This is a genomic window from Clostridioides sp. LIBA-6622, from assembly GCF_056716095.1.
Genome location: NZ_CP196998.1, coordinates 2,035,998 through 2,093,668, shown reverse-complemented (window position 1 = coordinate 2,093,668; position 57,671 = coordinate 2,035,998). Strand labels below are relative to the sequence as shown.

Below are 57,671 nucleotides of genomic sequence, written 5' to 3'. Positions count from 1 at the left end.
GTATTATCAATAACCTACTAATTAATTATATTCAAAAAAGACGTTCTATAGCTATGTATAAATCAGTTGGTCAGAGTGATAAACAAAATGTAAAAATGACATTAATTGAAGGTTTTACATCAGGATTACTTGGTTCTATTATTGGAATTGTAATATCTGTAATGGAAATTCAAACTATATTCATAGTTGCAGGTCCAAAGATTTCAATGTCACCAAAGCTAGATTTTAAAACATTCATTATTATAGGATTGTTGGGAATTGTAGTAACTTTAATAGGTTCAGTAGTTCCAATTGTAAAAGGTAAGAAAATGAATCTAGTAGAAGAAATTAAATTTGAATAATCATGGAGGTTAATATGAAAACTGTATTTAAGAATTTGGCTATAGAAGCTAAAAATATTATTAAAGAATTCAAAATTGGAAATGAAACAACTAGGGTGTTAAAAGATATATCTTTGCAAGTAATGAAAGGTGAATTTATTTCTATTATGGGTCAATCTGGTTCTGGGAAAAGCACTCTTTTATATATCTTAGGCGGTTTAGATACTCCAACAAATGGAAAAGTGTATATGAATGGAACTGATATATCACATCTTGATGATGATAAGATGAGTGTAATACGTCGTAGAAATATAGGATTTGTATTTCAATTTTATAATCTAATACCAAATCTAAATGTTGAAGAAAATATAATGCTTCCCTTATTATTAGATGGCAAGAATTTAAACGATTATAAAAAGCAATTAGATGAAATTTTGAATATGGTTGGTTTATATGATAGACGTAAGCATACACCAAGAGAATTATCTGGTGGTCAACAGCAACGTGTTGCTATAGCTCGGGCTTTAATAGGAAAGCCAGAAATTCTATTTGCTGATGAACCTACTGGAAATTTAGATAGCAAGACAGGAAAAGAAATAATAAACTTACTTAGTAAAATAAATAAAGAAAGTGGTCAGACTATAATTATGGTAACCCACTCATTAGGAGCAGCTAAAAGTAGTAGCCGTACTATTACAATTTTAGATGGTGTAATTGTATAATGAATTTCTATTATGTTTTATTACGTGACATGATTTTGTAAAGTTGTAACCATTTTGGCACCACAAAATAAAAAATCAGCAAGCACTTATCCAGCTTGCTGATAACCTTACTCTGCTTGCCACTTTATGAAAAGGACAGAATAAACAATATGTATTATACCAATAAGACATAGATTACATCCAATTCTAATTATGACTGGACGATTGCGAGAATCTGTTTGTCCAATAATTTATAAAAATTAGCAATATGTATACCATCAACCAAGCCATGGTGGCACAACACAGAAACGGGCATTATTGTTTTATCTCCTTGAACGAAGTATTTTCCCCATGTAATCCTTGGATTACTGTCTGCAGGGATTGGTACAGGTTGAACGAGAGCTGTGTAAGAAATCCAGTGAAGCGTGGATATAAATATTTTATCATATATATCAGCTTCTTCTTCACATATAGTTTGATTTTGCCTTGCAGCCTCTTGTTCTCGTTTCGCATAAGGTATGAAATCTGAAAAAGACATATTATTATCAAGGGTACAATAGCAATAGGTTCCATTATCTAATGCTACGGTATGAGATGTTTTGCAGTTATCAAATTCTATTATTTTATGTTCTAGGATTCTCTGCCTAAATTCGGGAACAGCATTTGCTGCTTTCGATACACAGTAACAAACAGTAAGAAAAAGCGGTAGCTTTTTTGTTTTAACTTTTTTTATTAAATTTGTAATATCAACATTTGCTGTTAATCCAACATATGGATAGGATAAGCTATTAAAATACTCAAAATGCCCCTTTCTCTTATATGTCTCCATATCCAGGTATTTGTAATTCATCAAAATCCCTCTTTCTCTAAAATATTCTTATATAAAATACAAACTACCGTAAATAGTTGATTATAATTAACTGGAATTATAATCAACTATTTACGGTAGTTTGTAGAAACGCTCAACCATATTATGAGCTTATATAACTATTTATATTATACATTATTTAGACAGTATCAGCAATATTCTAAACGTTATTAAATGTGTTATAATATTAAAATGACAGATAAAAGTACCATATTTTTTATTAATTTATTTTTATTTTGTTTATTGATAATATAAGGAGTATTCTGTCAAATTTATTAAACAACTTCAATAATTATAAAATATTAAAATATAGTTTTTTTCTCTATATTGCAAAAAATAAGAATATTTGAATTTAGAATAAAAAAATAAGTATCAATGATATTGAAAAAGACAAAGAAATCTATATTTGGAGGTAATTATATTATGTATGATGAACTGAAAATAAAAATGTATTCATTTACAATGGATTGTAAAGACCCATATGAATTAGCAAAATTCTATGCTACATTACTTAAGTGGGAAATAGCATTTTATAATGAAGAATTTGCATGTGTTGGTGCTCCAGGAACAAATCAAGGTACATATCCTGGTATAACGTTTCAACGAAATCCTGAGTATAAACCACCTGTATGGCCAGAAGAGCCAAACGCTCAACAGCAAATGGCGCATATGGACTTCGCTGTTAATGATTTGGAAAAAGCGGTTCAGTATGCAATTCATTGTGGAGCAACAATAGCAGGTGAGCAATTTTCCGATGATTGGAGAGTTATGTTTGACCCAGCTGGACATCCTTTTTGCTTATGTCAGATGAAATCAGTTATCGAGAGTAGCCATTTTGCATTGTTATAGCCACAACGTTTTTGAATAGATAAGCTTTCAAATATATAAATTTTGCATATATGAATTGGTCATTATCAAATGTGTTATAATATTAAGACAACAAATAAAAGCATTGTATTATTAGCAAAAGTTTTATTTGTTTACTAAGCATACAATAGGGTATTTATTTAAGGAAATAAAATATCATATAAAATATTTTAAAGCTTTAAGTAATATTTGGCAGAAGTTTTAGTAAAATATGCAAAAACTAATTGATTATGTACCTTATATGGGTATATAATAGATATTGTTTTAATAAAATATTTGAAAGGGAATGATTTAATGAAAATTACTTTACCAGAAACAGCTATTGATACTTTAAAAAGTATCTTAAAAGACAATCAAGATAAACCTAATAATATAAGAGTATACTTTGCAGGTGTTGGTTGTGGAGGTCCTTCTTTTGGATTAGCTTTAGATGAGAAAAAAGAAGATGACTTAACTTATGAAATTGGAGAATTACAATTTGTAATGAACTCTGATGAATATAGTCAGTATGGAGATATAATAATAGAAGATACAGGATTTGGATTTAGAGTTATTCCTGAAAATATGAAAGATCAAGGTGGAGGAGGATGCTCTGGTTGTTCAGGGTGCCACTAAGATTAATTTTTTAGCAGATTAAGAGCTCTCTTTATAGAAATAAATTTCTATTTGAAGAGAGTTCTTTTTATTTTTTGCTTAGATAATGTATAATAAAAAATGTATTTTATTAATTTTTTATATATAAGGAGAGTTATTGTGAGAAGAAGACGAAAAAAAGGTGCAGATGAAAAACTTTTAAGTTATACAAAATACGTTTTAAGAGACGATATAGAGGAATTAAAAGGTAAATGGAATTTAAAGTTTGGAAATGATAACCCAATACATGTGGAATTTGGCACTGGTAGAGGCAAGTTTATAACAACTTTAGCCAGACAGAATCCTGACATAAATTATATTGCTATAGAGCTTAAAGAAGAAGTTCTTTTAAAAGCTGTTGAAAAGGCTGATACTTCTAATTTAAATAATATATTATTTTTATGGGGAGATGTAAGCAATATTTTAGATTACTTTGAAGCTAAAGAATTATCAAGAATTTATATAAATTTCTGTGACCCATGGCCTAAAAATAGATGGAGTAAGAGAAGACTCACTCATTCTGGATTTTTAGAAATGTACAATAAGGTTTTGGAAGATAATGGCGAAATTCACTTTAAAACAGATAATGAAAAATTATTCGAGTTTAGTTTAAATGAAATTGCTGCAAATAATTGGCTATTGAAGAATATTTCTCTTGATTTAGGAAATAGTGAGTATGAAAATAATGTTACAACAGAGTATGAAGACAAATTTATGTCACAAGGTATGCGAATATTTAGATGTGAGGCTAAAAAACGTAACTAGCAATATGTTTATAAGTTTAATAGTAGAAATTTATTTTAATTTATATTAATAAAGTGTACGAAAGTAGGCATATATAACAAGGAAACAGAACCCTCTCATAGAAATTAAATTACTATATAAAAAAAAATTATGTGGGAGGGTTCTATGAATTTAGCTAATTTAATACCATTTCTTATTTCTGCAGCGGCTTTAAGTCCAATAAATTCAAATGATAATGTTCTAAGCGACAATCAACTTAAAAATATTTTTCCTGATGCCAATCTGAGAGCAGTTGTAAAACGATATATAAACCCCGATGAGATGACTATAAGTAATATAAAAGCTTTAGATGGAGAATTTTATGCAACTGGCGAAAATATTTCAAATTTAAAAGGAATATCATATCTTGAAAACGTAGATAATTTTATTTTTTGGAACAATAATATAAAAGAAGTTCCTAAAGAAGCTTTAAGTCTAAAGGATATGGATTCAATCAACCTAGCAAATAATTATTTGGTTGATGATGGTGTAGTAAATTCTCTTTCTGATAATGGTGTGGATGTGAATTGTGATTTGAATTTTATTGATACAAAAGATAATCAATATAAACTGGATTCTAAATACCATAATGTTGATATAGCGAAAGGTGAAAGTATTGATTTGAGAAAAGTAATTACAAAGAAAATTGATAGCTATTATAAGTATTGGGAAGTTACTGATAGTCTTCCAAAGGATTTAGATTTTGTAATATCTGTAAGTGATAAAAATGTAGTTTCATATGAAGGTATGATTGTTAAAGGTAATAAAACGGGTCAGGCAGTAGTAAAAGTTGTACTAAGTGACAAAAATGATTTAAATACATCTCAAGAAGTTCTAATCACTATCAACGTAAAATAAGTATATGTCAACTTACTCAATAATTTAATTTTCAATTTAAATGTATAATTAAAATAAAGGTTGCTGGTAACAGAGTACTATTATTAGCACTTTGTTACTAGCAACCTTTAGATATCTATTAAAATAGATTATCTAGAAAATACCATTTCTTCTGTTAGTAGCCCATATTCCTATTAAAATTATTAATGAATATATGATATATAAAACTATTCTTATATACTGGACATCTAGTCCAAAAAATTCAATGTTACTTTGTGAGGTATGCAACATCACAAGGACTGCAGATATACCAATAAGCAAAGGATTGATTACTATTTGTTTATCAGTTCTTAAAATCATTATTTTACCCATCCAAATAATCGACAATATAAAAAATAAAATTTTGAGACCAAATTCTAATGTATCTACCAAAGCAAAAACATCCCTTCATTTATAATAAATTTTTCAGCTCAACAAAAACATAAAACCCTATAATAATTTTTAGACCTGTATTAAAACCATAATAAGATAAATTAATTGAGTAACATAAAACTTTATCTACATTAATATATACTACACTATACTTCAAATTTCTTAAACATAAATTAATGAAATTAACAAAAATTTATTCATAAGCATATAAAGATATATTTCATTGTTTAAGCGCATATCATTATATATACAGTTATAGGAGGCGAGGTATATGGAATCTAAATTTTTTAATTGGTACACTCAATCATTAGGAGGAACTTTTGGCATTATATCGTGTATATGCGCTTACTTAAATGGATACATGTTTGTTTATACAAATAGTGCTAGTAAATACTTTGAAAGTATAGGTTTTTTAGGAATAATTTCAAGTTATACATTACTTCCACTTTGTATGCTAACTGTTATTTTTGGAATTATATGTTCTTATACTCCAAAAGCATCCGATAAAAGTATCTTTAATATACCTTTTTTTACTTTAAATAAAAGATTAATATTCATTACAGTAGTTTTTGGATTTATAGGTGCTAGAGTTTATTTTATAATTCCTGCAATTTTAATAACTTTTAACCTATATAGTGATATTTTAATAACTAAGTTAAAGTATATTCTATGTAAGGATAAAGAAAATGATACTGATTTGAAAGAAAGCGAAGTCTAAATTGCATAATATTGGTATTTGTCTTAAAAATCCCCGAGGTATTAATTTCTATTTTCTTGTATTTTGCAAAAAATATTGAATTTTATTCATTTTATACTTATAATCTATATTAATAATGGAAAATTAAAACAAATATAAGTTACTTGTTGTTAATCTAAAATTAAAATATATATTGATGTGTTGATTCTCTAGTCAGCACTTTTTCTTTTATAAATTTGTTTTTTGTGATATAATATTAGCACCAGGTAATAATACAAGGGGGTAACAACATGAACATCAATGAAATTAAGGAATTATTAAAGGTTATAGACTCAACTAACTTAGAATATGTAAAACTTGAAAATAGCGATTTAAAATTAGAAGTATCTAAAAAAGCTCAAGCTACAAGTTCACCTGTTTTAAGTGTACAACAAGAATCAGTAGTGGATCTTTCTTTAGAAAAGCCAGTTGTAAACGATATACCTGTCGTATCTAATGAGAATCTATCAGTAGTAGTAGCTCCTTTAATGGGGACATTCTATGGTTCTCCAAGTCCAGATGCAGATAGCTTTGTCAAAGTTGGCGATGTAGTTGAAGAGGGCGATACTTTATGTATATTAGAAGCAATGAAGCTTATGAATGAGATAACAAGTGAAATTAAAGGTGAAATAATTGAAGTATTAGTTGATAATGAAGAACTAGTAGAATATAATCAACCTTTATTTAAGATAAAACCATTGTAGTAGGAGGTATTTAAGTTGATAAAAAAAATACTAGTTGCAAATAGAGGCGATATAGCAGTTAGAATCATCAGAACATGTAAAGAACTAGGTATAAAGACTGTTGCTATCTATTCTGAAATAGATAAAGATTGTTTTCATAGATATATAGCTGATGAATCTATTTGTATAGGGCCAAACAATATAAGCAAGAGTTACAATAATATAGAAAATATAATATACCTTGCTCTTAAATTAAAATGTGATGCTATTCATCCAGGCTTTGGCTTTTTATCAGAGAATCCTGAATTTGCAAAACAATGTGAAGAGAATAATATTATTTTTATAGGTCCAACAAGAGAACAAATGATTTTGATGGGAGATAAATCTAGAGCAAGAGAAACTATGATGGAATTAAATATCCCTGTTGTTCCTGGTTCAGAATCTGTTTTAAAAACTAAGGAAGAAGCTTTAGAAGTTGCAAGAGAAATTGGCTATCCTGTTATGATAAAAGCCTCAAGTGGAGGCGGTGGAAAAGGGATGAGAATCGTTAGAAAAGAAGAAGAACTTTTTTCGAATTTTGATATGGCAAGCTCAGAAGCTCTAGCAGCATTTTCTAATAGTGATTTATATATGGAAAAATTCGTAGAAAATCCTAGACATATAGAAGTACAAGTATTTGGAGATAAACATTCAAATGCAATACATTTGGGTGACAGAGATTGTTCTATGCAAAGAAGAAATCAAAAAGTAATAGAAGAATCTTTAAGTCCATACCTTTCAGATGAAGAAAGACAAAAACTTCATAAAATCGCAGTAGATATAGTAAAAGGTGTAGGTTATATCGGTGCTGGTACTATTGAGTTTATAGTTGACAAAGATAAAAACTTTTATTTTATAGAGATGAATACGAGAATACAAGTTGAACATCCAGTTACAGAGATGGTAACAAGTCTTGACCTTATAAAACTTCAAATATCTATAGCTAATGGGGAGGAAATTCCTTTTAAGCAAGAAGATATTACTTTTAGAGGTCATGCTATTGAGTGTAGAATAAATGCTGAAGATTCATCAAATAATTTTGCTCCATCACCAGGTAAGATAGAATCGTTAAATTTACCTGGAGGTTTTGGTGTTAGATTTGATACTTTTGTATATGCAGGATATACTATACCACCTTTATATGATTCTATGATAGGTAAATTAATATGTTGGGCTGAGACTAGAGAAGAATGTATAAATAGAATGTATAGAGCTCTAGACGAAATTATTGTAGAAGGTATTAATACAAATGTAGAATTCCAAAAGGCACTTGTAACAAGTGAAGAGTTTAGAGAAGATACTCATCATACCAAATTTATAGAAGATGTCTTTATGAAGAAAGAATTTGCTACATTATAAGGAGTAAATAGATTATGATAAAAAAATTTTTATCATCAAAAGAATCTAAGTATGTTACGATTTCTTTGGATGACAACTTTAAAAAGAATAGTGTAGATGATAAATTTTGGACTTATTGCAAAGGTTGCAATAGTCATGTATTTAGAAAGGACATAGAAGAAAATTCATTTGTATGTCCAAAATGTTCAAGACATTATGGCTTAAGAGCAAGAAAAAGAATAAATTTATTGATTGATAAGGGAACTTTTATGGAGTTTAATTCTGATGTAGAATTTCAAAACCCACTAAATTTTCCTAAATACAAAGAAAAAGTAGACTCTTATAAGGAAAAAACGAATGAGTCAGAAGCTGTTGTCACAGGTTATGGAAGATTAAATGGAATTAAAACAGTTATTTGTGTAATGAATTCTGATTTTATGATGGGAAGTATGGGTTCTATTGTTGGAGAGAAAATAACTTATTCAATAGAATATGCTGCTGAAAATAATTTACCTATAATTATTTGTTCTGCTTCAGGTGGAGCTAGAATGCAAGAGGGCATGGTATCTCTTATGCAGATGGCAAAAACTTCTCAAGCACTTTCTAAACTTGAAGAAAAATCATTACCATATATATCAATTCTAACTGACCCTACTACTGGAGGAGTAACTGCTAGTTTTGCTATGCTTGGAGATATTATAATTTCTGAACCAAATACATTGATAGGTTTTGCAGGACCAAGAGTAATAGAACAAACAATAAATCAGAAACTTCCTGAAGGATTCCAAACTTCTGAGTTTTTACTTGAAAAAGGTTTTATTGACATGATAGTAGATAGAAGAAAAATGAAGGAAGTATTATATCAAATTCTTGCTATGCACAAGAAATAGGGCATAAAGGAGGAACTGTTTTGATTGAGAATAATAGTGAAAAAATAAAGGTTTTAGAAAATGATATTAAACAATTAATAACTATTTCTGAGGCAAATAATATAGATTTAAGTGATAAAATAAATTCACTTAATGAAAAACTGGAAAAGCTTAAAGAAGATGCCTTTTCCCATCTATCACCATATGAGAAGGTAATGTTAAGTAGAGATATAAAAAGACCTACAACTTTAGAATACATAGAACACATTTGTTCTAATTTTTTAGAGCTTCATGGAGATAGACTTTTTAAAGATGACCCTTCTATAGTTGGAGGAATAGGTCAGATAGGAAGATTTAATGTTACAATAGTTGGTCATCAAAAAGGAAGAGATACAAAAGAAAATATAAAAAGAAATTTTGGAATGCCTCATCCAGAAGGATATAGAAAAGCATTAAGACTTATGAAACAAGCTGAGAAATTCAATAGACCAATAATAACGTTTATTGATACATCAGGAGCTTTTTGTGGTTTAGAAGCAGAAGAAAGAGGGCAAGGAGAAGCCATTGCAAGAAACTTACTTGAAATGAGTAAACTTTCTGTACCAGTAATCACTTTTGTAATTGGCGAAGGTGGTAGTGGAGGAGCTTTAGGTATTGGAGTAGGCAATGATGTTTGTATGTTAGAGCATTCAGTTTATTCTGTAATTTCACCTGAAGGTCTTTCTAGTATCCTATTTAAAGATTCTTCTAAAGCTAAAGAAGCTTGTAATGTTATGAAACTTACAAGTGATGATTTGTATGATTTGAAAATAATAGATAAGATTATAAAAGAACCTCTTGGAGGAGCACAAAAAGATGTAGTTGCTGTTTCAAAGGAAATAAAAGCTTATATTTTAGAAAGATTGAATCATTATAAAGATATGGATAAAGAAGAAATTATGACTCAAAGATATAATAAATTTAGAAATATTGGAAAATGCTTATAGAATATAAAGAAATTTGTAGTTTTTTCATTATAAAATGGTTTTAAAAAATAAAGGTTTTCTTAAAACAATTATAGAAGTATATTTTTATAAAAGTATACTTTAAATGATGATTGTAATTAGTAAATGGCAATTGTGATTTAGTACTTTAGGTAATGGATACTTTAACAAATTAACAAGGAGATGTTGAAATGGAAGTACTAAAAGTTTCATCAAAATCAAATCCTAATTCTGTAGCTGGAGCCTTGGCTGGAGTACTTAGAGAACGAGGTATTGCAGAAATACAAGCTATAGGAGCTGGAGCTCTAAATCAAGCGATAAAATCAATTGCAATAGCAAGAGGATTTGTTGCACCTAGTGGAATGGATTTAGTTTGCATTCCCGCATTTACTGATATAGAAATCGAAGGTGATAAGAAAACAGCCATTAAACTTATAATTGAACCTAGATAATATATCTTTTTATTAGAATTTAATTAAGTTTTAAAGGTTGGCTATAGAAATAGGATACTATAGTGAACCTTTTTTACTTTATATGTTTTATTTTATATAATTTTTAATGTATAATCTTAAGTAGACAAATAAGTTTGGAGGAGATGTACATTATGAAATTAAAATTATTTGCAGAAGAGTATGCAGTATGTAGATTAAATAATGATAGTAAAATACCAACATGGATAGATACAGAAAACTTTTACTCTATAACTAAGACTGAAGACGAGTTAAGTGTTGTATGTTCAAATAATAATATTCCTTTTGAGGTTAAGTCAGAAAAAGAGTGGAGAATACTTAAGATACTAGGACCTTTAGATTTTTCACTTATAGGAATTTTATCTAAACTAAGTGGCTTATTAGCAGAAAATAAAATAAGCATATTTGCAATTTCTACATATGATACAGATTATATTTTAATAAAAGAAAAAGATATAGAAAATGCTTGTAAAATTTTAACTTGTAATGGATATGAAGTAGAGTAGTTAGATACTCTTACATAAGGTTTTAAGTTATGATTCATATAGTTGAAATTTTAAAAATAAGTATTGTAAATATCTTTTGTTTTTTAGGCATATTTATTGTTTTTGGACTGATTTTTAGTATCACAGAAAATCTAAACAATAAATTTATATTTTCATCTTTTGGAAAAACTGGAATTATTGTAACTGGAGCTATAGGAACATTTATTCATGAACTCAGTCATTTGGTAATGTGTTTGATTTTTATGCATAAAATCAATTCAGTTAAATTTTTCAGACCAATAGAAAGTAAAAATGATGGTATATTAGGATATGTAAGCCATAGTTATAAAAAAGATAGTCTTTATCAAAGTATAGGAAATTTCTTTATAGGAATTGCACCTATTATAGGTGGAACAATAATGATTATTTTACTTTTTAATATATTGTTGCCAGATAGTTATACGAAAGTGACACAAAATATAGATTTAAAATTATATGTAAGTATGATTAATAATTTCAATATAAATGGTTTTATACACATTATTATAGATGATATTTCTAATTTTATAAAAGTAATGTTGTTAACACCTAGTATATATTCATTGAAGTATTTTGTATTTATGTTTCTAATGTATTCTATATCTACACATATGTCACTTAGTAGTGCTGATTTAAAAAATAGCTTAAATGGTTTGAGTTTTATAATCATAGTTATTTTTGTGATAAGTCTAATTACATACTTACTTGGGCCTGATAATTTGAATATATCTAGTCTGATAGTTCAATACAATATATTTGTGAGTTTCTTTATGGCTATAGGGCTTATTTTCTCGGGAGTAACTCTAATAATATCTTATATTTTAAGTTTGGTCAGCCCATTTAAAAATTTTAATTAAAGAGATATATATTTTACGATATATTTAGTTTTATTAGAAACATATAAATATATTACCTAAAATAGATTTTAGTAGAGTATAAAATTTCTCAATATATTTTAAGAATAATTCTATAAATATATTGAGAAATAAAAAAAGAGTACTTAAATTTAACTAGTCTTTAAATGTGGATTTAGGGAATAGTTAGCGCTGATATTGATTAAAGCACTACTAATCTCTTAAAAATACATAAAATGATTAAATTAAATATTTATACTAAATACATATAATTAGAAAAAAATATATAAGATTTATATTTTAACTTTAGGAGGTTTAATTTTGAACAATGATAAGAAAATTATAAAAATACATAATAAATCAGATAAACCTGATAATATTGTCATCAAGGAAAATGAACTTATAGAAAAATGTCTACTTTTAGAAAATAAACTGCCTATATTTATGAAGGATTATTTTATATATCTAAAAGGTTCTGTTGCAGTTTCCACACGACTTGCTTATTTAGAAGATATAAATTTTTTCTGTTCATATTTGGTTGAAACTAAAGAATTAACAAGTGCAGATTGTATAAAAGATATTACAGAAAATGATTTTAATACAATAAAATCAAGAGATATAAATTTATTCTTAGGTGATTATTGTAGTAGATATTATAAAAATACAGAAAAAAACACATTAATTTTTGAAAATAATAATAGAGCTTTGGCAAGAAAAAAATCATCCATCTCTACTCTATTTAAATTCTTATATAGAAACTCTCAAATAGATAATAATATAACTGATGGATTCAATCCAATCAAACTTCCTAAGCCTCAACCAGATGCTATTAAACGTCTTGAAATAGATGAAGTTGCTAAAATGTTAGAATCAGTAGAAACAGGTGAAGGACTTACAGAAAAAGAAAAGGTATATTGGAGAAAGACCAAATTACGTGATAAAGCTATTTTAGCGCTATTTGTTACATATGGACTTAGATTAAATGAACTTAGAGAACTAAATATATCTTCTTTTAACTTTTCAAGAGGAGAATTTAAAATATACAGGAAACGTGGAAAAGAAGTTTTAATGCCAATAAATCACACTTGTGAACATGTAATAAAAGACTATTTGCAAAATGAAAGAACAAGAGATGATTTATTAAATGATGATGAAAAAGATGCTTTGTTTTTATCCCTTCAAAATAAAAGAATTACAGCAAAAGCTATAAGAACATTGGTAAAAAAATATACCTCTATTCCACTAGATACAACTAGAGATAATGGATATAGCCCTCACAAATTAAGAGCAACTGCTGCGACTTCTCTAATCCAAACTGGATTTTCTATATACGATGTTCAAAACTTACTTGACCATGATAATGTCACAACTACTCAGCTTTATGCAGCTCATAAAAAGAATGTAAAACGTGATATAGTTAAGAATTTCGAATGGATTGAGGATGATTAAAAATCAGGAACAAATGTTTGCAGATATAAATGGATTATGTTATAATTAAAAATATAAAGCGTATGGAAATAAAAACAAAATATGTTTAGAAATGAGTGATGTTATGTATTTAGATCTAACTGAAAAGCAAGTCTTGATATTGGAATTTATAAAGTCTCAAATCATATTAAAAGGTTATCCACCTGCTGTAAGAGAAATATGTACTGCTGTAGGGTTAAGATCTACATCAACTGTACACTCTCATCTAAATAAACTTGAAAAACTGGGATACATAAGAAAAGACCCTACTAAACCAAGAGCTATTGAAGTTTTAGAACGTAGTAAAGTAAATGATGTTTCTGGAGCTAATCAAGAAATAATAGAACTTCCATTAGTAGGTCAAATAACAGCTGGAGAACCCATTTTAGCTCAACAAAACATAGAGGAATACATTCCATTCCCTGCCAGTTTAGTAAAGGGCAGTAATAATTTTGTATTAAGAGTAAAAGGCGAAAGTATGATTAATGCAGGAATTTTAGATGAAGATTACGTTGTAGTAGACAAAAAAAATACAGCCTTGAATTCTCAGATAGTAGTTGCACTTATAAATGGTGAATCTGCTACAGTTAAGAGATTTTTTAAAGAAGGAAATTTGATAAGACTTCAGCCAGAAAATGATTTTATGGAACCAATTATGCTTAATGACTCAGAAGTTGAAATTGTAGGTATTGTAACTGGTGTATTTAGAGTTATAAAATAACTATTAAAGAATACTAAAAAAATAAGCTATTTGTATAGATAAAATATGTTATCTATTGATTATAGCTTATTTTTTTATGCATTTATTTTTTTGTTATCTACCCTTTTTATTATTTTCCATAACATATATCACATGGGTCATTCTTCTTGCTTTCTACAATAGTACCCGATAATATTTTTTTACTTCTTGAAAGACCACTACAATTTTTTGTAGAGTGATAACTCTTCCCTTTTGGAGTGAAATAAACTATTTCTGATGTATTTGATACATTTTGTTCTTTATTTAAAGACTCGTTATTTGTTGTATTATTATTTGATTTTTCAGAGTTTCCATCTTCTCTAACACCCTTTTTATAGCTTCCATCTTTACAGCTTGTAAATACTCCATCACCTGTTGATTCAAATATTATATCTGAACATTCATCACTTCTATGTACTTTTACACCCATTTTTTCTAATTTATTCATAGTTTCTTTATGTGGATGCCCATACGAATTACCTTTACCTACTAAAAGGACTGCATACTCAGGGTCTACTTTATCTAAAAATACTTGAGATGAACTACTACGAGAACCATGATGAGCTACTTTTAAAAGGTCTACTTTACTAAGTTTTGGTAATATCTCTTTTTCTGTACCTTCTTCCACATCACCCGTAAATAAAGCTTTATCTTTACCATTAGTATATACAAGAACTAGAGATTGTTCGTTAGTCGTATCTCCACCATTTGTATTTAGAACTTCGAAGTAAGAATCTTCCAAATAAAACTTCTTATTTTCAAGTGGTACACTTGGAGATAAATCCTTATTTGCCAAAGCATTTATAAAGTCTCTATAACTTTTTGTTTCTGCTGAACCATTCGATACAAATACATTCTCTATATTAAAGTTTTTGACAACAGAATCAAGTCCACCTAAGTGATCTGCATGAGAATGGGTAGCTATAAGATACTTAATATCTTTTACACCTTGCTTATTAAGATAATCTACCATTAAATTTTCATCATCATTATCTCCCCCATCTATCAATATAAAAGTTTTACCATCTTGAATCAATATTGCATCACTATTTCCAGTGTTGATAAAATGAATTTTTACATTTTTATTACTTGATATACTACTAGATAATGATTCTTTGTTATTTGATTGATTGTTGCCATTATCTGATGTATCACAACCAGTCAAATAAATAGATATAGATATTATCAGTAAAAATACTAAAGCTTTAAATTTAGAATTTCTTTTATTTTTTATATTACTATTTGTTATACTACTTCCTATCACAAACTACTCCTCCATTTTCATAATACTTTATAGTACCTATCGACTTATTTTATCATAATTAACCATTTAGTATCAATATTTCTATTATATAGTCAAATTATATCGACTTAACACTAAAACAATAATATCTTAATTGTTTTTTTATTTTTACAATATAAATCATTAATTTTTTATGTATTTTTAAGTAATAATATTTAATATAATAGTGATGATAATAAATTATATCATAAGAGATTTTTAGCTTTAATCCATAAAAAAAATATACTATAATATATGTATTAACTAAGAGAAAATAGCTAAATAAGTCATTATAGTAATATAAAAATATAATTTTAAACTTTGATAACTGTCAGTTTAACTATCTTAATCTATATTTGAGGAAGGAAATTCCCATTTCAAACTTAGCTAAATGATGAGTTATTGAAAGGATTTTTACTTAGGAGGTAAAAATGAAAAATAACTCACATTATACACTTATTCAAACACTTGCTAATATGCTCATTGGAAAACACATAGATACAAAAACGGTTACTAAATCTCTTGAACTTATCTGTAATAGCTTCTCATTTGAATGTGGTTTAGTATACGAAGCAGACCAATATAATCAATTTAATTTAATTGAAAATTATAGTCTAAATGATACAAAATTATGTAATAGCTTCAATACACATGAAATTGAGTCAGATTTTCAGAATCAATTAGCTCATCAGGAAATAATTTACTTATCTAAAAATAAAGATTGTAAATCATGTAAGATTGATTTTATGGATATTTTTTCTGCAGAATCTTTGATTGGAATTTCTGTAGTAGATGAATATTTTAATAATTATGGTTTTATCTTATTTTTAAATACCACATCCAGTAAAATAGATTTATCTGATTCTGAACTTAAGACATTATCAATCTTACTTTCAATGCTTGAAAAATATTTAGGCATAAGAATACATAGAAATAAAGTTTTCTTTACACAAACTGCACTTGAAGGAATAATAAATCATACAGGCATAGATATTTATATAATTGATTTTTATACATATGATATTTTATACGTTAACGAGTCAATGGCTGCTCCTTATGGTGGTATATCTCAATTTTCAAACCATAAATGTTGGCAAATTCTTTTCCCTGGACAGACATCTCCTTGCGAGTTTTGCCCACAAGAAAATCTTATTGATGAAAATGGTAATAGTACAGGAGTATATACATGGAATTACCAAAGACCTTTTGATGGAGCATGGTTTAGAGTATTTAGTACAGCTTTTAGATGGGTTGATGGTCGTCTTGCTCACCTTGTTAGCAGTGCAGATATAACTGATAATAAAAAGAATGAAGAATTAATTGAATATATGGCAAATTACGATGTGTTAACAGGTCTTCCAAACCGAAGAATGCTTATTGAGGAATGTAAAAATAGAATTGACAATGCTAAAGAAAATGAACAAGGATATGTAATTTTTTTCGATATTGATGGCTTTAAAGTAATAAATGATAATTATGGGCATGATGCTGGTGATGAATTCCTTATAAAACTTGGAGACTTTTTTTCTTCTATTCCACTTCTTAAGAATTCAGTCTATAGAAATGGTGGAGATGAATTTGTTGCTGTAATTGGTGGGGATATTACAAAAGATAATATCCGTAATTTAGTAAGTTTCATACATAAAAGATTTAAAGAACCATGGAATTTAAAAAATGGTCCTGTATATTGCAATACTAGTGTTGGCATAGCTTGTTATCCAGAAGATGGAAATAACGCAGAAGAATTAATCAATAAAGCAGACCAAGCAATGTATCAAATCAAGAAATCTGGAGGAGCAGGAATCTGTTTTGGCTATCAGTTGATAAAAAATAATTAAAGTCAATTTTTTTATTAAAATTAAAAAGGCAACAACTAATTTTAGCTGTTACCTTTCAAATTGTCTACTAGAGGCTTGATATATAAAAATTAATAAAGAATCAACTTACTTTAAATTCTATATAATATACTAATAACTATAGCATTATATGAGTTTTTATGATATTTTTTTACATAATATTTTAAATGATATCTTATTGCATAATAATACGAACAATTGACTACTTATAAATTTTATATTATATAAAATGAAATGTTTTACATCAGTAGTACCCAGTTATGCATTTTAAACGCCCATTTACGTTTAATATATTGCAAATTTTTTCTAAAAACTATAATATGTTAAATATCAACAAAAATAAATAAACTTTTTCCTTAAAGAAGGCTTAAAGCTCACACCAACTGCCTTCTTTTTTTTTATGAAAATTTAACTATTTATTTTGATTAATATTTATTTCATATTTTAGCTCTACCCTTCTAGATGCATCTCTGTTTACACTATTATCTCCATTTTTTATAAGTTCAGCTTTTGATCTCCCTATTGCAATAATATGTCTAGTAACCTTATCTTTGTATTTATAGTTACCAATCTCATCCCCAACTATATACTTTGCAACACTATATGCTCTTCTTTGAGATAAGTCTAAATTGTATATATAGCTTCCCACATCATCTGTATGACCTTCTATAACTATTTTGGATATATAATCACCATAATCTTTATAAATAGTTTCTATGTACTTTGGAACGAACATTTTTAACATTTCTTTAGCCTCTGGTTTTAAAACGTCACTATCTACATCAAACATAGTTCTTTCACCAAAAGTTACCTGACCATTAACTTTATCTACTTTCACAGGCATACCACTTTTTTTAAAGGTCTCCTCAACAGAAGCATTTACATTCTTAGCTAAATCTTGCTCAACAGAACCTGAAATACTTTCTGAGCTAAATAAGATAAGAATCACAACCATCAATACAGTTGATAATAAGTCTGTAAATGTTGGCCAAAAGCTACTCTTTTCAAATTCTCTGTTAACAGTTCTTCTATATTTATTATTCATTTAACTCATCCTCACCTATGACCTTTATTTCTTTGTTTTCTATCTCATAAATTTCTTCGCTGAAAGGGTTAAATACACTATCAATATCACCTTTAAATAATTCTTCACTATCAAGAGGAACTTCATCATTCATAAAAGAGTTATTAAACATAACATCTAATTTATCTTGAATGTCTAAAGAGTTCTCAAACATTATATCTAGTTTAACTTGTAGGTCATTAGAAAAGTTTTCAATAATACTTGAAAGATTTTTTATTGAATCATCTAGAGTAAATTTTTCATCTAAAAGTATTTTTTGATTTTGAGATATTTTATTTTCATGAGTTATTAATTTAGTTAATAAATCTTGGGCACTTCTTTCATATAGAGCAAATCCTGCATTTATATTTTTTATGTAATCTCTAATTTTAAACTGGCTTTCAGTGGCATTATATATATTTTTTGAAGATTCTTTTATGTCAAATAAAATTTCTTTATTTATGTTATCTTGATTATCATACTTATCAAACAGTTTTACAAACTTTACATTTAAAATATTAAACTGTTTATCTAATTTCCTTACGCTTTGGTCAAATGTTTTAATAGAGCTTTGAGAACCTTCTAAAAGGCCTTTTAAAGCTTCTATTCCACTTATAAATTCATCATTGAAGTCATTTAAATCTTTAGATATTTTATCAAATTTTTCAATAGCTTCTATAGACTTACTTATTTGTTTTATTGTATTTTTTACCTCTTCTACCTTTAAATCCATTCTTTCTGATTTAAAATGAGTTATCTCAGATGTTAATAAATTTTCGCATTTTAACATTATCTGTATTAAAACATGTTCACAATCTTTTATCTTCGTAAAGTAACCTATAATTAGAGAAAATACAACTCCAAATATGCTTGTTGTAAATGCAGTCTGCATACTACTAATAGTTGAAGGAAGCGAATTTATAATATCTTTAGTATCAACACATAAAAGCATTGTAGAAAGACCAACAAATGTACCTAGAACTCCAAGCAATATACTTATTGAAGATGAATTTTTTATACTTCTAATCTTTTCTAAAAGCGGTAAATTATTGTGTTTTAAATCTGATACAACTTCTTCTATAAAAGAAGTTATATTTACTTCAGAATAAGGATTTTCTTTGCTATATGTATAGTAATCGTTCCTTACCTTCCCATAAAATTCACTCGTTTTATGATTTTTATTGATTTCTTCTAGTTTTGAACTTACAAACGAGTATACCCTGTTATTTTCTATTATTTTAAAAACAGAATATAAAGTTATTGCAAGTAAAAACAATATAGTTATCGGATTAGTAAATATTGACTCTATTAAATTAGTTATTATGTTACTCAATTCTATCCCCTACCTTATAATTTATTTATCTATAATTTATACGTACAAGTTACTAAGAAAATACGTAAATAAACAAAATATTTATATTATATTTATGAAAAATGGTACAAATAGGTCATATTGTTAATAACATAATATATACGAGCTAAAAGTTATAGGGGGTGGCATAATGAATGACAACATAGTAGAAGTTAAAAATATAAATATGAACTTCTACACTAAGGAAGGCGAGCTTGAAGTATTAAAAGATGTTAATTTTAATTTGAAAGAAGGAGAAATATTAACTTTGCTTGGTCCTTCTGGAAGCGGTAAATCTACAATTTTAAATATTCTTACTAATCTTTTAAAACCAACTAGTGGCGATGTAAAGATTACTGGAAATATTGGATATATGTTTCAAAAAGATAATTTGCTTGAATGGAGAAATATAATGGATAATATAACTATTGGCTTAGAAATTCAAGGCAAAAAAGATAAAAAATCTTTAGACAGAGTTGAAAGTCTTTTAAAGACTTATGGATTATGGGATTTTAGAAGCATGTACCCGAAAGAATTATCTGGGGGTATGAGACAAAGGGTTGCTCTTATTAGAACACTTTCTGTAAATCCAGATATTTTACTTTTAGATGAGCCTTTTTCAGCTCTTGATTATCAGACGAGATTGTTAGTTTGTGATGATGTTTATAGTATTATTAAAAATGAGAATAAGTCTACTATTTTGGTTACACATGATATTGGTGAAGCTATATGTATAAAAGTGCAACATTAAAATATAATTTGTGATATCTTTTAATTTATAATTAAAAAGCTATGAATTTGAATTCATAGCCTAATTAAATATATGTTTAATTGATAGTTTGTATTTTAATTTATTGTTAATTTTGAGATGCCCAATCGGCTGGATACGTTACATATATAAATCTAGCATAGTCAGGTACAGAGAACTGTATCTTACTTCCTTTTGGTATAAATATTAACTCACCTGAAGAAGCAGAAACCTTTCTTCCATCTATTATTATATCTAAAGTTCCATCTATCACATAATCTATTTCATCATAGTTTAAAGTCCAGTCAAAAGTAGTTTCCTTCATTTCCATCATACCACAACCTAATCTTGGACTTTCCTCTAATGTAAATAAATCTTTTGTATAAACTACATCATTAGGATTTCCTGTATCCAATCTATCAGATTCACTAACCTTTACTGTTGGTAACTTTATAGAAGTTATTCCACTAACATCTTTATTTCTAACGAAATCTACACTATCTTTAGTTCCATTTACTTTTTCTTCTATTATTTGTCTTACTAATGTTTCAATCAAGTTTTTATCTATATTTGTTATATCCATCTTATGCATTCTCCTTTTTTAGTGTTTTATTTGCGATAACCATAGCTAATAGGACTGCTGTTATACCACCAACCAATTTAGCAACTATCATTGGTGTTATCATATTGGCATTAAACCCTGCTGTAAATCCTAAGTGGTCTCCAAATACGAATGCTGCTGATACAGAGAATGCCACGTTTATTATCTTTCCTCTATTATCCATATCTTTCATCATACCAAACATTGGTATACAGTTAGCTAAACTTGCAACAAGCCCTGCTGCTGATACATCATTCATTCCAAGAACCTTTCCTAAAGCCATCAATGGTTTATTGAACACTTTTGTTATAACAAATACTAGCGGGAATGCCCCTGCTAAAACTATTGCTATATCCCCTACTATTTCTATACCTTCACCTATTGGTTTCATTCCAGGTATTACAACTATTCCTGTTAAGGCCTCAACTATTGCAGCAGCAAGTCCTAAAGTTATAACTATTACTACACCTTTTCCAAAGTATGTGAATCCTTTTATCATAGCATTTTCAAACTTTAATAATCCAAGTGCTATAACTACTGCAAATATTATTATTGGCACTAAGTTTCTAAGAACCATCATTACCTCAAATCCTGCAACTAATCCACCAACAAACGCCCCAACAGGTATTGTTATTATCCCTGCAAGTATTCCTGTTGCTAAGAATTTTTGGTCTTCTTTTTCTATTATCCCAAGTGCAACTGGTATTATAAATACTATTGTAGGTCCCATCATAGCTCCTACTATTAATCCTCCAAATAATCCAGCATTTGGGTCCTTTGCAAGTTCAAGAGCAAGTGGTGCACCACCCATATCATTAGCTAATAAACTTCCAGCAAACATAGCTGGGTCAGCTCCAAGCATATCAAACACTGGTACTACAATTGGTCTTAATACATCAGCAAGTACTGGTGCTAGACATATAACACCAACCATTGCAACTGCAAGCGAACCCATTGCCATTATACCTTCTTCAAACTGTTCTCCAAGACCAAATTTATTGCCTATACATTTATCTATAGCTCCAAGTACCATGAAGACTACCATTACATAGATTATAATTTCGTTTATACTCATAATGACCCCCATTATTTTATTAGACTTTTTGTTATTTGACTGTCTACTGATGATATTACAGTCTTATAGATTATTTCTTTTTCTTTTACAACTTTTTCACTTTCTTTTAATGCATATTCTAAACTACTTAAATCTCCTGCTACTATATATACTAACTTTCCGCCTATGGCAAAAGACAATTGAAGTTTTACTAATACTAAGTCACCTGATTTTAAAACCTTATCAAGCATTTTTATTCCAGCACATACTTTACTAGTTTCAACAACGCCTATAGAGACTATATTATCTAATGTCTGGTACTTATTTTTAAATCCATTTAAGATTTCTTGTGAAATTGAATTTATTACAAAATTATCTAAAATGTACTTTCCTCCAAGTTCCATTCCATAATTTATACATTCATTTACATAAGAAGTTTCTCCACCTACTATTATTAAAAATTTACCTGGACAAATACTTTTTAAGTATATTACATCAACGGAAGTTTTTTTAACCATTTCATTAGATACTTCTATACCTTTAGCTATACTTTTAAACTCTATAGCACCTATACTTTTATTCATCAAATACCTCAAATGAATCAACCACTCCAACTATGGTCGCATCTACTGGAACATGTTTTTTTTCAATAGATTCTCTTGCTGAGGAACCTTTGGATATAAGAACTAAGTCTCCATTTCCTGCCCCTGCATTATCGGCCGCAACCATGAAGCCTTCTTTGTATGTGTCTTTAGTTTTTAAAATTTTTACTACTAAAAGTTTTTGACCACATAATTTCTCATCTTTTCTTGTAGCCCAAACATTACCTACAACTTTTCCTATATCCATAAAATTACCTCCTTACATTTTCTTTAGTTCAAGATGATGTATTCTCATAAAATCTATAGCTAATGGTGTTATTATACTTTTTTTATTAACTAATATATTTTTAACTCCATTTATAGTCGGTTTTCTTAAATCAGCTTCTGATATAAGCTTTTTATTTCTTAAATCTAAACTAAATTCATTATCTATATTTGTACTTTCTGTATTAATTAAACTTATAGCATCTTTATTTAAAGTTTTTTTATCTTCTTTTTCAATACCTTTAGCACTTAATGTTCCGCTTTTTATACTTAATTTATCCTTAGATATAGCATTTAAATCTTTTATAATTTCCACACCAAATTTACGTATTTCATCTTCAAATGATAGAAATTTTTTATACAATGCTTTTGGTGCAGTATCTTTATATCTTCTGTATTCAATTCCTTCATCTAATACATATACTTTTTTACCTTTCATAAGCATCTTTAGTATAAATCTTTCTTCATCACTTGTTGAATTTCCAAATGCTAAGTTTGATAATCCTCTCATACAAAGTTTTGAAACTATCACTATTTCGCATTCTTTTATGTTTTTATTAAATTCTACTATTTCAAATTCTTCTTTTAATAAATTAAATTTATTGCTATCCTGTTCAAATACAGTTACAGCTTTAGGTTTATTAGATACATTTAGTTCATCATTATTTATTTTTTTGTAGATTTCTTCTATTATTAAATCTATGAGCTTATCATAATTCATATTAAATCCTCCCTAGAGGTAATCTTATATAGCAAACTAAATTTATGCTTTCTTTATTATTTTAGCGACAGTTCCTTTTGAATAGCCACATGCATTAGCCTCATCATAATCTATGTGCATGTAAGTTTTAAAGCTATCACTAACTCTTATTACTACATCGTCAAATGTTAGAGGTCTCTGACCCATCACCTTAGCTTCAACTATTTCTTTGTCACATACATTAAATTTTTCTGCATCAGCAGGTGTCATATGTATGTGTCTTTTAGCAACCATTAATCCCTTATCAAGTTCAACTTCGCCATGTTGTGTTGATATTTTAATCATTAAAGTTCCTTCTAAGTCTCCGCTTTGTTTTATAGGAGCTTTTAATCCAAGAGTTGAACCATCTGTTAAAGAGATTTCTACCTGAGTTTCTTCTCTACATGGTCCAAGTACAACTACATTTTTTATACTTCCCTTAGGTCCTGTTATTGTAACCCTTTCCTTACAAGCATATTGACCTGGTTGAGATAAGTCTTTTAATTTTGTAAGAGTATATCCCTTACCAAATAATTTATCTACATCTTCTCTATTTAAATGAACATGTCTTCCTGATGCTTCAACCTCTATGAACGCTTCTTTTTTAACTCTATTTATTACTTCTTCTACTATTTCGTTTAATAGACTTTCCATTACATCCTCCAACTACTTATACTTATTAGTTCTAACTTTATATATCATTATCCAAAATGCAGATGATAATCTATTAAGTGCCTTTATTAAATCTTCTCTATTAACATTTCCATATTCACCTTTAAATGCTTCATAAGCTGCAAGTTCAACTTCTCGTGTATTGCTTCTTATACTATTTATAGCAATTACAGCTTCACCCATTTCGTAACTTGGAAATTCATGTCCTATACCAAAGTATTTTTTAGGATAGTGAGATTGTTCTCTAAGTTCTTCAGGAGTTAATCCTAAAAGTTTAAAGTCTTCTAGCTTCTCTTCCAAAACTTCACATCTCATTATATTTCTTACAAAATCCAATACTTCTTGTAATTCCTTAACAAGTTTTGGCATATCTAGCTTTTGACAAAGAATTTGTGTTTTTAGTATTTCTGATTCAAGTGAATCTATTTTACCTCTTAGAATTATTCTTTTGTGGTCTTTAAAAACTAGAAGATTTCCATTTAACTGAGTCATATGCTCTGGTTTTTCATCTAATTTAGCACCAAATATAGTAGTATATCTATATGTTTTCTCTTTAACTACTTCTTTTATAACTTCCTTAGGTTCATTATTTATTGCTGAAAATTTATCAACATATTTAAGTTCAATACTTCTCTCAGCTAAATAAGATTTTGCAGAAGGAGTTATTATTTGTCCTTTTTCTATATAAAATTCAGTTATATTATCTTTGTTTTTTCCGATTTTTCTTTTTACTTCATTTTCTGTTAAAACACCCATCTTATCACATCTCCTATTAGATGTATAAAAAAAGCTACCTCAAAATACATTGAGTTTATTAGTAAGACTCATTTTTGAGATAGCCTCTTTTTTTAATCAAAATTTAGATTTTTAAATTACATTTAAATTACTCAGCTGATACTTTTGGTAATATAGCATCTACTTCAAAATGTGGTCTTGGTATAACATGAACTGATATTAGTTCTCCAACTCTCTCAGCAGCAGCGGCTCCAGCATCTGTAGCAGCTTTAACAGCTCCAACATCTCCTCTTACCATTACAGTAACTAATCCTCCACCTACTTGCTCTTTTCCTACTAATTGTACATTTGCAGCTTTAACCATTGCATCTGCTGCTTCTATTGCTCCTACTAATCCTTTAGTTTCTATCATTCCTAATGCATTTGCACTTGCCATAATCTTATCCTCCAAAAATTTAATATTATTTTATAGTTTTTATTTTTAGAAATCTCATAGTTATAAACTATAAGCTTCATTGTTTATTTTAATTATGCTAGTTCTTTGACTAATCTTTGAACTAGAAGATTTATTAATTCTTCTTTATCCATTGAGTCAAACATTGATTTTTCAACTTGAGATTTATCTCTGCCAAGTTCTTCTATTTCCTTGATTCCATAAGCTACTCTTTTAACATTTATTAAATCGAGTGGACCTACATTGTTTGAAGTTGAGCTTCCACCTATCGCTCCACAACCAAGTGTTAGTGCTGGTACAAGATTTGTTGATGCACCTATTCCTCCAAGTGCTGAAGGAGTATTCACAAGTATTCTTGATACTGGCATGTTAAGAGCAAATCTTTTTACCAATTCTTCATCATTTGCATGTATTGAGAAAGTATGTCCAGCTCCTTCATTTAACAATATTTCTCTACATCTATTCATAATGGCATCTACATTATCTTCAACATAGAATGCAAGGATTGGTGTAAGTTTTTCTCTTGAATAGGCTACATTATGACCAACTTTAGTTTCTCTTGCAACTAGAACTTTTGTATTTTTAGGTACATTTGCAAGGTCTGCTAAGTTTGCTATTACCTCAACACTCTTACCAACTATTTGTGGATTCATAGTACCATTAGCTCTTAATATGAATTTAGCTAATCTTTCACTCTCTTCTTCATTTAAAAGATATGCACCTTGGTGTTTAAGTTCTTTTAGAACAGTTTCTTCCATAGACTTTTCTACTACTATTGATTGTTCTGATGCACATATAACACCATTATCAAAAGTTTTAGAGTCTATTATTCTTTTAATAGCTAACTTAACATTTGCTGATTTATCTATGAATGCTGGTCCATTTCCAGGGCCAACTCCTATAGCTGGTGTTCCTGAAGAGTAAGCAGCTCTAACCATTGCTTCTCCTCCTGTTGCTAATATTAAGTTTGTATCCTTGTGCTTCATTAATTCGTTTGTTCCAACTATACTTGGATTAGTTATACATAATATTGAATCATCTGGTGCACCAGCATTTATAGCTGCTTCATTTATTATTTTAACTGTTTCAAGTATACATTTTTTTGCATTTGGATGCGGAGAGAAAACTATAGTATTTCCTGCTTTTACAGATATTATCGTTTTATATATTACTGTTGATGTTGGGTTTGTTGAAGGTATAAGACCTGCCACAACTCCAACTGGTGTAGCTATATCTATAGTGTTTGCTTTTTTATCTTCACTAATTATTCCAATAGTTTTTGTATCTTTTAAAGTTTCATAAACTCCCATAGATGCAAAAGTATTTTTTATTACTTTGTCTTCCCATTTTCCAAATCCAGTTTCTTCATTTGCCATTTTAGCTAACCTAGTAGCATTATTAAATGCTGCATCTGCAATAGACTTTACTATTTTATCTATTTGCTCTTGGCTCATTTTAGAAAGTTTATCTTGAGCCACTTTAGCCTTTTTTACAAGAGTTCTGACTTCTTGTATAGATACTAAATCTTTATCTAAAAGTGTCATAACTATCTATCCCCTCTGCTAAGCTTTTTAACTAAGTTTATTAACTCTTCTTTTTTAAGAATATTTAAATCTTTATAAGTTATTGAAGAGTCTAATTTCTTAGCTATAGCCTTAAGTTTTTTTACACTATTTTTTGATAAGTCATCTTTATCAAAATCAGTATTTTCTATGTTAACTTGTTCTAATACTTCTTTATTAGTATTAGAATTTTCTATTTTTTCTTCATTAGTCTCAGTTAAACTATCATCAACTGTTTTTATTTCATTTTTAACTTTATTTATATTACTATCTTGTTTTTCATTATCATTATTTTCAGCATTATCTAAAATTACATTATCTATTTCTAATATATTTTCAAAGTTCTTATCTGTCTTTTCTAAAACTTCACAGATTTTAGATTCTTCTTTTTTAAATAAAGCATCTGTTACTTCATTATGGATTCTTGGTATAATATGTGATGCTCTTAATGTACCAATTCTTGAAACTGCCATTTCACCTGCCTCTAGAGCAGATTTAACAGCGCCAACATCTCCACATATCGTTAAAGTAACAATACCTGCTCCAACCTTATCAATTCTTACAAGATTAACATTTGCAGATTTTAAACAGGCATCAGAAGCTTCTATTGCAGCAATATATCCTATTACTTCTATTAAGCCTATAGCATCCATCTAACTATCCTAGAATCCTGTTGGATTGTCTGCAACTGATTTTACTGCTTCGGCAAATGCATCACATGCTGCTTTACAAGCTGATTGAGAACCTGTAAGTAATGCTCCACCAAAGTTTGTTTCAGTTGGAGGTGCAAATAATTCACACATTTTAACATCTGCTGCCTTCATTGCTGCATCTAAAGCATACATTGCTTCAAGTGGTGGAGCCACTAAATAAGCTAATGCTTCACCTTCTCTTATTCCTGCTACTTCTGAAAGGTATGTGCCTGTTCTTGATACACAATGAGCGTAATAGGCTATTGAATCATCATCATTTGCGCTTATAAAAGTTGCTCCATATTCCATAAAATCAATTATTGCATTTAATCCACTTCTTACTTCAGCTGGACTTGGTCCTGCTATTATTCCTAAAACTTCACCAGCAAGTTTTGTTGAAGCATTTCCTGCACCTGCATACATTGACTTTGCATATACAACATCAACTTCTGAAGCTTTAGTTGCTTCATCAAGAGCAGTATATGTAACATCATCACAGTCTGCAGTTATTAAACCTAAGCTTTTGTGGTGTGACTTTAATTCTAGTTTTTGTGCCATTTCTGGACTTATATTCGAAATTATTTTAACTCCTAGTATATTAGGACGAATCATATCGTTTTTCATATTCTACACTCCCTCGACTTTATTTAAGGTCTATTCCTGAAGCTTTTTTATCTAACATAGTTTTTATAAGTTCAGCTATATGAGCACCTGCTTCAACTGCAGTTGTTCCACCTTTATGGATATTTGATATAACTGTTCTTTTTGCTTCTGCCATTCCTATATATGGCTTATATGCTATATATGCTGACATTGATTCAGCAGTAACTAAACCAGGTCTTTCTCCAACCAACATACATATAACTTCACAACCTAGTTCCTCTCCTAAGTGGTCCATAGCACCAACTCTACAGTGTTTAACAAATAAAATTTCACTTGAGTCTATACCATACATTTTTAGACCTTGTTTTATAGCTGGAACACAATCTTTTAAGTTTGCTTCTATAGCTGCTGAACTAAGTCCATCTCCAACTAATATTAAAACCTTTTGATTTGTTCCAAATTTAGATTTTATATTATTTATAGTTTCTGGAGAGAATTTTCTTCCTAGGTCTGGTCTAGTTAAGTATTCATCTTTATCTTTACATAAAGTTTCTACTGCAAACATATTATTTTCTTTTATAAATTCTTCATCTACATAAGAGAATACAGCATCTTGAGCAGCAGCATGGTCTGCTCTAAATCTTAAAACTGTTTCTGTTTTATATCTTGTACCAGCTCTTCCTATACCTAATCTTGCAGGTGTTTTGGATTTCATATCTAAGTAAGCTTCTGCATCCTTAGGATTTTTTACTAGTAATTGCTTTCTTATATCAATTTCTGTTATATCATCTATACAGGCATCATTATCAATTACAGTTTCAGTTGCTTTCTTAACAGTTTCAGATACAACATTAGTATCTAATTCTCCAACCATTTGTCCAACTAACTGTTCTACTAATGCTTTTAAATCCTTCTCATTCATACTAAATACCTCCTATCCTAATAATATAGATGCGTCTCCTGCTAACTCTGTTAGCTTACCATTTTTAGAGAATCCCATCTTCTCCATCCAAGCATCAAATTCTTTTATTGCTGTCAATCCAAACATTTCTCTAAGTGATGCTGTTTCATGGTATCCTGTTGTTTGGTAGTTAAGCATTACATCATCTCCATGAGGTATTCCCATAAAATACGTACATCCTGCTGTTGTCAGTAGTATAGCTAAGTTTTCCATATCATTTTGGTCAGCCTTCATGTGGTTAGTGTAACAAACGTCAACACCCATTGGTAAGCCATGTAGTTTACCCATAAAATGGTCTTCAAGCCCTGCTCTTACTACTTCTCTAGCATCATATAAATACTCAGGTCCTATAAATCCAACAACTGTATTTACTAAGAATGGTTCATACTTTTTAGCAAATCCATAACATCTAGCTTCCATAGTAACCTGGTCTATTCCATGATGTGCTTCTGAAGATAATTCTGAACCTTGTCCAGTTTCAAAATACATAACATTAGGTCCAGTAGCTGTACCATGTTTTAAAGCTAATTGTCTTGCTTCCTCGATAGTATCACCACTGAATCCAAATGCTTCATTTCCCTTTTCAGAGCCTGCTATAGATTGGAATATTAAATCTGCAGGAGCACCATTTCTTATTGCTTCCATTTGTGTAGTAACATGTGCTAATACACATGTTTGAGTTGGTATTTGATATTTTTGTTTTACTTCTTCAAATCTTTTTAACACTTTAGTGACGCTTTCAACCGAGTCGTCAACTGGGTTTAAACCAAGTACTGCATCTCCTATACCAAAAGTTAAACCTTCAAGAAGTGATGCAAGTATTCCATCTGGGTCATCTGTAGGATGATTAGGCTGAAGTCTTGCTGATAATGTACCTTCTTCTCCTATAGTTGTGTTACAATGAGCAGTAACTTTTATTTTTCTAGCAGCATAAACTAAGTCCATATTTGACATTAACTTTGCAACTGCTGCTATTATTTCAGAAGTTAATCCTCTTGATATTCTTCTTATATCAAGACTTGTAGTATTTGAATCCAATATCCATTCTCTAAGTTCTGATACTGTCCATTCTTTTATTTCTTCATATACTTTTTCATTTACAGCATCTTGTATTATTCTTGTTACTTCATCTTCCTCATATGCTACTGCAGGATTATTTCTTATATCCTCTAACTTTATGTGTGATAAAACAACCTTTGCTGCTATTCTTTCTTCAGCTGATTCTGCTGCAAGACCTGCTAATTTATCTCCTGATTTTTCTTCATTAGCTTTAGCCATTACATCGTATAAGCTTTTAAACTGATAAGTACGTCCAAATAATTTTGTCTTTAAAATCATTTACTTACCTCCTTCTATTAATTAAAAACTAATGTTTTTATTACTACAGGTAAAACTTTACCTTCAACTATAGGTTTTCCAATGTCAATATAGTCTCCATTTTCAACCTTGACACTGTCTATACAGACAATTTCTTTTTCATAATTTAATAATGCATATATTGCTTGACCTAGTACCTTTGCCATATCGTTTTCAACGATTACTACAAAAGGTAAATCATTTTCTATGATTTGTTGCATTCCATCCACAAATCCTTTGGCATATTCTTGTATATCTGAAAAGGCTGGATTTTTCTTGCCTATCATAGCTATTGCAACTTTTTGTAAATCATTTTCTAATTTAAACCAGTTAAGTTTGTTTTTTATAGCTTCACTGATTTGCTTTGAAGTACCTATTTCTTCATCCATTGATAATTTTAAAACTGGCAAGTTTTTAAGTGGAAAATTTTCACTAGTATAAGTTATTGTGCTTCCACTTACTTCAGTAGTATGAGAACCTGCTCCAACTACTGTAGCTCTTATTGTCTCCATAGATTTGACTATGTTCACATTTTTAAGGTATTCACAATTTTTTATTGCTTGGCCAAGTAAAATTCCCAAATCACCATATTCAAAATAATCCTTTATTTCTCCATTATAGTAAATATAATCAGCTACCCCACCTGAAAACGAGACATTCTTAATATCTTCATCTATATTTATTGATTTATTAGTTATTATAAAATCAAATAAAGGTGTCTGAGCTTTTAATCCTATACTTTCCATTAATAAGTCAACCATTATATTAACTATTGGTTTTGTATTTTCTATTGTAGCTACAGTTCCTACTTGAAGGTTTAAATTATTATCTTTTATGATTTTATCTATTTTAGGAGATATATAAGTTATTTCTTTACTTATTTTATCGACTTTTATAAGTCTTCCACCTATATCTAAGCATCCAGTATCAGTTACCTCTCCTCTTTTAAATGAGGCTATGTTACTGGTTCCCCCACCTATGTCTATATTTACAATTGTAGTTGAATGTTCTTTTGAGTAAATATGAGCTCCAGCTCCTTTACCTGATATTATACTTTCTAGGTCAGGTCCTGCTGTTGCAACAACAAAGTCTCCTGCAAATCCACTTAAAGTATGAAGTACATCATTTGCATTTTCTTTTCTAGCTGTTTCTCCAGTTATTATTACTGCTCCTGTATGTATATCTGCTTTAAATATGTTTGCTTTTTTATATTCATTTTCAACTATTTCTTTTATTTGCTGTCCATTTATTTCATTGTTTGAGATAAGGGGAGTGAAATAAACCTTACTTTTATAAATAATTTCTTTGTCTACTATACTTATCCTAGGTACCGAAAAATTTGATTCCGTATTTTCTACTATTAACTTAGAAAAAATCAACTGAGTAGTACTTGTTCCAATGTCAATACCAACACTTAATAACTCTTCTCTCATTTTCTCACCTCCTAAAGTTTAAGTATGTCTTAAACAAGCAAAGAGGCTTAAAGCTATAATAAATATCTGTTAAATTGAATATATATTTACAAGTTTTATAAATATATTCAACTAACTTAATTTATTAATAACCTTAAGCCTCTTTGCTCAATTAAAACTACTACTTTGTAGATGAGTTATTATTTAAATATTAATTTGTGTAGGTATAGTAATCAATACTTCTGTCCCATTTTTACTGCTCTTTCTTTTTATACTTCCTTTTAACATTTGAGTTATATAACTATCTATTATATATGTTCCTAAACTATTTTTATTTATATTATCACTATCAAATCCAACTCCATCATCTATAATAGCTATATTTCTAAAATCATTATCTTTATTTATTAGTATTTGTATATTACCACGTTCTCTATCAATGAAAGCATGGTCATAACAATTTTGCAATATTTCATTTATGACTAAAAGTATGGCTGTTGCTTTTTCTCCACTAAACTTAAAATCTTCACCAGTTATACATATATCTATATCTTTACTAAACAGATAACCACCTTGAATATTTGATACTAATAAGTTGATACCTTCTCGTATAGATATATTATTATCTACTTCCTTGGATAATAGATAATGCGTTGAAAGTATTGCAAATACTCTGTTTATTATATTATCTAAACATTGTTTAACTTCCTCATTTTGAGATAACCTACTTTGTTTTTTTATTATAGATATTACTGTATGAAGATTGTTTTTTACTCTATGATGAGCTTCTCTGATAGCTACTGTTTTTAAAACTAGTTCTTCTTCTTTTCGCTTTAAATCACTTATATCTTGTACTATTTTACAAACCTTAAATTCATCATCTTTGATGTATATAGTTTTTATTTTGAAAAACATATTACCTATTGAAACTTCATTTGTTTCATCATAATTTTCATCTATTAATATATCTTCAAATACTTTAGTCTCTATATATAAGTCATTGTAATGCATATCCTGTATATCACACTCAAATCCAAGATTTTTATACATCTCAGTTGCAATACGATTTTTAATTTTAAGTTTTCCATTTTTATCAAATATAAGTATAGCAGAATTTAAATTATCAACTAAAAAATCATTATTTCCTATCAATTTTATAAACTGATGTAAATTCTTATTTTCTTCATCCTCGTTAGTTTCAAATTCACTTTTAACTTCACTACTTATATCTTTTTCAACTATTAATACTGCTAGAACTTCGTCATCTAATGTTATTGGCTGAATATTTTGTTTAACCAGCTTGTATTCTTGTGTCAAAGCTTTTATATCTCTTGCTATTTCTCCAGTTCTTAGACACTTTATAACTCCTGGTTCATTTTCAATTAGAGCTTTTTTACCTACAACACTTTCATTGTACACTGATTTTTCTCTAGGTCTACTATGTGCCACAACAATTGCTTCATCATCAAGTTTACTTAGTACATCTATAAAAACATCAGCCTCATAAAAGGAAGCCATTAAATCTAAGGATTTTGATACTTCTATAATTTTTTCAATTTCATTGTTATTTAAGTATGTTTGTGTAGTTGCTATTTTTTTTATAGTATTAGTCATCGTATCCTATTATAATCATTTTTGCAATTTCCATCATTGTAGTTCTTTTATCCATACTTAATTTTCTTATTCTAGTGTATGCTTCATCCTCAGAAATTTTAAACTCTCTTATAAGTATACCTTTTGCTCTTTCTACTAATTTTCTTTCATTTAATTTAGAATTTACTTTTTCTAAATCTTTTTTCATTTTTTCAAATTCATTGACCTTATTTAAACACATTTCTATAGTTGGGATAAGTGATTTTTCACTTGCTGTCTTTACCAAGTATCCATAAGCACCTATACTTTTAGCCTTTTCTATATATTCTTTATCTTCAAATGAAGTTAATAAAAGTACTCCACCTGCTAGATTTTCTTTACATATTATTTTGCCTGCTTTTATCCCATCAAGTATTGGCATTTCTATATCCATTATAACTAAATCAGGTTTGTGTTTTTTGCACATTTCAACAGCTTCAAATCCATCACTTGCTTCTCCTATTATTTCATAACCATGACTTTCTAGTATATCTTTTGTATCCATCCTTAACAGTGGTTCATCATCAACCAATAGTATTTTTTTCCCCATGTTCCTACCTCACTTAAAGATTAAATCTTTTTAGAATAGTTTATATATTTTTTTATAAAATACTAATTTATATTTTCTTTAACTATCCATATAATTTTATCATATTTTTTAGTTAAAAAAACATTTCCCCTTAAATTTCATCTATATTCTTAGATTTTTCTAGATATTTAAATAATGTTTCAAGCCCTATATTATCCACTGTGTCTATTTTAAATATTTGACTTGCTCCTGCTAGTAATAGTCTCTCATAAGCTATGTTGATTTCATCTTCAGTAGCTTTATTTATTTTAGTTATAATCCCTATTACATCTTTACAAAACATACTTGCAAATCCTGGTGCTATATAATTTTCTTCCTGTGTAGCATCATACACTATTGCTATAATCTTTGCATCTGCTGATGTTGTTATTAATGCATTATATAGATTTCTATTTTCCATGTATTCACCTGGAGTATCTATTGCATTATTATAAAGTTCTACTGACTGAGTTTTTTTATATTTTAATTCCAATTGGTCTAGTTTTTGACAGAGAGTAGTTTTCCCACTACCTGTCTTTCCCATAAATATTATATTCTTCATTATATTATTATGTCCTTGTTATTTTTGTAGATGAGAAGTTTAACATATTTCCTAAAACTTCTAAAACATCATTTAATGCGGATTCTACAGAACTTACATCACCTGATATTACTACAGAACCACTAAATCTATCTATAAAACCTAAAGATACATTTGAAGATTTTGTAGCAACATCTGCTGCTATTATTGATGCTTCACTTGGTGTTATTGTAAGTATTCCTATTGCATCTTTTTTATCGAGTACCAATCCTAACTTCTTATATATATCTTCATTAGGGTTAGCTATTATATGTGCTAATGTAACCTGTTTTCCAGGAACATATTCTTGAATGACTCTTTGTTTAGATTCTTCAGCCAAATTTATTCCCTACTTTCTTTAAATATAGTTTACTAAAAAGTTATTTGCTTAAAATAAAAGAAGCTCCATAAGAATAGTATTAATATTCCTAAGAAGCTCCATTGCTTTTTACTAAAGTATCACGTCTTTGTGATACTTTCATTATAGTTTTATGTTTTATATTTGTCAATATATTATTTATATTTTTAAAAACATTTTCCCTATTTGTATAATATTATGTTTACATGTAGTAAAGTGTAGTTATTTAATGTTATTTAATATACTTATTATATCATCTTCAGTTGGCACTTTAGGATTAGTTAATGTACAAGTATCTTTTATAGCAAGTTTTGCTATTTCTCTTTCTTCATTGGTTATATCTTCTAAATTTAATTTGCATTGTGTTAATTTAATCGGCATATTCATTTCTTTTTGCAATTTCTTTATTTCATTTATTAAGTTTTTAACTGCTATTCTTATATTACCATTCCCAAACCCTACTAGTCCTGCTATTTGTGCATACTTAATAGCTGTATCTGAGTAAGTTACATTAGTGTATCCTACAATTGATGCATTATATTCTATTACATGTGGAAGTAATATGGAATTTGCTCTTCCATGTGGGATATGGAATTTGCCACCTAAGACATGTGCTATAGAATGATTTATACCAAGTGATGTTTGGTTAAATGCCATACCTGCTAAACAAGATGCATTGTGCATTTTTTCTCTAGCTTCTATATCATTTCCATCTTTATATGCATTTATTAAGTACTTAAATACTAGTTTTATAGCTTTTTCAGCTAGCGCATCTGAAAAGTCATTAGAATTTGTAGATACATAAGCTTCTATAGCATGTGTCAATACATCCATACCTGTATCTGCTGTTATAAAATTTGGTACAGTTTTTACAAGTTCTGGGTCTAGTATTGCCATATTTGGAAGTAAATCATCACTTACTAATGGATATTTACATCCCTTTTGATTATCTGCTATTACTGCAAATGATGTTACTTCTGAACCGGTTCCACTTGTTGTTGGTATTGCTATAAATTCAATTTCATTAGTTTTTAATATTTTTTTAGAAAAATCCATAATAGATTTTGCAGCATCTATTGCAGACCCTCCACCTAATGCTATTATTACATCTGGGTTTATAGATTTAAATGCTTCTATTCCTGCTACTACTATTTCTATTGGTGGGTCTGGTACTATTTCTTCAAAAACTTGATATGTTGAATTTATTAAATTACATGTTATTTTATCTATTGTTTTTGATTTAACCATAAATGGGTCTGTTATTATTAATACATTTTTGTTTTTTAATTCTTGTAGTGCTTTTAGTGAACCTTCTCCAAATTTTATTTTGGTTTTAATCTCAAAACTATTCAAATTACCATCCTCCTTAAGTTAAATACGCAAAAAAGCTCCATAGACTTTATCTATGGAGCTCCATTGCTCTTTTAACACTTCGTTGTGTTATATTTAAAAATATACTATTTGATTAATATAATGTCAAGTCATAGTATGTTAAAATCAATAATCTAAGCTTGTGTATCAGCTTTACTTAAATTTAATTCTTTTTCTAAAATGGAAAAAGCTTCCCCTAAAATTTCTTTAGAATATTTTTTACTCATTATATTTACAAACCAATTAGCCTTAGCCACTTCTATCTCATTGAGTTTAGCTTCGTCTTTTGGAAAAGTCTCTATAACCTTGATTTCCATATGCAAGCCCCCTACACATTTTTATTATAGCTAATAGTTTTAAAATTTATATTTTAAAATATTTAGATTCTGATCATCTTATATTAATCTATGAAATCATAGATTTGTCCTGATACAACTAAATATCAAAAAATATCAAAATTTCCAACTTATTTGAAATTTTAATAGCAAAGAAATAAAAGAAACAAATAGTCATATATTATAAAGGGAAGAATTATATAAATTTAACTAATTAATATGTTCATTTGAAATACTATGATAAATAATTTCAAATATATAGCCTAATCTATAGGGGGTTTTAATTTTGAAAGCTGCAATTTATTCAAGAAAATCAAGATTCACTGGGAAAGGTGATTCTATAGAAAATCAAATACAACTATGTATGGATTACGCCAAATCTATTGGTATAGAAGATTTTTATATATATGAAGATGAAGGCTTTAGTGGTAGTAATATAGATAGACCACAATTTAAAAAAATGATGCAAGATGCCAAAGATAAAAAATTCAATTATCTAGTTTGTTATAGATTAGATAGAATTTCGAGAAATGTATCTGATTTTTCTACTTTAATAGAAAAATTAAACAAACTAGATATATCATTTATATCTATTAAAGAGCAATTTGATACTTCTACTCCAATGGGAAGAGCTATGATGTTTATATCAAGTGTATTTGCTCAATTAGAAAGAGAAACAATTGCAGAACGTATAAAAGATAACATGTATGAATTAGCTCGTAGTGGTAGATGGCTTGGTGGAAAAACTCCTCATGGATTTAACAGTGAAAAAATCACTTTTTTAGATGAAAATCTAAAAGAAAGAAGTATGTATAAGCTCCAAGTAAATGATGAACAAATGGAGATTGTAAAGCTAATATATAATAAGTACTTAGAACTTAGGTCATTATCAAAATTATATAAATACGTCTATCATAATGGTATAAGAGGTCCTCATGGTGGTAAATTTGACCCTAGTTCTTTATCTAGAATACTTAGAAATCCAGCATATGTAAAAGCTAATGATGAAATTTTAAAATATCTTAGAGACAATGGTATGGAGGTTGTAGGAACTGCAAATAAAAAATGTGGAATCTTAACATATGCCAAAAACACGTCTGACTCTATAGCCGCAATTGCAAAACATCATGGAGTTATAGAACCTGAGATATGGCTTGAAACTCAAAATCAACTAGATAAAAATCGTGATAAATCACCTAGAATAGCAACTGGCAAAACTGCTCTTTTATCTGGACTTATAAAATGTGGTAAGTGTGGTGCTAATATGAGAATTACCTATAAAGGTAAAAAAACTGATAAAGATTTGAAGTATTATTATGTATGTGGTACTAAAAAAACACTCGGTATTGATGGTTGTAACTGCAAAAATCTTAATGGACCATTAGTTGAGAGTTTAGTTGTAGATAAAATTAAAAATTGTAATTTAGCATCTATTATAAGTGCATTTGATAGTAATAAAATTAAGATTGATGATGCCTTTAACAATTTACATTCTGAGACTAATCTACTTAAAAATAAGGTTTTAGAGAAGGAAAAACTCATTAACAATTTAATTAAAGAACTTGCAAAAAATACTGGCAGTATAGCTTCTGATTACATAATTTCTCAAGTTGAAAGTTTAAATAATGAGATTAGTATCTTAAATAGTAAGATTAATGACCTTGAGTCTAGTGATATAAATATTAGTAGTGATTGTCTTAATATAAAGACTATTGTTAGTAATTTGAAAAAATTTAATGATGAAGTTGATAATGCCAGTTTGGAAGATAAGAGATTATTATTATCTACTATTATTGATTATGTTATTTGGGATAGTAGTTTGGGAAATCTTAATATTATTTATATGGGAGCTGAAATAGATGATTCTATTTCTTTAAAGAATTAGTTGCACTTTCTTAGCGATAGTAGAAGCAATAAGCATATCAGATAAGGTTGCAATATTATCTAAAAGACCTGCTACCATAAAAAACATTTACGACATTGAACTTAATATGGATGGAACAAAGACGCCTCTCAAAACACGTAAAGTTCCTGATTTTCAAAAGTATTTCGACATATTATGGAAGGAGCTAGATACACATGAGGCTTAATAAAAGATCAGAAGGATATATAAACTATGTTAAAGGTGTAAAAAGAGAAAAAAGAAATGTATTGCTCTACCAGTTATTAATTCTAGTTGGTTTTATTGTAGTCTGGGAGCTTCTAGCTGACTTAAATGTTATAAATACATTTCTATTTAGCAAACCAAGTGATATTTACAATTTATTTATTCAATATGCATCTAGTGGACAATTATTTAAACATATTGGAGTATCTGTATATGAAACTGTACTTGGTCTTGTTATAGGGACTGTTTTAGGTATCTTGGTAGCTATTGCTCTTTGGTGGTCAGAGAAATTATCAAAAATATTGGACCCGTTTTTGGTAGTTTTAAATGCTCTTCCTAAGACTGCTTTGGCTCCTATAATTATAGTTTGGGTAGGCGCTGGAATAGAAGGAATCGTCGTAACAGCTGTAACTATTTCTGTTGTTGTTACTATACTTTCAGCTTATAATTATTTTATGAATATGGATGAAGAGAAAATTAAAATGTTAAAAAGTTTTGGAGCTAGCAAATCCCAGATACTTTTTAAACTTATATTACCTGCAAATACAGGAAATTTAATAAATCTAACTAAAATTAATATTGGTATGGCATGGGTAGGCGTAATTGTTGGAGAATTCTTAGTTTCAAGATATGGAATAGGATACTTAATAGTATATGGCTCTCAAGTATTCAAATTGGATTTAGTAATGATGGGTGTATTTGTATTGGCTATCTGTGCATGGGCAATGTACGCTGTAGTTAATATTATAGAAAAAATATATAATTCTAGATAGATATTTTTTCATTCAAGCTATTTGATTATTTTGGTGATTATAATAAGGAATGATTTCTTGTAAATAATCATTTTTCTAAATTTAAAAGATTGATTTTTAATAATTAAAGCTGTAGGAATATTTGTGAAGAGATAAGACAAATTTACCTACAGTTTTTAGTGTGTAAATAATAAAAAAGATTAAATAATAATTATTTAGGTGATAATTTTAAAGACTACTGAATATAATTATATGTCGGTTAAAGACGTATGAAAATAAAAGGAATTTAGAAGTTACATGTTGTATAAATATTGTATATGCAGCATGTAATAAATCTTAGCACTATTTATATTCTGTACAAAAAGATATTTGAAGGGAGATTAAAAATGGGAATATTAGAGGGAGCTGCAATGATAAGAAAAATTGCAATTAAAATAGCTAAAGAAAAAGGGATTACAGAACAAAAGGCATGGCCTGAAGCTGTAAAAGAATTTAAAGAAAAATATGAACTTGTATTATAAACCTTGATTATAAAACTGTCTCGATTTTATTGAGACAGTTTTCTTATTTTAAATTACTTTGTTTCCAATATATTTATAATATAAATCTGTTTTTAATACTATTTTTAAGGTATAAACCTTATATATTAGACATACATTTGGGAGGGATTAATTTGGAAAATAAAATTGAAAATAGATGTTCATGGCAAGAATATTTTATGCGATTATGTGAGACAGTAGCTGAAAGAGGTACTTGCGATAGAGCTTATGTGGGTGCTATAATTGTAAATTCAGAAAATAGAATTGTATCTACTGGATATAATGGTAGTATCTCTGGAGATAAGCATTGTAGTGAAGTTGGTCATGAAATGAGAGATGGACATTGTATTAGGACAATTCATGCTGAGCAAAATGCTCTCTACTATTGTGCAAAAGAAGGTATTGCAGTTAAAGACTGTTCCATTTATGTAACTCATTTCCCTTGTTTAAATTGTACTAAAGCTATAATTCAATCTGGAATTAAACATATATATTATAGAAATGGATATAGAATGGATGAATATGCTATAAAATTATTGAAATCAAGCAATGTCTTATATACAAAACTATCACTTTAATACTCTTTACCTAAATAATCTATAAATTTACAAAATATCTTATATTAAAACTATAAGATGTAAAAAGAAACAAATTTCTAAGTTATGCATATATTAAATAGAGGTTAGATTTAATTGAAAAGGAGATGCATAATTTGAAAATAGTAGTAATACCAGGACATACTTTAACTGGAAAAGGTACAGGAGCTGTTGGATATATAAATGAAGGTAAAGAAACAAGAATAATGAATGACTTGATTGTCAAATGGCTTAAAATAGGAGGAGCTACTGTTTATACAGGAAGAGTTGATGAATCAAATAATCATTTGTCAGACCAGTGTAAAATAGCAAACAAACAAGAAACTGATTTAGCTGTTCAAATTCATTTTAATGCAAATGTCACAACTTCAGCTCCAGAAGGTACTGAAACAATATATAAAACTAATAATGGGAAAATACATGCAGAAAGAGTAAATGCTAAATTAGCTACAGTGTTCAAAAACAGAGGTGCAAAATCTGATGTAAGAGGTCTTTATTGGCTTAATCATACTGATGCACCAGCAATATTAATAGAAGTATGTTTTGTAGATAGTAAGGCAGATACAGATTACTACATTAACAATAAAGATAAAGTTGCTAAATTGATAGCAGAAGGAATATTAAATAAATCTATATCAAGTTCTCAGGGGGGAAATAAAGTGTATGAAAATGTAATAGTTTATACAGGAGATGCTGACAAAGTAGCAGCTCAGATTTTATACTGGCAATTAAAAGATGCTTTAATGGTTGAAGCATCTAGCTATAAGCAAGGTTTAGGTAAAAAAGTTTATGTTATAGGTGGAGAAGCTAATAGACTTGTAAAAGGCGATGTCGTAATAAATGGTGCTGATAGATATGAAACTGTTAAATTGGCATTAAAACAAATAGATAAGTTGTAAGAAAATGATTATTTTATAAAAAGTCCAATAAAAAGATGTATCTAATTATTAGTTTGTTAATAAATAGATACATCTTTACTTATTCATATTAATTTTATCAATAAATTATTTTCTGTCTTAATAATCTTCTTATTAAAATTAGTATTATTTTTTATCTAAGAAAATATTCTTGATTATAGTCAATATATCAACTATAACATCCATATTTGATTTGACACTGTCTTTAGTAACAAGAAAGTCTGCTGTAACTTCAGTAACCGCTTCTGTTACATCTTTCATATTTTCTCCTACTTCGCCAAAATTTTCTACAACACTAGGAAGATTATTTAAAGTTGTATTTATATTTTGGGCATTTTCGTTTAACACAGTTCCAACATTATTTAAAATCTTATGTAATTTAGCAAGTACAATAATTAAATAAACTAAAGCAACACATCCAAGTATAGCTAATAATATATATATTATACTTATATTGATTGTTATTGTATTGTTCATTCCTATTCCTCAGTAACACTAACTGGTTCAACAATATCTATTATTTTATCTTCCTCATTAGAATGTTCAGTGTTCTTTTTAGTATCTATATATTTTCTTATTTTTTTCTTTGACTCCACAAAATTTCCTCTTCTATCTTCTAACTTGACAGACATTTTATCTTTTACATCTACTGTTTTCATGTTTATTTTTTCAGCAATCTGTTGTGAAGCATCTTTTATGTCTTCTCTTGTTTCTTTACCTGATTTAGGAGCCAACAATACCCCACTCACTGCACCAGTAACAGCACCTAATACTACTCCAGCTGTAGCAACTTTAGCTTGCTTAAGTTTTTCAGCCCTTTGTTTAGCTTTTCTCTTATCTTCTATTTTCTTTGATAAACTCATATCTAATCGCCCCTTATTATAATATTTCTAAATATTATAATACATTTTTTTCCATAATGATATAGTTTCTAACTAAATTTTTAGAAACTAATACAAAAAAATATACTTTTATATAAGTTTACTTAATCGTTCAAAAAACAATAAGAGAGGAATTAATCCTCTCTTTTAAATTTAATTAGATTTGGCAGGGCGGCGTATCCTGCATCTCTATTAACTACTCCATAGTAGCGTATTGGGTGCCTTTTCCAACCTCAAATCTAACTAATAAATATCTACGTATATATTAATATTATAACTTATTTAACAATATTTTTCAATAGTTTGGAAAAAATAATAATATTATGTTAACTATCATATTGTTTTACTCTTCCACTACTAATTCTACTTTCTAATTTGGCTTCTTTTATAGCATATAGTGAAGATACATATAAATAGCCCTTGTTTGTATCGAGTTCTGTAGCCACTAAAATATAATCATCAATTTTTTTTATAAACTCTACACTTTTTCCAGGCTTTTTAGGATGACTGCCTATATATTCAGGTGATTTGAGTACCATTTTTATAGTATCTATTATATCATTAACAATATCCTTACTTAATTGACACCTATGTTTTTTCTTTATATGTTTTATAACACCAGAAGAAGCATAAATTTTACCAGTATATTCAATTCCAGCAAGTTCTGCCGTTTCTTCATCTATGATTCCAACAACTTTGTCTGTAGACATATAAAGCACGTTCCTTTCTAAGGTAATTTACTGTTAATACTGTAAAATTTATTAAAATTAAATATCTCTATTTAAAGTATAGTTTATTCCAAAAAGAAAAGATAGTATAATATAGTTTTTTCATATGTGACTTTATATAACCTCTTTTTATATAATTTATAAATAGCAAATAATGTTCTTTTTACAAGTATTTTTAAAATTTTTTAGTGTTATAGAATCCTATTTGTATATTAAATTCTTTGCCTAAAAGCAAATAATATAGTATTTGCATACTATAAAACGTTTTCTTTTGGGAATTTATATGATAATATTGTTTATATATAAAATAAATTTCTAATAGGAGGACATTATGGATACTCAACAACAAGAAGTATATAGAAAATTGGATGAATTAAATATACCTTACGAAGCTGTAAATCATCCACCAGTTTATACAATTGAAGAAATGGAACAATTAAAAACATTACATATGGAATTTGTTGTAAAAAATTTGTTTCTTCGTGATGCTAAAGGGAAAGAACATTTTTTAGTTGTATTAGGTAAGGATAAAAAAGCAGATTTAAAAGATATTCGTCAACAGATTGATAGTAAGCCTCTTAGCTTTGCATCAGAAGAAAGACTTCAGAAATACTTAAAACTTACTAAGGGAGCTGTAACTCCTTTTGGTATATTAAATGATACAGATGCTATTGTTAAAGTTGTATTTGATAAGGACTTATTAAAAATGGATAAGATAGGTATACATCCAAATGACAATACTGCTACAGTATTTTTAAAATTTGAAGACATGAAAAAACTTATAGAACAAAATGGAAATGAAATATATTATGTAGAAGTATAATTATTACGTACTAGAAAAGGCAAAAGAAATAATTACTTTTGCCTTCTTTAAAAAATACGCTTATCCTTTCAACTTGTCAGTTAAAATTTTCTTTATAAGCTAAGTCAACTATTCTTTATTATCTTTTTCTCGCGGCTACAAGTAACATCATAGGTCTGCGCAATTCATCTTTCATTTCAGGAATTGTATCTAATAGTTTTTCTTCTGGTTGAGGTTCAATTATTTCTAATATTTCAAAATCAGTTTTATTTAATGTATTTAGATAAGTTGTTAGTGTTTTATGATATTTTATAACTTCTTCTCCTAAAAAATTAGATTTACGTATTCCCTCTGTAAAATACCTATCAACTGGCCAATGAAGAGGATTACCATCTTTGTCACAATACCATTCTTGAGTTCCATATGCAGTGAATATAGGATGTTCAACAGAAAATACGAACTCACCTCCACTTAAAAGGCAGTCACTTATTTTCTTACATATATCTTCAAATGATTGAATATAATGTAGTGCCAAAGAACTAATAACTATATCAAAACTATCTTTAGGATAATTGATATCTTCAATAGGCATACATATGTACTTTATATTATCAAATTTTGTTTTGTTTCTAGCTTCTTTTAACATTTTTTCTGAAATATCAATTCCCACAGCAGAATCTGCGCCATTTTCAACTGCATATTTACAATGCCATCCAAATCCACAACCTAAATCTAAAACTCGTTTTCCTTTAAAGTCGGGTAACATCTTTTTTAAAATATGCCATTCTCCAGCACCTGCTAGCCCATTTATAGAACGTTCCATTTTACTATATTTATCAAAAAATTCGTCATTATCATATTTATTTTGTTTCATATTATTTCCTCCATTTTAATTATGTTTGTCCAGTAATACTCAATTAAATTTATATATAAAATTAGATAATTTCATACAAAAATAATCTGACTTTATATATATAAATTCTTTTCATATAAATTAATCTATTTTATATATATAATAAATTAGTATTTGTATATAGCACTCCAGAATAATATTATTTTAATTTTACCCTTTAAATTATAAATAATCAATATAATTTATCTAAGATTACACATTGCTTAAAACATAAAACTCAAGTTTATTTTTAAGTTTTTGTAGAAATTGAATAAGTATATATACATTTTTGTAACAACTACAATAAATATTTAATACTATATATTATTCGGATGTCTTATGGGAGGGATTTATTATGTTTAAAAAAATAGTTGCAATTGCAAGTTCTATTGTTATAGGCACACTATGTCTAACTGGATGTGATTTTAATTCTAATGATAAAAAAGATGACTCTTCTTCATCTAAAAATCTAGATAAAGTAACTATAGCCGAAGTTACTCATTCTGTTTTTTATGCTCCTCAATATGCTGCTATTACAAAAGGTTTTTTTGAAGATGAAGGTATAAAAATCGACCTTATAAATGCTCAAGGTGCAGATAAAACTATGGCGGCTTTGATTTCAGGTGAAGCAAATGTAGGGCTAATGGGTCCTGAAGCGTCTATATATGTATATAATCAAAACAAAAATGATTATGCAGTAAACTTTGCTCAATTGACTAAAAGAGATGGAAGTTTTCTAGTAGCTAGAAAAAAAATGTCTAATTTCTCTTATGATGATTTAAAAGGAAAAGAAATATTAGGTGGTAGAAAAGGTGGAGTTCCACTTATGACTTTTGAATATGTTCTAAAAGACAAAGGGCTTACTATAGGAGAAAATATAAAAGCAGGTAATGTTAATGTAAGAACTGATGTACAAATATCAGTATGTTTATAACATAAATTTATAATCTCTAAACTACATATTTTATAATTGCTTATCTTAAATACAAAACTTCAAAGCTCGAGGGTATAGAAATAAATTACAGTTAATTTCTGTATCCTTGAGCTTTTTACATTCCATAATTTAATTAACTTGGTGTTTTTTAAAATTATTTTTAATAAAAGGTAAGAAAAGAATTGTAAATACTAAACATGTAAAAATAATCATAGTTGGTAAATCTATTATTAAATTACCAATTTTGTAATCTATATAATTAGCAAATGAAAATGAAATAGCATTCGATGGCAAAATTCGTAAAATCAGATTATAAAGTTTATTGGTTTCACTATATTGTAAAAACATTGGTACAAGAAGTATTATTATATTCGTAATTAAAACTGGAAAAGGTGATTTCATGCAAGAGGATAATAAAAGTGTAAAACTAATTAATGCTAGTAATATCATATAAATAATTAATATGCTTAGTAAAGTTGCTTGTAAAAGTGTATATGGATATGGAACTGAGCTATCTGTAAGTTGTAGTGGCAAATTCCAGCCATCCATTCCAAAAGACAAAATGAGTATTCCAATACATATAATTGTATTTATTATAAAAATAATTGTACCAAATAAAAATGAACTTATTATTTTAGCAGTTATAACTTTGCTTTTTCCATATTTAGAAGACAATATCACTGAGTCAGTACCTGATTGGTATTCTCCTGAAAATACAGAAGCTATACTTATACAAATAGCTAATATAGTAAAAATCAACAAATCTCTCGCCAATATAAAATCATCCCAACCTTTATAATATCCATTTAAATAGGGTTCACTTATTTCCTTATTCTTAGATAACCAAAATTCCTTTTCTTTTTGTGTATAATTACCATCTTTATATTCCATATTTAAGATTGTATTTATTTTTTTATTTCTAGATTTATAAAAATCAATACCATTTTTTAGTGACATTGTTTTAATTATAGAGGAATCCAAATCATTGGGCTTACTATATGATTCTGCTATAAAATTATAAAAACTCTTATTAGGATAAAAGAATTTCCAGTAAATATCTGGTTTAAAATCTGAAAATCCATTCTCATCTTTTATAATATTTCTTGGATTATTAAACATTTTTTGATATTCTTTAACTGAAGTTTCTACTTTTTTATCTGTTATGTACCCCTCATTTAATTTAGATTGTTGCTTTTTTAGTTCAATAGCCTGTAGAACTCTATACTCCTTTCCATTCTCATCATAAGCTCTTTCTTTAAGGGGCATTAAAGAAAAAAGAATCATACTTAGGGCTAAACTGCCTAAAATAACTGCTATTGTAGACTTTCTTTTTATTATTTTTTTTAATTCAAATTTAATTAATATAGACATATTTATCTCCTTATATATTTATAGTCCCTCGTTAATACAGTATAAATACAAATCTTCTAATGTTGGTTTTAAATTACATGCATTATCATGTGGTTTTATGTCACTTACAATTCTAAGATTTACGACTCCTCCAGAATGATGAATATTTGCTAAACAATATCTATCAGACAGATACTCTAATTCATTTTCATTAATTACACATTTCCACACTTTATCTTTTATTTTTGAAGTTACATCTTCAACTGAACCAGTTAAAATAAAACTTCCTTTTTTCATTATTAAAATCTTATCTGCAATATACTCTACATCAGATACAATATGAGTAGATAAAATAACTATTTTCTTTTTAGAGAATTCTGAAATTAAATTACGAAATCTAACTCGTTCTTTAGGGTCTAATCCTGCTGTTGGTTCATCTAATATTAAAATTTTAGGGTCGTTAAGTAGTGTTTGAGCAAATCCTAGCCTTTGTTTCATACCCCCAGAGAATGTTTTTATTTTTTTATTAATTACATCTGATAAACCGACCATTTCCAATAATTCTTGTGTTTTTTTCTTTGCATGACTAGGTATCAATCCCTTTAATGAAGCTATATATAACATAAATTCTTTTGCAGTAAAATCTGGATAATATCCAAAGTCTTGAGGAAGATACCCAATCATATCTCTAAAATCTTCTCCCATATCCAAGTTATTTTTACCATCTATCTTTACTTCTCCAGATGATGGGCTTAATATCCCACAAATCATTCTCATAAGAGTAGTCTTTCCTGCTCCATTTTCTCCTAAAAATCCATATATACCTTCATTTAATCTAAATTCTATTTTATCTACTATAATTTTGTTATTATACTGTTTTGTTAAGCCTTCTACACTTAGCTCCATACTTATCCCTCCTGATATTGTATATTCTTATTTTTTATTTAGACAATAATATTTTCAAACGAACGAATATGTCTCCATGTTTTTCTTATTTCATATACTAATATTGCTGATGTGACCATAAAAACAATTAGCCATTGGTTTATTGATTCAAATTGATATATACTTTTTCTAAAAGTACCTAGTGTAAATATCAATAATACAAGAGATACGCCATATATCATACAATAATAATTCGTATTTTTACCTTTGTTTTTATTTATAATTTCCATACATCCTATACACATTAAGTTAAATGGCACTAGTATATAAATTATTATGTACAGTACATTTAAATTAATAGTTTGTTTGGCAGATATCAAAATAATAAGCATAAACAACAAATCACTTATCCCAAATACTAGCATTCTAGTAGCAATAATTTTGTGTAGTGTATTTTTTGTTGAAAATTCTATTTCTAAAACACTACTATTATACACTTTTGCTAACTCTTCTATATTAGTTAAGATAAAAAGTGGAAATGTAGCAGAAATCAAGGATAAAGTATTGTAAAGTGAATTACTATCTCTTGATGTATTAAATAAAAATAAGCATATTATGCACAGTACTAAAAATTGTATAATCCAAGTTCTTTTTCGTATAAAGCCAATTTGAGAGATAAAAAATTCTATACTATTCATTCTCTTATCTGCATGATTAAATGTTAATTCATGTATAGCTTTAACTGTTTTTTCAAGTGCTGAAACATTGTATTTTGGAACTTTATACTCATATAAACTTTCTTTAAGTTTTTTATTTTTCATAATTTACCTCCTTCCAGATATAATTTTAGTTTTTTTAATGCTCTATTCATTCTATACTTTGTGACAGAGACGCTTGAATCCATAATCTTAGCAATATCCTTAAACTTTAAATCATGATAATACCTTAAAATTATCACTTCAAATTCTGTTTCTGGTAGTTTAATCAAAGCTTCTTTTACAAATATTTTGTTTTCAACATCTACTAATTCTTGCTTTGAAATCTCTTTATCTAATGACTCTAAATATATTGGTTGCTTTTTCTTCCATAAGTCCTTACACTTGTTTTTAGCAATAACATATAAATAGTTTTCAAACTTACCATAATGTTTATAATCACTTATGTTTTTTATAACTGTTATAAATACATCTTGAGTTAAATCTTGTGCAGTCATTTGATTGTCTACATGGCGATAACAATAACAATAGATGCTATCATAGTATTTTTTGATTAGAGTATCAAATAATTCTTTTTCCCCTGCTTTTATTTTTGATATAATCCGAGCATCATTCACTATTACCACCTCCGTCATTATATATAACGATTTAGACTATAAAAAAGTCAGTATAAAAAATAATTTATTATTTTTATGGTTATTCATAAATGCAATTATCTTATAATTATCTCTATTTATTAGTCCATACACACAAACAATTCCATTATATCAAATACCATACTTTTAACCCTAAATATTTATAATTCAACAATGAATAGTTTTACATTTGCAAATTTTATTTACATAGTATAAATGACTTTTAAGATTTTATATAACAAAAAGACAGACATTCCAATAGAATTTATCTGCCTTATTTTAATGTATATCCTACATTTATATAAAGTACAATATGTAGATTTTTATTACTAACATCAATCTTTAATATTATTTAATAATTTCTCAAACCACTCTATATTCACTAAGTGATGAGAAAGAGAATTCTCTAACATCATTTTAAAATAAAGAGAATTTGTTTTATCATTTTCTATAGATTCATTTAATAGAGAAATTCTTACTTGAGTTTGCTTAATTTGCATTTCCAATAATTCTATCAACTTTTCATTTTTATAATCATTGGCAAATAAAAGCGCTGCATAAAATGATAGATTTATATACTCTGTTTTAGAACCGTACTTATGCATTAGTTTTTCAAATTCTTGGCATCCTAGTTCAGTAATTATGTAGTTGTGAGTTTCTCTATTCTTATTAGATTGTTTATTTTCAACTTTTTCAATAAACTTTTTTTCTTCAAGTTGCTGTAAATTATAATAAAAAGAACCTTTAGTGAAATTTACTATATACTTATAATGCTTCTTTTCCATTGATGCTAATAACTCATATCCATAAGAATTTGGGGTTTGTTTTAATAACCCCAAAATTAATAATGGTATCAAAAAATCGCCTCTTTCAAGTTATATTTTCTAATCTATTAATGAATATTATCTAATTATCATTAAGTTTGATAAGTTGAGATTCAAATTCATCATATGATATCTTTCCTAGTGCCAAATCCATACTATTTATATATATTTTTTCTGGTTTTGTATATATTTTGGAATCACTAGATATTATCAATTCATTTTCATTAGCTAATTCTTCCATAACGTGCTTTTTATTATAAAAAGCTTCAAAATAACGTAATCCAAATTTTCTTTGAGATATGGCATCAATATGAATACCATCAGGATTAGATGTAAGACCTGTGGCTGTAACAAAGTAACAATTATCTTGTTCAAAGGCAAATTTTTGTAACTCTTGATTGATAAATGCATACTCAGTACAACTTTTTCCAAAGCCTACTTTGCCTAAGAAATCTCCCAAGCCACCAATGATAATAGGTATATCTGGAATATTTAATTCTTTTCTAAGAGCATCAATAATAGAAAGTAATTTTTTATAATAAAATTTATAGTTACTATTATTACTGTCATTTTCTCCTTGATGCCACAAAATCCCTGTCAATTCACTGCTTTTCATAGCAAATTTAGCTTCACTTATAGCATGTTTGAAAAGTATACCATCTACATTCCATTCATCTAAAGAACTGCCCCCCTCAGCACAAGGAATTAGACCAATTCTATCCTCCTTGTTTTCACAACACCATGCCTCTGCAAATGATGCAGCAAGACTTATCCCAGAAACTGGACGGTCATAATTAATAGGCTCTGTCATCATTTGCCATCTTCCATTACGTAACATCAGTATTCTCTCATTATAAATTGGAGGCACTTCACTTATGAATCCTCTTCCAGCCATATTGGACTGACCTAACATTAAAAATGATTTAATCATTATTATTATCCTTTCTTAAACTCTTATTATACTTATTTTTTCCGATAGTCTAATTAGACTATTTATGTTTATATTATAGTTTAATTAGACTATAAGTCAATAGCATTATAGAATATATTATAAAAAAGACTTGTCCTACTTAATTTATCAAAGAAGTGCTAATGACTAGCAGCTTCTTTGTTTGAATTTTTTATTTGTAATTGTCTATCTACCATTATTTTTTCTATTGCTTCATATATTATTGTATCTTTTTCTTGCTTTTCCTCTAATGTGAATTTTCTTCCTAATATTGTTTCAGGAGATACTACATGGCATATTGTCTTTCCGTGTAGTACTGTCATGGATATTTTATAACCATTCTCGTCTGTTGGAACATCTACATCATCATTTAGATATGTTATAGCAGTTGTACCATCCAAGTCTTTTTCTATCTTTGGCATTTAAATCCCCTCCTTTTTATATTTTATGTATCTTAAAAATTGTCCTATTCTCAATCAATATTTATAATTGACTGCCTAAGCTTTATTTGGTTAAGGGTAAACTTCAAAATAGTTAACTATGAATAAAATATTACATATGATTAAATGTTTAATCTAAAATATTATAAAAATTTCATAATATTTTAAAACTGTTATCTTATATAAAATTAATTGTTAAATTATGATATACTTTAATGTGAAAAACAATACTATTTAGTCATTTTTGTAGTTAATTACAAACTTTCTCATGCTCATTCTCTATCAGGCTAGTTAATTAGTGCATAGAAAGAGAGGATTAACTATTTTAAAATAGATATTATATAAATTACAAGGAGCTGATTTTATGGAATGGATTGAAAGATTAAACAAAGCAATTAACTATATTGAAGAAAACATAGCAAAAGAAATTGAATATGAACAAGTGGCAAAAATAGCTTGTTGCTCTACATATCATTTTCAAAGAATGTTTGCTTATATGGCAGATGTACCACTTTCTGAATATATTCGTCGTAGACGGATGTCTTTGGCGGCTGTAGAATTGCAGAATGATGATAAAAAAATAATTGATGTGGCTTTAAAATATGGCTATTCTTCTCCAACAGCATTTAATCGTGCATTTAAAAGCATTCATGGTGTTGCTCCATCAGTTATAAAAAAAGGAGAAATAACAACTTTAAAGGCCTTTCCACCAATCAGCTTCAAAATTAGTATAAAAGGAGCCGAAGAAATGAATTATAGAATTGAAAAAAAAGAAGCATTTCGTATAGTTGGTGTATCTCAACCACTTCACACTGAATTAGAAAAGAATTTTGAAATTGTTCCTCAAATGTGGCAAAAAGTTGCTTTAGATGGAACTCTTCAAAAGTTAATACCTATGATGGATAGTCAACCTCAAGGTGTATTAGGTATAAGTATTTGTAATGATTTAGAAGAATGGAAGTATTTTATATCAGTTTCAAGTACAAAATCTATAGATGATACATTAGACGAATACACTATTCCAGCTTTTACTTGGGCTATATTCTCTGGAGAAGGACAATGCCCACAGGCAATTCAAGAATTAGAAAAGCGTATTGTAACAGAATGGCTACCTACTTCTGGGTATGAATATGATAATGGTCCAGATATTGAGCTTTACTTAAATCCAGACCCACAAAATGCTAAGTTTGAAGTATGGATACCTGTTGTAAAAAAATAATTTGAAATTTAAAATATAATTAATGTTTAAAACTATAAATATAAACATTTATTCAAATTATAATATTTTAAATAGACTATAGAAATTACCATATAAAAAATAAATCCTTAAAAATATATCTTATATTTTGAGGATTTATTTTTTGTATTTTAAATATAATCAATTTGTTGTTGAATATAATATATTCAAGGAGTGTGATTTAATGAATGTCGCAATTTACTTACGTAAAAGCAGAGCTGATGAAGAAGCAGAACATAGAGGCGAATTTGAAACACTAAGTAGGCATAAGACAACTCTTTTAAAGTTAGCAAAAGAGCAGGATTTGAATGTCATTGATATTAAAGAAGAGCTTATTTCTGGTGAAAGTATAGAATACAGACCTAAAATGGTAGAACTACTAGATGAAGTTAAAAATAGTAACTACGATGCAGTTTTAGTAATGGATATCGACCGTTTAGGACGTGGAAATATGCAAGACCAGGGATTGATATTAGATACATTTAAAAAATCTAAGACAAAAATTATTACTCCTAGAAAAATTTATGATTTAAATGATGAGTTTGATGAAGAATATTCAGAGTTTGAAGCTTTTATGGCTCGTAAAGAATTAAAATTAATATCTAGGCGTATGCAAAGAGGAAAAATTAAAAGTATTGAAGAAGGTAAATTTATAGCTCAAGCACCTCCTTATGGGTATGACATTAAATATTTAAACAATAAAGAAAGAATACTTATAATCAATGAAGATAAAGCAACTGTTGTTAAAATAATCTTTGATATGTATTTAAAGGGAGATGGTGCATGTAAAATATCTAGTTATTTAAACGAACTTGGTTATAAAACAACAACAGGTAGGACTTGGTATGAAAAAGGTGTTAGAGATATTATAAAAAATAAAGTGTATTGTGGATATATAGTATGGAATAAAGTTGAGAGAAAAAGAAATTCTAGCAGAACTAGAGGTATTGAAGAACAGATTGAAGTAAAAGGAAAACATGAACCAATAATAAGTGAAGATGTATGGAGTAAAGCACAGAATATAAGAAAAAAGCGTAGTAATTCTCCGACACCAAACAATAAAATAACTAATCCATTAGCTGGGATTGTAAAATGTGGATACTGCAATCATACTTTAGTAGCTAAATCCAATACTACATCAAGTGGATATGAGAAATATATGGTCTGTACTAATTGTAAAAATAAAGCTACAAAATTATACATATTAGAAAATAAAATTTTATCAGTTTTAAATAAGTGGTTAATAGATTACAAACTATCTTTAAAAGAAGAAAAAGATAATTTTAAAATTAAAGATAACTTAGAGAATACTTTAGTAAGTTTAAATAAAGAATTTAATAATCTAGAAAAACAAAAAGAGCGATTACATGATTTTTTAGAACAAGGTATTTATGACAATAATACATTTTTGGAACGTTCAAAGATACTTACATCACGTATAGAAGATATAAGAAAATCTATAAATAAAACAAACATAGATATAAAAATTGAAAAAGAAAGAAAAGCAGTTGAAACACAGATTGTTCCTCAACTTGAAAGAATCTTAAGTGAATATACAGAAGATAAAGAACCACATTTAAAAAACATACTACTTAAAACTATAATTAATTATGCTGTATATAAAAAAGAACCTAGTCAAAAATCTGATGATTTTTCTTTAACGCTCTACCCTAATATCCCAAGAAATTAATTAAAAATTAAATACATATTTTAATGTTATAATTAGACTGATTACCAATTTGGTGTAATGGCAGGAGCTTTTGCAGGCGGAGAAGGAGACTTCACAACAGCTTTTGAACCTACAGCAACAGCTATGGAAAAAGAAGGTAGTGGGTATATAGTTACATCTATAGGAAAAGATTCTGGTGAAATACCATTTACAGCTTACTCTACTACTAGATCATATATGAAAAATAATAAAGATTTAATTCAAAGATTTACAAATGCTGTTTATAAAGGTCAACTATGGGTTCAACAAGCACCTAGTAAAGATATAGCTAAAGCTATGCAACCTTTCTTTGAAGATATATCTTTAGAAGATTTAACAACAGTTGTAGATAGATACAAATCAATAGATGCATGGTCTCAAAATCCTATATTAAAAGAAGAAGGATTGAATAAATTAATGACTGTTATGAAAGAAGCTAAAGAATTAGACAAAGAAGCTCCTTATAAAGATATTGTAAATACTGAATTTGCTGAGAATGCTATAAAAAATATAAAATAAAAATATATTTTCATCATTAATGAAAAAGAGGCTTATCTCTATTTTGAGATAGCCTCTTTTTATTTTTTGAGATTAAAGTTTATATAAAAAAATAGAAATCAAAGTACTAAGTGTACTTATATATCTATCCTCTGTATTCTGCTCCAGCATTGATTTTTGTTATTTGAACAGCTACCATTTCTTCTTTGCTTCCATTCGTAATCTCATGCCATTCTCCTGTTGGTACAAAGATAGTATCACCATCTTTTACATCACATTCATGTTCACCAAGCTTCATTTTACCTTCTCCTTTTAGGAAAACAAATATTTGTTCACCATTAGGATGTCTATGAGCATTAAGAACTTGATTAGGTTTAAAATAATAAACTTCTGAAGTTATATCACTCCCAGCGAACACTGGTATTTTTGGAACTGCTGCATCATTATATTTAGCTAAGCTTCCATCTAATAGATTCTTTTTATTTTCATGCATACTAGAAATACCTCTTTTCTATATTATAGATTTACTCTTATTATTCCAATATAAAAAAATAGTATTCTCATACTCAATAATAGGAATAAAATTCTTCTTTTCTTAAAATATAGTAAAATTTACTCATATACTTAGAAAACGTACCTTTATGGATATAAAAATAGCATGAAGTGATAAGTTTTAGATTCTTTTGAGATATATAATTTTGAGATAAGTAAAAGATATGAATATTTTTATAAAAAAAATTAAAACTATATAAGGACCAACTTGCTTTAAGGAATAGTACTGCGAAGTTGGCCCTTATAAAATATGAGAAAAAGTGTTAGTATTCTTTTAATTAATATAAAATATTTTTTTTATATTAAAACTTCCTTTTAAAACAATCATCATGACAATTGCAACTATGGTCATTGCAATAACAATCATTACAGCAATTGCAACTATATTTATCACAACAACTGTCTTTGTAACAATTACAGCAAGGGTCATCACAACAACAATCTTTACAACAGTTACAACAAGGTTTATCACAACAACACTGCTCAATTTTCACTTTTACTCTTGATATATTATTGTTAGGGTTTGAATCTGGTGTTGTTGAAGTCACTTTTGCAGTATTTATTAGTTTATCATTACATGTTGGTTTTACAAATCCTCTTAATAGAATAACTCTTAAAGCTCCTGCTGGTAATGTACCTATGTCAAGACTTTCAGTCCATGGTTTAAAACTTATACCTCTATCCAATGAAAACTCTGCTTTACTAAGCTTATTTGAGACATTGTCTATTAAAATAACATTTTGAGCATCTTCTGGTCCTTCATTTGATACTTTTATTAAAAAGTCTATTTGTTCTCCTACACACACTTCTTTTTTATTTACTAATTTTATTACAGAAATATCTGCTGATGAGCTTACTTCTGCTTCTGATGTTGAAGTATTGTTATTTAGATTTGGGTCATACGTAGTTGAACTTACAGTTGCAGTATTTACAATAATGCCTACTGCTGTTTGGCTTACTGTTCCCATTATTATAATATTTCTTACTTCTCTAGCATTTAGAGTACCTATATTAAGTCTTCCAGTCCATGGATGAAAAGTTGCTCCATTATCTATTGAGTATTCTGGATTTAAAATAGGAGTTGGTATATTGTCTGTTAATATAACATTTTGGGCAGCAGATGGTCCTGTATTTGAAACCTCAATAACATAAATAAATGTTTCTCCTGGTATAGCAATTTGTTCATTTTCTTTTATTACAGATATATCTGCTGATGAACTTACTTCTATTTCTGCTGTTGAAGTATTATTATCTAAATTTGGATCAGGTGTAGGTGAGCTTACAGTTGCAGTATTTACAATCATACCTGATGCTGTTTGACTTACTAGACCTTCTATTATAATACTTCTTATCTCTCCAGAATTCAAAGTACCTATATTAAGGCTTCCAGTCCATGGTTGGAAAGTTACGCCTCCGTTTACTGAGTACTCTGGGTTTAGAATAGAATTTGGTACATTATCTGTTAAAATAACATTCTGTGCAGCAGAAGGTCCTGCATTTGTAATTACTATAGTATAACTAAAAGTTTCTCCTGGAACTGGCGTATCCATATTAGTAGTTTTTGTTACGCCTATATCTGCTGATGCAATAATAGGAGTTGTTACTGTTGATGAATCTACAACTGGTTCTGGTACATTTGCACTTACTTCTGCTGTATTTGTAATATATCCTGTGGCTGTTGAACTTACTAATCCCTTTATAATAATTCTTATTAATTGTCCTGGTGGCACTGTAC

The 57,671-nt window shown here is 28.1% G+C and carries 66 protein-coding genes and 1 riboswitch (2 of these 67 cut by a window edge); of the genes, 28 read left to right on the top strand and 38 right to left on the bottom strand.

All coding sequences use genetic code 11. The annotated features are described in order from the left end of the window. Together ACTG47_RS10150 and ACTG47_RS10145 are read left to right on the top strand one after the other, a co-directional pair. Positions 1-341: the end of an ABC transporter permease gene (locus ACTG47_RS10150; protein WP_479924443.1), read on the top strand. The gene continues 2,137 nt to the left of window position 1, outside the view; the window shows 341 of its 2,478 coding nt (coding positions 2,138-2,478); its start codon lies off the left edge, out of view; its stop codon occupies positions 339-341. A gap of 2 nt (positions 342-343) precedes the next feature. After that, the gene (locus ACTG47_RS10145; protein ID WP_479924442.1) at positions 344-1,042 is read left to right on the top strand and encodes an ABC transporter ATP-binding protein; all 699 of its coding nucleotides are present in this window, start codon (positions 344-346) and stop codon (positions 1,040-1,042) included. A gap of 190 nt (positions 1,043-1,232) precedes the next feature. Here ACTG47_RS10145 and ACTG47_RS10140 read toward each other — a convergent pair whose 3' ends face one another. Continuing rightward, the gene (locus ACTG47_RS10140) at positions 1,233-1,871 is read right to left on the bottom strand and encodes a CatA-like O-acetyltransferase (RefSeq protein WP_479924441.1); all 639 of its coding nucleotides are present in this window, start codon (positions 1,869-1,871) and stop codon (positions 1,233-1,235) included. 59 nt (positions 1,872-1,930) lie between these two features. Further along, positions 1,931-2,028: riboswitch (purine riboswitch) on the bottom strand. A gap of 284 nt (positions 2,029-2,312) precedes the next feature. Here ACTG47_RS10140 and ACTG47_RS10135 point away from each other — a divergent pair. The 4 genes from ACTG47_RS10135 (at position 2,313) to ACTG47_RS10120 (ending at position 5,030) form a co-directional block, all read left to right on the top strand. Continuing rightward, the gene (locus ACTG47_RS10135; protein ID WP_479924440.1) at positions 2,313-2,738 is read left to right on the top strand and encodes a VOC family protein; all 426 of its coding nucleotides are present in this window, start codon (positions 2,313-2,315) and stop codon (positions 2,736-2,738) included. A gap of 312 nt (positions 2,739-3,050) precedes the next feature. Then, the gene (locus ACTG47_RS10130) at positions 3,051-3,371 is read left to right on the top strand and encodes a Fe-S cluster assembly protein HesB (protein ID WP_479924439.1); all 321 of its coding nucleotides are present in this window, start codon (positions 3,051-3,053) and stop codon (positions 3,369-3,371) included. Positions 3,372-3,509: 138 nt separating this feature from the next. Beyond that, positions 3,510-4,154, top strand: a complete 645-nt coding sequence (trmB, locus tag ACTG47_RS10125) for a tRNA (guanosine(46)-N7)-methyltransferase TrmB (RefSeq protein WP_169466944.1) — start codon at positions 3,510-3,512, stop codon at positions 4,152-4,154. A gap of 144 nt (positions 4,155-4,298) precedes the next feature. Beyond that, positions 4,299-5,030 (top strand): hypothetical protein, encoded by a 732-nt coding sequence (locus ACTG47_RS10120; RefSeq protein ID WP_479924438.1) that lies wholly within the window; start codon positions 4,299-4,301, stop codon positions 5,028-5,030. A 132-nt stretch (positions 5,031-5,162) separates the two neighbouring features. On the opposite strand, the gene ACTG47_RS10115 is transcribed toward ACTG47_RS10120, so the two are convergent. Further along, positions 5,163-5,441 (bottom strand): hypothetical protein, encoded by a 279-nt coding sequence (locus tag ACTG47_RS10115; RefSeq protein WP_003424072.1) that lies wholly within the window; start codon positions 5,439-5,441, stop codon positions 5,163-5,165. A 271-nt stretch (positions 5,442-5,712) separates the two neighbouring features. On the opposite strand from ACTG47_RS10115, the gene ACTG47_RS10110 reads away from it, so the two are divergent. The 10 genes from ACTG47_RS10110 (at position 5,713) to lexA (ending at position 14,125) form a co-directional block, all read left to right on the top strand. Then, positions 5,713-6,159 carry a hypothetical protein gene (locus tag ACTG47_RS10110; protein ID WP_169466940.1) on the top strand — a complete coding sequence of 149 codons (447 nt, stop codon included), beginning with the start codon at positions 5,713-5,715 and terminating at the stop codon, positions 6,157-6,159. 269 nt (positions 6,160-6,428) lie between these two features. After that, positions 6,429-6,881 (top strand): acetyl-CoA carboxylase biotin carboxyl carrier protein, encoded by a 453-nt coding sequence (accB, locus tag ACTG47_RS10105; RefSeq protein WP_479924437.1) that lies wholly within the window; start codon positions 6,429-6,431, stop codon positions 6,879-6,881. 15 nt (positions 6,882-6,896) lie between these two features. Then, positions 6,897-8,258: an acetyl-CoA carboxylase biotin carboxylase subunit gene (accC, locus tag ACTG47_RS10100; protein WP_479924436.1), complete on the top strand. Its 1,362-nt coding sequence runs from the start codon at positions 6,897-6,899 to the stop codon at positions 8,256-8,258. Between the two features lie 14 nt (positions 8,259-8,272). Continuing rightward, on the top strand, positions 8,273-9,127 hold the full coding sequence (accD, locus tag ACTG47_RS10095; RefSeq protein WP_479924435.1) for an acetyl-CoA carboxylase, carboxyltransferase subunit beta: 855 nt from the start codon (positions 8,273-8,275) through the stop codon (positions 9,125-9,127). Between the two features lie 20 nt (positions 9,128-9,147). After that, positions 9,148-10,092 carry an acetyl-CoA carboxylase carboxyltransferase subunit alpha gene (locus tag ACTG47_RS10090; protein WP_169466932.1) on the top strand — a complete coding sequence of 315 codons (945 nt, stop codon included), beginning with the start codon at positions 9,148-9,150 and terminating at the stop codon, positions 10,090-10,092. Between the two features lie 188 nt (positions 10,093-10,280). After that, positions 10,281-10,541, top strand: a complete 261-nt coding sequence (locus tag ACTG47_RS10085; RefSeq protein WP_003424039.1) for a stage V sporulation protein S — start codon at positions 10,281-10,283, stop codon at positions 10,539-10,541. Positions 10,542-10,693: 152 nt separating this feature from the next. After that, positions 10,694-11,065 (top strand): ACT domain-containing protein, encoded by a 372-nt coding sequence (locus ACTG47_RS10080; protein ID WP_479927059.1) that lies wholly within the window; start codon positions 10,694-10,696, stop codon positions 11,063-11,065. A 29-nt stretch (positions 11,066-11,094) separates the two neighbouring features. Then, a complete protein-coding gene (locus ACTG47_RS10075; RefSeq protein WP_479927058.1) occupies positions 11,095-11,940 on the top strand; it encodes a hypothetical protein in 846 nt (281 codons plus the stop codon). A gap of 318 nt (positions 11,941-12,258) precedes the next feature. Then, positions 12,259-13,386, top strand: coding sequence for a tyrosine-type recombinase/integrase (locus tag ACTG47_RS10070; protein WP_479927057.1), 1,128 nt, complete (start codon positions 12,259-12,261; stop codon positions 13,384-13,386). Positions 13,387-13,489: 103 nt separating this feature from the next. Next, positions 13,490-14,125: a transcriptional repressor LexA gene (gene lexA, locus ACTG47_RS10065; protein WP_009897067.1), complete on the top strand. Its 636-nt coding sequence runs from the start codon at positions 13,490-13,492 to the stop codon at positions 14,123-14,125. Positions 14,126-14,234: 109 nt separating this feature from the next. Here lexA and ACTG47_RS10060 read toward each other — a convergent pair whose 3' ends face one another. Next, on the bottom strand, positions 14,235-15,392 hold the full coding sequence (locus ACTG47_RS10060; RefSeq protein ID WP_479927076.1) for a ComEC/Rec2 family competence protein: 1,158 nt from the start codon (positions 15,390-15,392) through the stop codon (positions 14,235-14,237). 464 nt (positions 15,393-15,856) lie between these two features. Between ACTG47_RS10060 and ACTG47_RS10055 the strand changes: the two genes are divergently transcribed. Then, the gene (locus ACTG47_RS10055; RefSeq protein WP_479927056.1) at positions 15,857-17,263 is read left to right on the top strand and encodes a sensor domain-containing diguanylate cyclase; all 1,407 of its coding nucleotides are present in this window, start codon (positions 15,857-15,859) and stop codon (positions 17,261-17,263) included. A gap of 430 nt (positions 17,264-17,693) precedes the next feature. Here the strand turns inward: ACTG47_RS10055 and ACTG47_RS10050 are convergent, their stop codons facing one another. Beyond that, a complete protein-coding gene (locus ACTG47_RS10050; protein WP_169466923.1) occupies positions 17,694-18,326 on the bottom strand; it encodes an OmpA family protein in 633 nt (210 codons plus the stop codon). Next, entirely contained in the window at positions 18,319-19,677 is a 1,359-nt protein-coding gene (locus tag ACTG47_RS10045; protein ID WP_479927055.1) for a hypothetical protein, read from the bottom strand. The genes ACTG47_RS10050 and ACTG47_RS10045 overlap by 8 nt, the downstream gene beginning before the upstream one ends. A 169-nt stretch (positions 19,678-19,846) precedes the next feature. On the opposite strand from ACTG47_RS10045, the gene ACTG47_RS10040 reads away from it, so the two are divergent. Continuing rightward, positions 19,847-20,446 (top strand): ATP-binding cassette domain-containing protein, encoded by a 600-nt coding sequence (locus ACTG47_RS10040; protein WP_169466920.1) that lies wholly within the window; start codon positions 19,847-19,849, stop codon positions 20,444-20,446. Between the two features lie 106 nt (positions 20,447-20,552). Here the strand turns inward: ACTG47_RS10040 and ACTG47_RS10035 are convergent, their stop codons facing one another. From ACTG47_RS10035 to ACTG47_RS09940, 20 genes are all read right to left on the bottom strand, one after another. After that, positions 20,553-21,026 (bottom strand): cupin domain-containing protein, encoded by a 474-nt coding sequence (locus ACTG47_RS10035; protein WP_207716213.1) that lies wholly within the window; start codon positions 21,024-21,026, stop codon positions 20,553-20,555. A 1-nt stretch (position 21,027) separates the two neighbouring features. Further along, positions 21,028-22,119: an ethanolamine utilization protein EutH gene (eutH, locus tag ACTG47_RS10030; RefSeq protein ID WP_169466918.1), complete on the bottom strand. Its 1,092-nt coding sequence runs from the start codon at positions 22,117-22,119 to the stop codon at positions 21,028-21,030. Between the two features lie 11 nt (positions 22,120-22,130). Further along, positions 22,131-22,682 (bottom strand): BMC domain-containing protein, encoded by a 552-nt coding sequence (locus tag ACTG47_RS10025; protein ID WP_479927054.1) that lies wholly within the window; start codon positions 22,680-22,682, stop codon positions 22,131-22,133. Beyond that, positions 22,675-22,947 carry a EutN/CcmL family microcompartment protein gene (locus ACTG47_RS10020; RefSeq protein ID WP_021384701.1) on the bottom strand — a complete coding sequence of 91 codons (273 nt, stop codon included), beginning with the start codon at positions 22,945-22,947 and terminating at the stop codon, positions 22,675-22,677. The genes ACTG47_RS10025 and ACTG47_RS10020 overlap by 8 nt, the downstream gene beginning before the upstream one ends. A 12-nt stretch (positions 22,948-22,959) precedes the next feature. After that, positions 22,960-23,685, bottom strand: a complete 726-nt coding sequence (locus tag ACTG47_RS10015; RefSeq protein ID WP_479927053.1) for a TIGR02536 family ethanolamine utilization protein — start codon at positions 23,683-23,685, stop codon at positions 22,960-22,962. 42 nt (positions 23,686-23,727) lie between these two features. Further along, complete coding sequence (gene eutD / locus ACTG47_RS10010; RefSeq protein WP_479927052.1) at positions 23,728-24,357, bottom strand: ethanolamine utilization phosphate acetyltransferase EutD; 630 nt, start codon at positions 24,355-24,357, stop codon at positions 23,728-23,730. Between the two features lie 12 nt (positions 24,358-24,369). Then, a complete protein-coding gene (locus ACTG47_RS10005) occupies positions 24,370-25,131 on the bottom strand; it encodes a cobalamin adenosyltransferase (protein WP_169466912.1) in 762 nt (253 codons plus the stop codon). A 127-nt stretch (positions 25,132-25,258) separates the two neighbouring features. Continuing rightward, positions 25,259-25,546, bottom strand: coding sequence for an ethanolamine utilization microcompartment protein EutM (eutM, locus tag ACTG47_RS10000; protein ID WP_003423991.1), 288 nt, complete (start codon positions 25,544-25,546; stop codon positions 25,259-25,261). A gap of 92 nt (positions 25,547-25,638) precedes the next feature. Beyond that, the gene (locus tag ACTG47_RS09995) at positions 25,639-27,108 is read right to left on the bottom strand and encodes an acetaldehyde dehydrogenase (acetylating) (protein ID WP_479927051.1); all 1,470 of its coding nucleotides are present in this window, start codon (positions 27,106-27,108) and stop codon (positions 25,639-25,641) included. A 2-nt stretch (positions 27,109-27,110) separates the two neighbouring features. Then, positions 27,111-27,779 carry a BMC domain-containing protein gene (locus tag ACTG47_RS09990; protein ID WP_479927050.1) on the bottom strand — a complete coding sequence of 223 codons (669 nt, stop codon included), beginning with the start codon at positions 27,777-27,779 and terminating at the stop codon, positions 27,111-27,113. A 9-nt stretch (positions 27,780-27,788) separates the two neighbouring features. Then, complete coding sequence (gene eutL / locus ACTG47_RS09985) at positions 27,789-28,442, bottom strand: ethanolamine utilization microcompartment protein EutL (protein WP_169466906.1); 654 nt, start codon at positions 28,440-28,442, stop codon at positions 27,789-27,791. Positions 28,443-28,461: 19 nt separating this feature from the next. Next, positions 28,462-29,343, bottom strand: coding sequence for an ethanolamine ammonia-lyase subunit EutC (gene eutC / locus ACTG47_RS09980; protein WP_479927049.1), 882 nt, complete (start codon positions 29,341-29,343; stop codon positions 28,462-28,464). 12 nt (positions 29,344-29,355) lie between these two features. After that, positions 29,356-30,720 carry an ethanolamine ammonia-lyase subunit EutB gene (locus tag ACTG47_RS09975; RefSeq protein WP_479927048.1) on the bottom strand — a complete coding sequence of 455 codons (1,365 nt, stop codon included), beginning with the start codon at positions 30,718-30,720 and terminating at the stop codon, positions 29,356-29,358. Between the two features lie 17 nt (positions 30,721-30,737). Continuing rightward, complete coding sequence (gene eutA, locus ACTG47_RS09970; RefSeq protein ID WP_479927047.1) at positions 30,738-32,171, bottom strand: ethanolamine ammonia-lyase reactivating factor EutA; 1,434 nt, start codon at positions 32,169-32,171, stop codon at positions 30,738-30,740. A 183-nt stretch (positions 32,172-32,354) separates the two neighbouring features. Then, on the bottom strand, positions 32,355-33,764 hold the full coding sequence (locus tag ACTG47_RS09965; protein WP_479927046.1) for a histidine kinase N-terminal domain-containing protein: 1,410 nt from the start codon (positions 33,762-33,764) through the stop codon (positions 32,355-32,357). Further along, a complete protein-coding gene (locus ACTG47_RS09960; protein WP_021384697.1) occupies positions 33,757-34,332 on the bottom strand; it encodes an ANTAR domain-containing response regulator in 576 nt (191 codons plus the stop codon). The genes ACTG47_RS09965 and ACTG47_RS09960 overlap by 8 nt, the downstream gene beginning before the upstream one ends. 130 nt (positions 34,333-34,462) lie before the next feature. Next, positions 34,463-34,912: a EutP/PduV family microcompartment system protein gene (locus ACTG47_RS09955; protein WP_074178165.1), complete on the bottom strand. Its 450-nt coding sequence runs from the start codon at positions 34,910-34,912 to the stop codon at positions 34,463-34,465. Positions 34,913-34,919: 7 nt separating this feature from the next. Further along, positions 34,920-35,270, bottom strand: a complete 351-nt coding sequence (locus ACTG47_RS09950) for a BMC domain-containing protein (RefSeq protein WP_169466896.1) — start codon at positions 35,268-35,270, stop codon at positions 34,920-34,922. 240 nt (positions 35,271-35,510) lie between these two features. Beyond that, a complete protein-coding gene (locus ACTG47_RS09945) occupies positions 35,511-36,641 on the bottom strand; it encodes a 1-propanol dehydrogenase PduQ (RefSeq protein WP_479927045.1) in 1,131 nt (376 codons plus the stop codon). 152 nt (positions 36,642-36,793) lie between these two features. Further along, positions 36,794-36,976, bottom strand: coding sequence for a hypothetical protein (locus ACTG47_RS09940; RefSeq protein ID WP_479927044.1), 183 nt, complete (start codon positions 36,974-36,976; stop codon positions 36,794-36,796). A 304-nt stretch (positions 36,977-37,280) separates the two neighbouring features. Here ACTG47_RS09940 and ACTG47_RS09935 point away from each other — a divergent pair, with 304 nt between their 5' ends. From ACTG47_RS09935 to ACTG47_RS09915, 5 genes are all read left to right on the top strand, one after another. Continuing rightward, the gene (locus ACTG47_RS09935; protein ID WP_479927043.1) at positions 37,281-38,879 is read left to right on the top strand and encodes a recombinase family protein; all 1,599 of its coding nucleotides are present in this window, start codon (positions 37,281-37,283) and stop codon (positions 38,877-38,879) included. A 194-nt stretch (positions 38,880-39,073) separates the two neighbouring features. Continuing rightward, a complete protein-coding gene (locus ACTG47_RS09930) occupies positions 39,074-39,874 on the top strand; it encodes an ABC transporter permease (RefSeq protein WP_479927042.1) in 801 nt (266 codons plus the stop codon). Positions 39,875-40,239: 365 nt separating this feature from the next. Beyond that, complete coding sequence (locus tag ACTG47_RS09925; RefSeq protein ID WP_021384696.1) at positions 40,240-40,374, top strand: hypothetical protein; 135 nt, start codon at positions 40,240-40,242, stop codon at positions 40,372-40,374. Between the two features lie 152 nt (positions 40,375-40,526). Further along, positions 40,527-40,970 carry a deoxycytidylate deaminase gene (locus tag ACTG47_RS09920; protein WP_479927041.1) on the top strand — a complete coding sequence of 148 codons (444 nt, stop codon included), beginning with the start codon at positions 40,527-40,529 and terminating at the stop codon, positions 40,968-40,970. A gap of 134 nt (positions 40,971-41,104) precedes the next feature. After that, complete coding sequence (locus ACTG47_RS09915; RefSeq protein ID WP_479927040.1) at positions 41,105-41,887, top strand: N-acetylmuramoyl-L-alanine amidase; 783 nt, start codon at positions 41,105-41,107, stop codon at positions 41,885-41,887. A 144-nt stretch (positions 41,888-42,031) separates the two neighbouring features. On the opposite strand, the gene ACTG47_RS09910 is transcribed toward ACTG47_RS09915, so the two are convergent. The 3 genes from ACTG47_RS09910 to ACTG47_RS09900 form a co-directional block, all read right to left on the bottom strand. After that, positions 42,032-42,382: a hypothetical protein gene (locus tag ACTG47_RS09910; RefSeq protein ID WP_479927039.1), complete on the bottom strand. Its 351-nt coding sequence runs from the start codon at positions 42,380-42,382 to the stop codon at positions 42,032-42,034. 2 nt (positions 42,383-42,384) lie between these two features. Beyond that, positions 42,385-42,768, bottom strand: a complete 384-nt coding sequence (locus ACTG47_RS09905) for a YtxH domain-containing protein (protein WP_479927038.1) — start codon at positions 42,766-42,768, stop codon at positions 42,385-42,387. Positions 42,769-43,112: 344 nt separating this feature from the next. Then, positions 43,113-43,496 carry a PBECR3 domain-containing polyvalent protein gene (locus ACTG47_RS09900; RefSeq protein WP_169466881.1) on the bottom strand — a complete coding sequence of 128 codons (384 nt, stop codon included), beginning with the start codon at positions 43,494-43,496 and terminating at the stop codon, positions 43,113-43,115. A 349-nt stretch (positions 43,497-43,845) separates the two neighbouring features. On the opposite strand from ACTG47_RS09900, the gene ACTG47_RS09895 reads away from it, so the two are divergent. Next, entirely contained in the window at positions 43,846-44,337 is a 492-nt protein-coding gene (locus ACTG47_RS09895; RefSeq protein ID WP_169466880.1) for a prolyl-tRNA synthetase associated domain-containing protein, read from the top strand. A gap of 118 nt (positions 44,338-44,455) precedes the next feature. On the opposite strand, the gene ACTG47_RS09890 is transcribed toward ACTG47_RS09895, so the two are convergent. Beyond that, complete coding sequence (locus tag ACTG47_RS09890; protein ID WP_479927037.1) at positions 44,456-45,190, bottom strand: class I SAM-dependent methyltransferase; 735 nt, start codon at positions 45,188-45,190, stop codon at positions 44,456-44,458. Between the two features lie 373 nt (positions 45,191-45,563). Between ACTG47_RS09890 and ACTG47_RS09885 the strand changes: the two genes are divergently transcribed. Further along, positions 45,564-46,142, top strand: a complete 579-nt coding sequence (locus ACTG47_RS09885; RefSeq protein ID WP_479927036.1) for an ABC transporter substrate-binding protein — start codon at positions 45,564-45,566, stop codon at positions 46,140-46,142. Positions 46,143-46,271: 129 nt separating this feature from the next. Here the strand turns inward: ACTG47_RS09885 and ACTG47_RS09880 are convergent, their stop codons facing one another. The 7 genes from ACTG47_RS09880 to ACTG47_RS09850 all read right to left on the bottom strand — a co-directional run bounded on the left by ACTG47_RS09880 (position 46,272) and on the right by ACTG47_RS09850 (position 51,923). Then, positions 46,272-47,513 (bottom strand): ABC transporter permease, encoded by a 1,242-nt coding sequence (locus ACTG47_RS09880; RefSeq protein ID WP_479927035.1) that lies wholly within the window; start codon positions 47,511-47,513, stop codon positions 46,272-46,274. An 18-nt stretch (positions 47,514-47,531) separates the two neighbouring features. Continuing rightward, positions 47,532-48,398 carry an ABC transporter ATP-binding protein gene (locus ACTG47_RS09875; protein ID WP_479927034.1) on the bottom strand — a complete coding sequence of 289 codons (867 nt, stop codon included), beginning with the start codon at positions 48,396-48,398 and terminating at the stop codon, positions 47,532-47,534. A 38-nt stretch (positions 48,399-48,436) separates the two neighbouring features. Further along, positions 48,437-49,198, bottom strand: coding sequence for a hypothetical protein (locus ACTG47_RS09870; protein ID WP_169466860.1), 762 nt, complete (start codon positions 49,196-49,198; stop codon positions 48,437-48,439). Continuing rightward, positions 49,195-49,710 carry an RNA polymerase sigma factor gene (locus tag ACTG47_RS09865; RefSeq protein ID WP_479927033.1) on the bottom strand — a complete coding sequence of 172 codons (516 nt, stop codon included), beginning with the start codon at positions 49,708-49,710 and terminating at the stop codon, positions 49,195-49,197. The genes ACTG47_RS09870 and ACTG47_RS09865 overlap by 4 nt, the downstream gene beginning before the upstream one ends. Positions 49,711-50,063: 353 nt before the next feature. Then, positions 50,064-50,585 (bottom strand): helix-turn-helix transcriptional regulator, encoded by a 522-nt coding sequence (locus ACTG47_RS09860; RefSeq protein ID WP_479927032.1) that lies wholly within the window; start codon positions 50,583-50,585, stop codon positions 50,064-50,066. Positions 50,586-50,634: 49 nt separating this feature from the next. Further along, the gene (locus ACTG47_RS09855) at positions 50,635-51,483 is read right to left on the bottom strand and encodes a sialate O-acetylesterase (RefSeq protein WP_479927031.1); all 849 of its coding nucleotides are present in this window, start codon (positions 51,481-51,483) and stop codon (positions 50,635-50,637) included. Between the two features lie 158 nt (positions 51,484-51,641). Beyond that, positions 51,642-51,923 (bottom strand): hypothetical protein, encoded by a 282-nt coding sequence (locus ACTG47_RS09850; RefSeq protein ID WP_479927030.1) that lies wholly within the window; start codon positions 51,921-51,923, stop codon positions 51,642-51,644. 382 nt (positions 51,924-52,305) lie between these two features. Here ACTG47_RS09850 and ACTG47_RS09845 point away from each other — a divergent pair, with 382 nt between their 5' ends. The 3 genes from ACTG47_RS09845 (at position 52,306) to ACTG47_RS09835 (ending at position 55,405) form a co-directional block, all read left to right on the top strand. Then, complete coding sequence (locus ACTG47_RS09845; RefSeq protein ID WP_479927029.1) at positions 52,306-53,160, top strand: AraC family transcriptional regulator; 855 nt, start codon at positions 52,306-52,308, stop codon at positions 53,158-53,160. A gap of 202 nt (positions 53,161-53,362) precedes the next feature. Beyond that, on the top strand, positions 53,363-54,868 hold the full coding sequence (locus ACTG47_RS09840; RefSeq protein WP_479927028.1) for a recombinase family protein: 1,506 nt from the start codon (positions 53,363-53,365) through the stop codon (positions 54,866-54,868). A gap of 57 nt (positions 54,869-54,925) precedes the next feature. Then, positions 54,926-55,405: an ABC transporter substrate-binding protein gene (locus ACTG47_RS09835; protein WP_479927027.1), complete on the top strand. Its 480-nt coding sequence runs from the start codon at positions 54,926-54,928 to the stop codon at positions 55,403-55,405. A 124-nt stretch (positions 55,406-55,529) separates the two neighbouring features. Here ACTG47_RS09835 and ACTG47_RS09830 read toward each other — a convergent pair whose 3' ends face one another. Then, on the bottom strand, positions 55,530-55,877 hold the full coding sequence (locus ACTG47_RS09830) for a cupin domain-containing protein (RefSeq protein ID WP_479927026.1): 348 nt from the start codon (positions 55,875-55,877) through the stop codon (positions 55,530-55,532). A gap of 361 nt (positions 55,878-56,238) precedes the next feature. Then, on the bottom strand, positions 56,239-57,671 hold the end of the coding sequence (locus ACTG47_RS09825) for a hypothetical protein (RefSeq protein WP_479927075.1). 2,149 nt of this gene lie beyond the right edge of the window; the window shows 1,433 of its 3,582 coding nt (coding positions 2,150-3,582); its start codon lies beyond the right edge, outside the window — the gene reads right to left on this strand; its stop codon occupies positions 56,239-56,241.

Coding starts and splice junctions, on each gene's coding strand:
- ACTG47_RS10145 (WP_479924442.1), top strand. CDS start 344: ATGGAGGTTAATATGAAAACTGTATTTAAGAATTTGGCTATAGAAGCT.
- ACTG47_RS10140 (WP_479924441.1), bottom strand. CDS start 1,871: ATGAATTACAAATACCTGGATATGGAGACATATAAGAGAAAGGGGCAT.
- ACTG47_RS10135 (WP_479924440.1), top strand. CDS start 2,313: ATGTATGATGAACTGAAAATAAAAATGTATTCATTTACAATGGATTGT.
- ACTG47_RS10130 (WP_479924439.1), top strand. CDS start 3,051: ATGAAAATTACTTTACCAGAAACAGCTATTGATACTTTAAAAAGTATC.
- ACTG47_RS10120 (WP_479924438.1), top strand. CDS start 4,299: ATGAATTTAGCTAATTTAATACCATTTCTTATTTCTGCAGCGGCTTTA.
- ACTG47_RS10110 (WP_169466940.1), top strand. CDS start 5,713: ATGGAATCTAAATTTTTTAATTGGTACACTCAATCATTAGGAGGAACT.
- accB (WP_479924437.1), top strand. CDS start 6,429: ATGAACATCAATGAAATTAAGGAATTATTAAAGGTTATAGACTCAACT.
- accD (WP_479924435.1), top strand. CDS start 8,273: ATGATAAAAAAATTTTTATCATCAAAAGAATCTAAGTATGTTACGATT.
- ACTG47_RS10085 (WP_003424039.1), top strand. CDS start 10,281: ATGGAAGTACTAAAAGTTTCATCAAAATCAAATCCTAATTCTGTAGCT.
- ACTG47_RS10080 (WP_479927059.1), top strand. CDS start 10,694: ATGAAATTAAAATTATTTGCAGAAGAGTATGCAGTATGTAGATTAAAT.
- ACTG47_RS10075 (WP_479927058.1), top strand. CDS start 11,095: ATGATTCATATAGTTGAAATTTTAAAAATAAGTATTGTAAATATCTTT.
- lexA (WP_009897067.1), top strand. CDS start 13,490: ATGTATTTAGATCTAACTGAAAAGCAAGTCTTGATATTGGAATTTATA.
- ACTG47_RS10055 (WP_479927056.1), top strand. CDS start 15,857: ATGAAAAATAACTCACATTATACACTTATTCAAACACTTGCTAATATG.
- ACTG47_RS10050 (WP_169466923.1), bottom strand. CDS start 18,326: ATGAATAATAAATATAGAAGAACTGTTAACAGAGAATTTGAAAAGAGT.
- ACTG47_RS10040 (WP_169466920.1), top strand. CDS start 19,847: ATGAATGACAACATAGTAGAAGTTAAAAATATAAATATGAACTTCTAC.
- ACTG47_RS10035 (WP_207716213.1), bottom strand. CDS start 21,026: ATGGATATAACAAATATAGATAAAAACTTGATTGAAACATTAGTAAGA.
- eutH (WP_169466918.1), bottom strand. CDS start 22,119: ATGAGTATAAACGAAATTATAATCTATGTAATGGTAGTCTTCATGGTA.
- ACTG47_RS10025 (WP_479927054.1), bottom strand. CDS start 22,682: ATGAATAAAAGTATAGGTGCTATAGAGTTTAAAAGTATAGCTAAAGGT.
- ACTG47_RS10020 (WP_021384701.1), bottom strand. CDS start 22,947: ATGGATATAGGAAAAGTTGTAGGTAATGTTTGGGCTACAAGAAAAGAT.
- ACTG47_RS10015 (WP_479927053.1), bottom strand. CDS start 23,685: ATGAATTATGATAAGCTCATAGATTTAATAATAGAAGAAATCTACAAA.
- eutD (WP_479927052.1), bottom strand. CDS start 24,357: ATGGAAAGTCTATTAAACGAAATAGTAGAAGAAGTAATAAATAGAGTT.
- ACTG47_RS10005 (WP_169466912.1), bottom strand. CDS start 25,131: ATGGGTGTTTTAACAGAAAATGAAGTAAAAAGAAAAATCGGAAAAAAC.
- eutM (WP_003423991.1), bottom strand. CDS start 25,546: ATGGCAAGTGCAAATGCATTAGGAATGATAGAAACTAAAGGATTAGTA.
- ACTG47_RS09995 (WP_479927051.1), bottom strand. CDS start 27,108: ATGACACTTTTAGATAAAGATTTAGTATCTATACAAGAAGTCAGAACT.
- ACTG47_RS09990 (WP_479927050.1), bottom strand. CDS start 27,779: ATGGATGCTATAGGCTTAATAGAAGTAATAGGATATATTGCTGCAATA.
- eutL (WP_169466906.1), bottom strand. CDS start 28,442: ATGAAAAACGATATGATTCGTCCTAATATACTAGGAGTTAAAATAATT.
- eutC (WP_479927049.1), bottom strand. CDS start 29,343: ATGAATGAGAAGGATTTAAAAGCATTAGTAGAACAGTTAGTTGGACAA.
- ACTG47_RS09975 (WP_479927048.1), bottom strand. CDS start 30,720: ATGATTTTAAAGACAAAATTATTTGGACGTACTTATCAGTTTAAAAGC.
- eutA (WP_479927047.1), bottom strand. CDS start 32,171: ATGAGAGAAGAGTTATTAAGTGTTGGTATTGACATTGGAACAAGTACT.
- ACTG47_RS09965 (WP_479927046.1), bottom strand. CDS start 33,764: ATGACTAATACTATAAAAAAAATAGCAACTACACAAACATACTTAAAT.
- ACTG47_RS09960 (WP_021384697.1), bottom strand. CDS start 34,332: ATGGGGAAAAAAATACTATTGGTTGATGATGAACCACTGTTAAGGATG.
- ACTG47_RS09955 (WP_074178165.1), bottom strand. CDS start 34,912: ATGAAGAATATAATATTTATGGGAAAGACAGGTAGTGGGAAAACTACT.
- ACTG47_RS09940 (WP_479927044.1), bottom strand. CDS start 36,976: ATGGAAATCAAGGTTATAGAGACTTTTCCAAAAGACGAAGCTAAACTC.
- ACTG47_RS09930 (WP_479927042.1), top strand. CDS start 39,074: ATGAGGCTTAATAAAAGATCAGAAGGATATATAAACTATGTTAAAGGT.
- ACTG47_RS09925 (WP_021384696.1), top strand. CDS start 40,240: ATGGGAATATTAGAGGGAGCTGCAATGATAAGAAAAATTGCAATTAAA.
- ACTG47_RS09910 (WP_479927039.1), bottom strand. CDS start 42,382: ATGAACAATACAATAACAATCAATATAAGTATAATATATATATTATTA.
- ACTG47_RS09905 (WP_479927038.1), bottom strand. CDS start 42,768: ATGAGTTTATCAAAGAAAATAGAAGATAAGAGAAAAGCTAAACAAAGG.
- ACTG47_RS09900 (WP_169466881.1), bottom strand. CDS start 43,496: ATGTCTACAGACAAAGTTGTTGGAATCATAGATGAAGAAACGGCAGAA.
- ACTG47_RS09895 (WP_169466880.1), top strand. CDS start 43,846: ATGGATACTCAACAACAAGAAGTATATAGAAAATTGGATGAATTAAAT.
- ACTG47_RS09890 (WP_479927037.1), bottom strand. CDS start 45,190: ATGAAACAAAATAAATATGATAATGACGAATTTTTTGATAAATATAGT.
- ACTG47_RS09885 (WP_479927036.1), top strand. CDS start 45,564: ATGTTTAAAAAAATAGTTGCAATTGCAAGTTCTATTGTTATAGGCACA.
- ACTG47_RS09880 (WP_479927035.1), bottom strand. CDS start 47,513: ATGTCTATATTAATTAAATTTGAATTAAAAAAAATAATAAAAAGAAAG.
- ACTG47_RS09875 (WP_479927034.1), bottom strand. CDS start 48,398: ATGGAGCTAAGTGTAGAAGGCTTAACAAAACAGTATAATAACAAAATT.
- ACTG47_RS09870 (WP_169466860.1), bottom strand. CDS start 49,198: ATGAAAAATAAAAAACTTAAAGAAAGTTTATATGAGTATAAAGTTCCA.
- ACTG47_RS09855 (WP_479927031.1), bottom strand. CDS start 51,483: ATGATTAAATCATTTTTAATGTTAGGTCAGTCCAATATGGCTGGAAGA.
- ACTG47_RS09850 (WP_479927030.1), bottom strand. CDS start 51,923: ATGCCAAAGATAGAAAAAGACTTGGATGGTACAACTGCTATAACATAT.
- ACTG47_RS09845 (WP_479927029.1), top strand. CDS start 52,306: ATGGAATGGATTGAAAGATTAAACAAAGCAATTAACTATATTGAAGAA.
- ACTG47_RS09840 (WP_479927028.1), top strand. CDS start 53,363: ATGAATGTCGCAATTTACTTACGTAAAAGCAGAGCTGATGAAGAAGCA.
- ACTG47_RS09835 (WP_479927027.1), top strand. CDS start 54,926: ATGGCAGGAGCTTTTGCAGGCGGAGAAGGAGACTTCACAACAGCTTTT.
- ACTG47_RS09830 (WP_479927026.1), bottom strand. CDS start 55,877: ATGCATGAAAATAAAAAGAATCTATTAGATGGAAGCTTAGCTAAATAT.